This window comes from Bacteroides sp. 41_26 (genome assembly GCF_949740115.1).
GTDB classification, from domain to species: Bacteria; Bacteroidota; Bacteroidia; order Bacteroidales; family Bacteroidaceae; genus Bacteroides; species Bacteroides nordii.
This window is the reverse complement of sequence record NZ_CATJGZ010000112.1, coordinates 1-57671: the sequence shown is the minus strand read 5'-3', so window position 1 is coordinate 57671 and position 57671 is coordinate 1. Positions and strand designations below refer to the sequence as shown.

Below are 57671 nucleotides of genomic sequence, written 5' to 3'. Positions count from 1 at the left end.
ACCCAGTTGGGAGCCATCTGCGTCTTTTACTTCAAATACTTCCACATCGGGATGATATACAGGAATATTTGATAATTTGGTCAGAGTGATGCCATATAGCTTATTAGCTACTGCGAAAGCACCTTCACGTACATTTTCCAGTTTGAAATAAGGTTTGGTTTCTTCTTCATCCAGGTTGTATTTTTCTTTGCGGAGTTTTTCGGTATAATACCACCAGTCCCAAGGCGCTAACTTTTCACCTTTACCTTCTTTATCCATTAGCTTTTGCAATTCAGCAGCTTCTGCTTTAGCTTTAGGGAGCGAATAGCTCCATAAGTTATTGAGGAAGTCCATAACAGTGGCTGAATTTTTAGCCATTGTATTATCCAGAACGAAGTTTGAATAACAGTCAAAACCGAGTAAATTGGCTTTTTCAAGACGGAGGCTAACTATTTTGGTAATTATCTCTTTGTTGTCGTTTTTGTCATTGTTATTGCCACGGTTTATATAGGCTTGGTATATTTTCTCACGAAGTGGGCGATTTTCTGAATATTGGAGAAAAGGCAGGCGGCTGGCATTGTGTAATGTAAACAACCATTTTCCTTCTTGTCCGGCAGTTTTTGCCTCTTCGGCTGCACTTTGGCGGAACCATTCGGGTAAGCCGGCAAGATCTTCTTCCTTATCTACGAATAACTGGAAGGTATTATTCTCATTCAGGATATTGTTGCTGAATGTGATGCCAAGAGTAGAAAGTTCCTTATTGACTTCGCGTAAGCGCGCTTGTTTCTCAGCAGAAAGATTAGCTCCTGACCGTACAAAGCTTTTATAGGTTTTGTCCAGCAGGCGTTCTTGCTCTGTAGTGAGATGCAGGTCGTTCTTTTGTTGATATACGTTATTTACTTTTGCGAATAGCTCTTGGTTGAGGGAAATGTTATCACTATGTTCAGAGAGTACCGGAGCCATTTTTATAGATAATTCGGTCAGTTCATCTGTTGTTTCTGCATCGGTCATATTGAAAAAGATAGCACTGACACGATCCAGAATAGGCGAACTGTTATCCAGCGCTACAATTGTGTTTTCAAATGTAGGCGCTTCCGGATTTTCGATAATGGCTTTGATATTTTGATTTTGCTCTTCTATTCCTTTCAGAAAAGCGGGTTCGTAATGTTCCAGTTTGATTTTATCGAAAGCCGGAACACCATACTCGGTTTGAAACTCGGTAAAGAACGGATTATTATCCGTTTTTGTAGCACAGGAGTACATCATACAACTTGCAGCTAAAATGATTACTGTTTTCTTTATTTCCATAGGTATTGCTATTGGGTATTGTCATTCGTTTCATTGGTTATGGATTTATCGTTTGGTGATGTAACACCAGATGGGATAATGATCAGAATCTTTGATAGAACGGTCTACTGTGCAGTTATAGGCTTTTAGATTCTTACTGATAAGAATATTGTCTATCCTGAAATAGAATTTATTCTGATTATAAGAGATGCCCAATCCTTGTCCGGATTCGGTGAAGGCATCGTCCAGATTTTCTGCGATAACCCGGTGAGTATAAGAGATAGCAGTGTCATTAAAGTCGCCACATACGATGATATACGGATGGCGAGATTTGGCTATTTCGGCTGCAATGACGTCCGCCTGTTTAGAACGGATGGCAGATGCTTCTGCCAGTTTACCAACCAGATGGCGGGTGCCGCTTTTCACTTTATGAGCGTTTGGGTCTTTCAGCATTTCTTCATATACAACTTTGTCTTCCTTGGTCAGTTTGTTCGATTCCAGATGGTTGTTAATGAGGGTGATTGTATCTCCGTTAACTTTCAATTCATAAATTGCAGAACCATTATAACTACTTTCATATTGCAGTTCTCGTGCTGAAAGGATAGGATATTTTGAATAGATGGCTATCCGGTTATTGCTGATTTCTTTACCTACACGTTGAATATGCCGGTAAGGATAAGCTTTCATACCCTTTTCTACTTCTTTTGCATTCAGGTGTATCTTGGCTGTTGAAGAAACATTGTGCTCTTGCAGGCAAACGATATCGGCATTATTGGCGCGGATATATTCGAGTACAGGGTTTTTGCCATTCTCTTTTTCCATGTTTCCAAAAGACATGATATTGTAGGAGAGTATTTTAATACTCCCTTCGGGAATATCTGATGTATGGATATTAATAGGGAAATACGTCCGGATCTGAGGATAGCAGAAGGCAAAGCCGAGAATGGGCAGAAGTGCAAACTTGTAACGCACCATCAGCCAAAAGATGAGAAAACAGAGGTTGATGACCAGAAATATGGGAAAAGTGAGTCCCATACACGACTCAACCGGATGCACCACAGGGTGAATATACGGACTATAAGCTGTTAATAAAAGAATCCCGACAAAGAATGCGTTGACAGCTAAAATCAGATAAGTGAAGACTTTTCCGATGTGTTTCATGCTTTATTTTTTGCTTGCATCAAAAAGACTTTTTTTCTCTGCGGTAGTGAGACTCTCGTATCCTGATTTCTTTAATTTATCGAGTATACGGTCTACTTCGTCCGACTGAGCTTTTTTGCGGGCATTGTAGTCGTAGTCTTGTTCACGGCTGTAATTGCCATAGTGAACCTTCATCTTGGGCTTACGCTTCCAGGTCTTTTTATCGAACAAAGAAGAAATGCCATCCAATATTTTATTAATCCAGGCTGTAATATCTGTACCTTTGCTAAGGCTGGCAGCAAACCAAAGTCCGGCCAATGCTCCGCCCAGGTGAGCGATATGTCCGCCTGCATTACTGGAAGTGATAAACAGCAAGTCTGTGAGTACTACGATCAGAGCTAAATATTTTAAGCGGATAGTACCGAAGAGAAAAAGGCGTACCGGGTAGTTAGGTTCCCGATAAGCAGTTGCCACTACGATCGCAAGTACGGAGGCAGAAGCTCCCACTAAAGTTGATATTTCTACCATTGGGTAGAAGTAGGGGAAAATATTGTAGGAAATCATGTATAACAATCCACCGCAGATTCCTCCCAGAATATACAGTCCGCGCAAATGCTTTCCCGAGAAAAAGTAGAGGAACAATTGTCCGAACCAGTAGAGCCAAAGCATATTGAACAGGATATGCATGAAACCTGCATGCATAAACATATACGTAAACAAGGACCAGGGCTGGAAGATAAACCGGGTGAAGGAAGCCGGAAGTGCCAGCAGTTCAAATATACCGTCTGCACTCCTATTAAAAAGTAACAGAAAGATATTAATCAATGTAGTTGCTACAAAAACTCCTACGTTGATGTATATCAGTTGGATAAAGACGTTTCCTCTTCGGAAAGCTTCTTTTAAATCAGCTATAATATGTGCCATGATCGTTATTCTTTTTTCTCCAGTACATAATCAGAATAAATCCGAATATCATTCCTCCCAAATGGGCAAAATGTGCTACGTTATCATTGGGGTTATTGGCGAATCCCGAGTACAGCTCAATTAGAGCATATCCGATGACAAAGTATTTGGCTTTGATGGGGAACGGAAGTGGGAAGATAAACAATTGCTGATTTGGAAATAGCATTCCGAATGCAAGCAGAATTGCATATACGGCTCCCGAAGCTCCTACGGTATTCATCATGTTCAGATACTCACTCATCGGTATGGTCCCGCTAATGGTTTGAACCATAGTATATCCGGATAATACGGTTTTATATTCAACAAATTGTACAATCTCCTGTATAAGTCCTGCCCCGATACCACAAGCAATATAGTAAAAGAGAAAACGTTTGGGACCCCACACTTGTTCGAGGATACGACCGAACATCCACACGGCAAACATGTTAAAAAAGAGATGTGTGAATCCTCCGTGCATGAACATATAGGTGATTAACTGTGCAGGGTTAAAACTGTCGGCCATGAAGAAATGCAAACCCAGATAATCCGCGAGATCTATACCATAACTTTGAGCTACGATGGTTCCTAAATAAAGCAGTACATTGATAATTATCAGGTTTTTAGTAATTGTAGGCATCATATGTTTGAATTTCTTTTTATGCTAAATAATTAAGTAATGGTCGCAAAAGTACGAATAAATTCTGTTTTAAAACAGAAAAAGTGGTCGCTATTAGTTCTTTTTCAGCAAATTGCTGTGTTTTTTGGATGTTTTTATTTGATATATTGTTTTGTTACTCTATATTTGTGAGGAATTTACGTCTATCTTTTGTGTAACATATATATTAATTAATCATTTACGAATTATGAATAAGGCTGAACTTATTAATGCTATCGCAGCAGAGTCGGGCTTGAGCAAAGCAGATTCTAAAAAAGCACTTGAGGCTTTTGTGTCTTCAGTAACGAATGCTCTGAAGGGTGGTGACAAAGTTTCTTTGGTTGGTTTTGGAACTTTTGCAGTGACTGAAAGAGCTGAAAGAACCGGTATTAATCCATCTACGAAACAGGCTATCACTATCCCGGCAAAGAAAGTTGCTAAGTTTAAAGCAGGTGCAGAATTGTCTGAAGCTGTTGAATAAGCTATATAGTTGAAAGATTTACAAAAAAGGAGGCGTGCTAACGCCTCCTTTTTTGTATCTTTGCGCGCAGAAAAAAAATGTAACCTATGAATATAGAGAATAAACTTGTGGATTCCGTAATAAACGGACTGAAAGCCCTTTACGGTCAGGAGATATCTGCCGCGCAGGTGCAGTTGCAGAAAACTAAAAAAGAATTTGAAGGACATCTGACCCTGGTTGTGTTCCCTTTTCTGCGTATGTCGAAGAAAGGACCGGAGCAGACTGCACAGGAAATCGGTGAGTATTTGCAGGCCAATGAGCCGGCAGTAGCTGCTTTTAATGTGATTAAAGGTTTCCTGAACTTGACTATTGCCTCTTCTGCATGGATTGAACTGTTGAATGTGATTCATGCCGATGAACAATACGGAATCACTGCCGCAGATGATAATTCTCCGTTAGTAATGATTGAGTACTCTTCTCCTAACACCAATAAACCGCTTCACTTGGGTCATGTACGTAATAACCTGTTGGGTAATGCACTTGCCAATATTGTGATGGCGAACGGCAACAAGGTGGTAAAAACCAATATTGTGAATGATCGCGGTATTCATATCTGTAAGTCTATGCTGGCATGGAAACTTTATGGCAACGGTGAGACTCCTGAGTCGTCCGGGAAGAAAGGAGACCATCTGGTAGGTGACTATTACGTCTCTTTTGATAAGCATTATAAGGCTGAAGTGGCTGAGCTCATGAAAGGTGGTATGACAAAGGAAGAGGCCGAAGCTGCTTCTCCGTTGATGAATGAAGCCCGTGAAATGCTGGTGAAGTGGGAAGCCGGTGATCCGGAGGTACGCGCCTTGTGGACAATGATGAATAACTGGGTATATGCCGGGTTTGATGAAACTTATCGTAAGATGGGAGTTAGCTTTGACAAGATATACTATGAGTCTAATACATATCTCGAGGGAAAAGAAAAAGTCATGGAAGGACTGGAGAAAGGCTTTTTCTACAAGAAGGAAGACGGTTCGGTGTGGGCCGACCTGACGGGTGAAGGACTTGACCATAAACTCTTGCTTCGTGCGGATGGTACTTCTGTTTATATGACTCAGGATATCGGTACAGCCAAGCTTCGTTTTGCCGACTATCCTATTGATAAGATGATTTATGTGGTAGGTAACGAACAGAATTATCATTTCCAGGTACTTTCTATTCTACTTGATAAGTTGGGATTTGAATGGGGTAAGAGCCTTGTGCATTTCTCTTATGGTATGGTTGAACTACCTGAGGGTAAAATGAAATCCCGTGAAGGAACCGTTGTCGATGCGGATGATCTGATGGAGGAGATGATTGCTACAGCAAAAGAGACCTCGCAGGAACTTGGGAAACTGGACGGACTGACAAAAGAAGAAGCAGATGATATCGCCCGTATTGTAGGTTTAGGTGCATTGAAGTACTTTATTCTTAAAGTAGATGCACGTAAAAATATGACCTTCAACCCGAAAGAGTCTATTGACTTTAACGGGAATACAGGTCCGTTCATTCAGTATACATATGCACGTATTCAGTCGGTACTCCGCAAGGCTGCCGAGAGTGGTATTGTTATACCTGCGCAACTTCCTTCAGGCATCGAATTAAGTGAAAAAGAAGAAGGACTTATTCAGATGGTAGCCGACTTTGCTGCTGTTGTAGCACAGGCCGGAACGGATTATAGCCCATCTGTTATTGCCAACTATACATATGATTTGGTGAAAGAATATAACCAGTTCTATCACGACTTTAGTATCTTGCGTGAAGAGAACGAGGCGGTAAAAGTATTCCGTGTCGCTTTATCTGCCAATGTGGCTAAGGTTGTTCGTCTTGGCATGGGATTGCTGGGAATTGAGGTTCCTGCAAGAATGTAAGGATTTCAGTGAACAAAACAGAGCGTGCGGGAGTTCTTTAGTTGAATCATATACTAAAGAACTCCCGCACGCTCTGTTTTGTCTGCTCCACCCGTTATTCCGGAAAAGAGTTGCAGAGATTGCATTCGTTGCTTATTCTGAATTGCTGTTCGGTCTGATTTATTCTATCCGGATAAAGGATATAAAATCTCTGTCCGCTGATCTTACTTTTTCTTATGTAAATACCAGTCTGCATTTTCTGTTCCCTTGCTTTGAACCCAATGTGAAAATTCCGGATAGAGCATGTCTATACGTGTTCCCTCTTCCTCTTTCTTATAGTCAAAGTTTTTAATATTGGGGATATTTATGGCATATGGCATGTTCTCTTTTCCTATGTAATACATCTGTTGTGTCGGATCGGAGATGTCGTTCTTAGTGCCAAAATAGCTTGTATCCATTCGTTTGGTGGGTGCATAATTGGGCAGATGTAATTCTTTACCTCTTTCTTCGTGTGCATCGATAATAATGAATGGATTATAAGGAGGCAGTAAGAAGGTTGATTCGGACTGCGGACTTGCAAATGTAGTTTTTACAATAAACTTACTATGCTGTTTGGTTGCCTTTTTCATGTCATCAGCAACTATAATTATTGCATTGTCGTTGTCAACTCTTTCCTCAAGTCCTTTACTGTCAAACTGGAACAAAGGGCTCGAAGTAAATTCGTAGTTCTCAGATGTTATCTGTACCGAGCTTACTTTGTCAGGCGTAACGGATAGTTGGTATCCGAATCCATTAAACTTATCATATCCTGCACCATCCCAATAAGGAAGTATCTGATCTTCTGTTGCAATGATTTGATTCTTATCGTTTTTGTATACTTTTGATTCATAGTAAATCACTACGTCGTTCATGTCATAATCTCCTTCTTTGGGCCATAGGTCTTCAAAGGAAAGCATTCCAAAATATGTTGTGTAGTTATCCGCTTCTGAAGGACCAGGATTTTCCGGTTTTTCCAGATCCGGTATATTATTCCCGCCAATAGCTCCCGATACGTCTGTATGAAGATACAATACAACATCCGTATAGTTAGAGATATTTGCTATGGGTCTGTCTTCCATACCAATAATCACCGAACTATAATCTTTATTGAAAATAGCGATAGTATGCTGTGCATTTTCATCCCCACTTCTTGTGTTCAGCTTGTCGGTTGAATAGTAATTATGATTTCCGCCGGAGCTTCCTACATTACCGTCTTTAAATGAACTGGAAGAAACTCCCCAACCGATAGTAACCCCTTCCGGGAATTCATCTTCAAACTTTCCGTCTTTTTCATTCCAATACCGCAATTGTACTGTACTGCCACAGGAGATCCCGGCTGATACCGGATAGGCTATTATTTTTTGAATATCGTTAACAGAAGCAGGTTCTTGTCCTGTAGGATAAGTATAATAAATAATTGTATTACTTACTGCCGGTGCATACTTACCTATCATTACTAAATCCACTTTTGTTTTTTTGATGATAGGTATTCCTCTTTCATTACCCGGATCGAAGTATTCGGGGTGAGCGCCTCGCATACCTTTTGGATAGTCTTTGATTTTTGTAGCTTCGGTGATGTAGTATAGCTCATTCTCGGGGAAATTAAAGCGGCTGGGTGTCAGGTAAGCCGGATAGCCGAATACGTCCCAATCGCCTATTACTTTCATGTCCGCAGGGTAAGTATACGGCATACTTCTGGTTACGGCGGCTCTTGTTTGCGACTTTGCTGTATGGACGTTAGCAAAGATGCCATTTGCTGTAATCTCTGTTTCAATAAAAGGAACACCTACATAAGGAGAGTAGACATATGCTTTCTTCAGGTAAGACGGGAGTACGGTTTGTCCTTTCAGCTTTCCTTGTTCATCTGTGATACCGCGATAAAGGGGTTCAATGTCTTTTTTAGTAATGACTCCATCGTTATCTTCAAAAGGATTTTCACCATAGACTTCTACCAGAACCGGATAGTCTTCCAATCCTAAATCTATATTTATCGGACAATCGAGAGTCGTTTGAAAGTCGAAATAATCACTTTTTACCGGGTTAGGAACAGGCTGTGATAAATCAACATCTTTTACGCAGGAAGATAAACTGATTAGCAGTGATATACTGGCAATCTGTAATGTTTGTGTGAGACTTTTTTTCATATACTAAAATGTTCGTATGTTTGCGTTGCAAATATACGAACAAAAAGAATATAAACAACTGGATATTAGGAAAAAAGTATATATAAGCCAAAAAGGCATTCCAGAATCCCGGAATGCCTTTTTGGCTTATATGTACTTTTTATTTTTTCTTTGTCGCCCGTCCTTTTTTCGGAGTAGTGGCGGCCTTCTCACTCTGTAGTTTTATAATATCAAGACAAGTTTGAAGATTCAAATCCTGTGGGACTACATCTTTCGGGATCTTATAATTACTGCCCTTGTAAGCAATGTAAGGACCATATCTTCCGTTCAGAATTTGTAATTCCGGTTCTTCTGCAAATTCTTTGATATGCTTTTTGGCTTCTGTTGCACGTTTCTCCTGGATCAGTTCGATTGCTTCTTCAAGCGTTATAGCCATCGGATCAAGTGTTTTCGGCAGAGATATATACTTATTGTCATGACGAACATAAGGACCGAAACGACCTGTACCTATACTTACCTCTTTGTCTTCATATTCTCCTACTACCCGTGGAAGTTTGAATAATTCCAGCGCTTCTTTCAGAGTAATCGTTTCCATTGACAACCCTTTCTCCAAACGGGCAAAACGCGGTTTTTCTTCAGAGTCTGTACTTCCAATCTGTATAACCGGTCCGAATCGTCCTATCTTTACGGATACAACTTTACCTGTTCCCGGTTCTTCACCCAGGATACGTTCGCCTACTTTATGTTCACTTTTCGTAGCTAAAGTTGATTCAACAGATGGATGGAATCCCTTGTAGAAGTGTTTCATGATAGCAGTCCACTTCTTTTCTCCGTCTGCCACTTCATCAAACTCTTTCTCGATATTGGCTGTGAAGTTATAATCCAGAATATTGGAGAAGTATTCGGTCAAAAAGTCGTTTACTACAGTTCCGATATCGGTAGGGAGCAGTTTCGATTTTTCTGCTCCTACGATTTCAGTATGTATAGCATCAGTTATCTTTTTATCTTTGAGTGTCAGTGTATTAAATGACCGTTCTTCTCCCGGTTTGTCGCCTTTTTCCACATATTCACGTTGCTGGATGGTGGAGATAGTAGGTGCATACGTTGAAGGACGACCGATTCCAAGCTCTTCCAGTTTGCGCACCAGGCTGGCTTCGGTGTAACGTGACGGACGTTGAGTGAAACGTTCTGTTGCTACAATGTCTTTGCGGTTAAGTATCTGTCCTTTCTTCAATGGAGGAAGCAGATGGCTTTCATCTTCCTGCTCGGTATCATCATCATAAGACTCTTTATATACACGCAGGAAACCATCAAAGGTTATTACTTCTCCGATTGCTGTGAAAGTATCATTGTTAGTACTGATGCCAATAGTCGCTGTTGTTTTTTCCAGTTCGGCTTCGGCCATCTGCGAGGCAATCGTACGCTTCCAGATCAGGTCATACAGCCTTTTCTCTTGTGAAGAAGCTTCCACAGTAGCATTTTCCATATAGGTAGGACGGATCGCTTCGTGTGCTTCCTGTGCTCCTTTGGTTTTTGTAGTGAAGTGGCGCGGGTGCACATATCTTTCGCCCATCATGTTGATGATGGCTTGTTTGCTTCCTTCAGTTGCATATTCCGAAAGGTTTACCGAGTCGGTACGCATATAAGTAATAAATCCGGCTTCGTATAGCTTTTGTGCCAGCATCATGGTTTGTGCTACTGTATAGCCTAATTTACGTGCTGCTTCCTGTTGCAGGGTAGAGGTGGTAAATGGTGCCGCCGGACTCTTCTTTATCGGGCGTTTGGTAATGTCTTCAATGGTGAAAGTAGCTTCTTTACAGGTTTCAAGAAATGCCTTCGCTTCTTCTTTGGTTTTGAGACGATGGGCCAATTCGGCTTTCATTTCTACCAGTTTGCCGTCAATGTCCGGCACAAGGAATATGGCTGTAACCCGATAAGAAGCTTCGCTTTTGAATGCTTGTATTTCACGTTCGCGTTCTACGATCAGGCGGACAGCTACCGACTGTACACGTCCGGCAGAGAGAGCAGGTTTAACTTTTTTCCACAATACGGGAGAAAGTTCAAAACCTACGATTCGGTCAAGGATGCGTCGGGCCTGTTGTGCATTTACCAGGTTAATATCGATTTCACGCGGATTCTCGATTGCTTTTAATATGGCAGTCTTGGTGATTTCATGAAAGACAATTCGTTTTGTTTGTTCCGGCTTTAGCTTTAGCACTTCATAAAGATGCCAGGCAATAGCTTCTCCCTCGCGGTCCTCATCGGATGCGAGCCATACGACATCTGCCTTTTGGGCTTCTGCTTGCAGCTTCGCTACCAGCTCTTTTTTATCTGCAGGTATTTCATAATTCGGCTTGAAATCTTTTTGGATATCAATACTAAATTCTTTCTTCTTCAAGTCCCGGATATGTCCGTAACTGGAAAGTACTTTAAAATCTTTCCCAAGAAACTTTTCAATCGTTTTTGCTTTGGCTGGAGACTCGACAATTACAAGGTTTTTCTGCATAGTTTTTACTTTAATAAGGATGCCGGGGGGATGTCTTTCTAAGTTACAACCTCTTTACATCATAAAATTCGGAGGCAAAAGTAGAAAAAAACATTTTCCTTACCTTATAATATAGAGAGAATCTGTTTCTTTTTTGCAAAAAAAGACTTTTTTTAGGACTCGGAAGAGGTGGGGTGTGTGAAGATATGTTTTAACCAAATCTGCTTTTCTTACCAGGATTGTTTGCTTTCCCCGTAAAGAAAGGTTATCTTTGTCGTAATCGCTCGTTGTTTTACATGTACATGTAAAGCTGCTCCACATGCACATGTCGTATTGCCTGAGATGTACATGTCGTACTGCTTTAGATGTACATGTAAAACAATAAAGGACTACGGGAAAAGTATCGGATGTTTAAACCCTAATCAATAAACACTTATAAGAAAATGTCAATACCCTATTTAGTAAGAAAGAAAGTGAGCGTCATAGGCGGTAATAAGAAAGTGCGGTGGTATGCTGTACAGAAAAAGCTGCAGGAGCGCGGTGGTAAAACGGAGGAAGATGTGGCCCGTATCGTAGCAGAGCGGGGCGGATTCCGGGAAGGTGAAGTACAAGGCATCCTGACGGATGTCTCTTTGGTACTGGGAGAACTTCTGGCAGAAGGATATTCGGTGAGTCTGAAAGGAATCGGTACATTTCAGGTAGCTCTTACCAGTCCGGGAGCAGAACGCCCGGAAGATGTAACTCCGGCGACAGTGGAAGTGTCGCGTGTTTATTTTATAGCGGATCGTTGGTTAACGAGGCAAATCAGGAAAATGAAGTTTATTCGTATACCGTTGTCGAGCTATTTCCCGAAATCGATGTTGAGCAAAGAGGTGATAAAGGAAGAGAAAGCACAGGGCGATTTGCCGGGAGAGAGATTGGAGGATTAGCTGATTGCTTGTTCTATTCGACAGAAGGAGAATACTTTTCGGAGTGTTCTCCTTCTGTTTTTACAGAAAACTTATTCAGACAAAACAAAAAGCAAATAAAGCAAAGCGGGAATAAGGCTCTCCACTACTTTTGCAGCAGATAATCTGAGTTGCAGGGGATATGTTTTAGTTTTCAATATTCATCCCGATGACACAGAATAATGAGCTAAGTTTAACTTTTTAATGAATAGTAGTATGAAAAAACATGTTTTTCATCTGAGCATTTTACTCTTTGTGACGACTTTAGTCTTTTCCGGTTGTGGAGAGAACAGCATGGACGATGAACCGAAGTCTAATATCCGTAGTATTGTATCTTTTATTATCAAACCTGCTCCGAATGCAGGAAATGTACAGATACAACATCAGGGTATCATTGATGAGGCTAATAAAACCATTACAATTAAATTGCCGCAGCATCTGGATCTGACGGCCATTCGCCCTTCTATTATTGTCGGTCCCTGGGCTACTGTGTATCCTCAGAACCTGGAGGCGGTAGATCTAACAGCGGATGGATTTGAATATACCGTGACTGCACAGAGTGGAAAGCAAGCAGTTTATACGGTTATTAAAGATATGAGTTATCTATATTCAAAAGCCCAGATTTATGCTCTTTCATTCCCGGAAATAATTGATCCGGAAACCGGAGAACCTGTACGGGCGCTTGCGGTGGAATCGGCCAAAACAATTCGTGTGGAGGTTCCGAAAGGCACCAATATAACTCATCTGACTCCTTTATTAGAACTTTCACCCGATTCGTATAATGCAGTGTTTACTCAACCCTGGGATACCCCGCAGGATTTTACCAATCCTGTATCCTATACTCTCACCTCTGAGGATAAGAGTAAGACTGTTACATATACAGTAACTGTGGTAGAAAGACAAGAAGATTAATTTATTAAAATACGAATAGATATATGAAAACACACGTGATGTTGTTTTGTCTCTTCTTCAGTCTGCTGACGGGAGGGACATTGATGGCCCAGAATATACAGGTGTCAGGAACTGTTTCCGACTATATGGGGCCTATGGTAAGTGTGACTGTCCGGCTTCAGGGAACCGGAACCGGGACAGTGACCGATATGGACGGAAAGTATTCGCTCCAGGCACCCGCCAACGGGACGTTAGAATTCTCCTTCATGGGATATGAAACTCAGGTAGTGAAGATAAACAAACGCAATGTAATCAACATAACTCTGAAAGAATCGTCGGAGACATTGGATGAAGTGGTAGTAGTAGGCTACGGTACGGTGAAAAAACGTGATATTACCGGTTCTATCTCTTCTATAAATGAGAAAGATCTCCAATCTAACGAACCGATAAACTTAGGCTCGGCTTTGCAAGGCAAGATTTCGGGCCTGGACATTATGGGAACTTCCGAACCGGGGACTGCCTCTACTTTCCGTATCCGTGGTGCTTCTTCTTTAGGAGAGGGAGGTTCCAATCCGCTGTTTATTGTAGATGGTATGGAGGTGGCGAGCATCGAATCCATCAACCCGAGAGATATCGCTTCGGTGGAGGTGCTGAAAGATGCGGCATCGGCAGCTATCTATGGTTCGCGTTCGGCTAATGGTGTTATTTTGATTACTACTAAACAGGGGACAGAAGGAAAAGCGAAAGTATCGCTTAACTACTCCCTCAAACAATCACAAATTGCAAAGACACTTCCACAGATGAGCCGTGAAGATGGTATCGAATATGAAAAACTGCGTAACTATTACGATGGGCTTTACAATAATATCGCCAACCGCGACTCATTGAATCCTTCGTATACAGCCGACAATTACTACCAGGAATTGCTTTTCCGCAAGGCATATACTCATCAGTTGGACGCCAGTGTTTCGGGAGCCACTGAGAAAATCAAGTACTTTATGAGCGCCGGATACCTGGACGAACAGGGAATTCAGCTGAATACCTACAACAAACGCCTTACTACCCGTATGAATGTTGACTTCAAGGCTTCTTCCCGTCTGAACATCGGCAATCGTCTTGCTCTTTCCATCTCCGATCAGCGGCGCGCCACTTCCGAATCGCGTTATCGTATTCTGCAACGCCCCGCCAACTATAATGTGATAGAGCCGGACGGTAGTTATACGCCTATTCTTGCAAGCAGAAGTAATCCGCTTGCCGAGACGATGGTAGGAAAGAATAATTATAAGATCTATGAGCTGAATCTATATGACTTCGCGGAGTATGAGATTCTCAAAGATCTGAAGTTCAAAGCAAGTATTGCCGGAAACTTTTACCTGCAAAAGTATCAGAGCTTCCGTCCTGCCATTCTTGACGTAAATGGCAGACGCACTTCTGCTAACGAAGACTATCTCACTACCAACTGGACACACGAAGATGTATTGACCTATAATAAATCATTCAATGATCACGCATTAAGTGCTCTTGCGGGATTTAGTATTCAGAGTTATACAGCCGAGACTACCCGACTGGCCGTACTCGACAATATCAGCGATGCCATCGAAATATCGTATGCGTATGGTGGAGTCGATATGTCTAAAACCTATGCTATCAGTACTTCCAACCGGATGGCTTCTTTCTTTGGCCGTTTGTCATACAATTATAAGGGGCGTTATCTGGTGAACGCCAACGTTCGTTACGATGGCTCTTCCCGTTTCGGTGTAGACAAGCGCTGGGGTGTTTTTCCTTCCGTATCTTTGGGGTGGCGTTTCTCTGACGAAGAGTTCATGAATTGGATGAAACCCTTTGTAAATGATGCTAAGCTGCGTGTAAGTTATGGTGTGACCGGTAATCAGGTGGCAGGTAATTTTGCCTCATATGGTCTTTATTCGATTAATTATTATGCTGATATGTCCGGCATTTATCCTTCACAGTTGGAAAATAAAAACTTGGGTTGGGAGGAGACAACGCAATATAACTTTGGTCTGGACCTTAACTTCCTCGACGGACGTATTAATCTGATTGCTGATTATTATATTAAGACTACTTCGGACATTCTTTATCGTGTGAAGATTCCGCAGACAACCGGGTTTAACAGCGTTTTTCGTAATGTAGGCGATGTACGTAATCACGGTTGGGAGTTCACAATCAATACAACCAATATTCGTACCCGCGATTTTGAATGGAACACAAACCTTAATCTTTCATTCAATAAGAATAAGATAATCTCCGTTCCCGAAGGCGGACAGCAGATTCTTGACTGGGTATACCTGCTCGACAAGGGATATCCCGTAGGAACGATGTATGGCTGGAAAGCACAGGCCATTTTCCCCTATGATGAGTCCAATGCCTTTACTCCGGACTGGCGGCAGCTGACTCCCGTATTCGATGAAAAAGACCGCTTTACAGGCTATCAGCTGGACGGTGCTCCTTACAACGGAGATATTCAGCAACTCCGTTTCAGTACTGAGAGCGGACAAGTGTTCAAAGGAGGAGATGTGATGTGGGAAGACGTGAACAAAGATGGCGTGATTGATGCTAAAGACCGCCAGGTCATTGGTAAGGGTCAACCGGTTGTGATCGGTGGATTTGGCAATGACTTCAAGTACAAAGGTTTCGGTCTTTCTTTCTTCTTCTCGTTTGCCTTGGGAGGCGATGCGTTTAACTTCTTCGATCAGCAACGTTCCGAACACCGTTATTCGCCGATAACACGTGCCAATCCTATTAACCTTGCTAACTCCTGGAAAGCTCCCGGTGATATAGCCAGATACCCGAAACCAGCCCCATCGGCAGTGAATAATACGCGTATCGAGAGTAGTTTGTGGATAGAAGATGCTTCTTATATCCGTTTGAAAAACATTCGTCTTTCCTACGACCTGCCGAAGCAGATAGCAAAAAAAATCAACCTGGAATCCGTCAGCTTCTCACTGATGATGCAGAACTTCTTTACCTGGTCCAATTATTCCGGTTTTGATCCGGAACTTCCCGGTAAGAGTGCCTTCACCGTTGGATATGACGATGTGTCTTATCCGCGTGCAAAAGATATATTATTTGGTATAAACGTTAACTTTTAGATGATACAGATATGAAAAAGATAGGATTCATTTCTCTTCTGGTCTTGATGCTGACCTCCTGCCTGAACGACTTTCTGGATGTACAGCCTGTAAGCGATATCTCCACCAATAAGTTTTGGAAGACGGACAACGATGTCCGTGCCGGACTGAACTCTGCGTATGCTGCGTTGCAACAGACCTATAACAAAAATACCGGGGCCAATTATATGACCTGGTTTGAGGTACGTTCGGACAACTTTATCGGCTCTACTGCATCGAGCAACAATCAGCCCAATGCACCGATTAATACAAACAATCTGAATTCATCGTATCTTTCTTCCGATTGGAATGAGTGGTATAAAGTGATTTCTATTGCCAATTATGGCCTGCACTTTATACCTGGGGTACAGGATGTGACTGATAAAGTGCGTAATAATTATCTGGCAGAAGCTTATTTCCTGCGTGCTTTCTCTTATTTTAATCTGGCACGTATCTGGTGTAATGTTCCTCTGGTGACAAAACCGGTACTCTCTCTTTACGATGTGGATAAACCAAAACAGGCTTCCCAGGCTGACGTCTTGAAGCTGGTGGGCGAAGACTTGAAAGAAGCAGTCCGCCTGGTAGATACGGGTGCAGGAGATGTCTTTCGTTTCAACGCAGGAGCTTTGTATATGCTTTATACGGATTACGCTATGTGGATGCATGATTATGAGGCTGCCGAATTATATTCGCGTCTGCTAATGGAATTGAAAAAGTATAAGTTGGTGGAAGGGGTGAACTTCGCTACTGTATGCTCCAATGCAGAAACTACGGAGAATATCTGGACTATGAAGTGGAGTTATGAAAACAACTCTTACGTGCAGTTTATCTATCAGATGCATGTTGTTTCCGGCACACAGATGATTCCTTCATTGCGTGTGAAAGAGTTATGGGAAACGCCGGAATACCGGAAAGACTACCGCCGGTATCAGACTATTGACTCTACGGTAGTTTATTCAAGCAATCATGTTGAACGTTTCAATGGTCGTGCTGCCATCTGGAAATGGTGTCCGGGCGAACGGATGAAACAGTCGGATGTGAAATACTTCCCGCTCTATCGCTATGCTGATGTACTATTGCTTCGTGCCGAAGCACTGAATCAGTTGAACGATTATGAAGGTGCTGTCGCTCTGTTGAATCAGATTCGTAAACGTGCCGGCATTACAGAAAAAGAGATGAGTGAATTTGATATTACTGCCGATAAGAAGACGGCTATTGAAGATGCCATACTTCAGGAACGTCAACTGGAATTATTGGGTGAAGGCAAACGCTGGTTCGACCTCATTCGTACGGGACGGGCAATGACAGTGATGAATGATTTCTTCGAAAATTATATCCGGCAGTATTCCAATTTCAATTGCCAGACATTCGCAGAAGAGTGGCAACTTTACTGGCCGGTCTACCATAATAACCTGATGGAAAACGAGAACCTTACGCAATTCGGAAAATATTAAAGATGAATCAAAATGAAAAAGCTATATTCTATATTAATGATGGGGATACTGGTTGTTCTATTGTCCTCCTGCAACCTGTTCGGACTTGAACTGCAAAGAGATGCCGAATACAATTACAGTCCTGTACAGCTGACGATGGACATCACTGCTTACGAGTTTATTGAAACCCGGCGAAATATGGATATGTTTCTGCTTTATAAAGCAATCGAAAAAGCCGGCTATCGGGAGGCTTTTGAAACAAACGACCGTACGTATATCGTACTGAACGACGATGCATTGAGCGCTTATCTTTCCAGCAAACGTTTTACCGGACTGGATGCGATGTCGGTAACACAGATTCGTGAGATGCTTGATACATACATAATCAAGGGATGTTACCACGCTCTCGATCTTTCTACTACTCCGTTGGAAGTAGAGATTTTGAATCCAAAAACGCGGATGTTTCTCAGCTTGCGTCCGCAAGCCAGTGATGTGTCCGACCAATATCAGGTGATTATTAATAATGTCACCGGGTCGGGTAAAGTGACCAATGTGGTTACCTCCAATCTTCGGCCAACTAATGGAGTGATACATGTAGTGGGTGATTTCCCCGAATATATAGTACCAGAATGAAATATATAATTGTATGAAAACAGCCTTTCGTTTATTAACTGTATTCGTATTTGCAATGTCCGGCTTCCTGCCGGGCGTTGCAAATACGCGTTTTATTTTGCCCCTCTCTGTAGAGGCTAATGAGTTTGAAACTATGATGGAGAAGGTCCGGGCAGAGTTTGCCAAGAGTCCTTCCATTGACGACGCATTGAGTAAGTACAACGCAACCAATGGTTCGTTTACCGATATTGATTATAGCAAAGAAGACCGTACCGACTGGGAACCACTGACCCATATTGACCGTGTGTACGACTTTGTCTTTGCCTATACTAATCCAGGTAATAAATATTACGAGAGTGAGGCTTTGTATGAGAAGATTGTGGCTGCGCTAAACTATTGGTATCAGCGTAATCCGTATTGTGATAATTGGTGGTATAACCAGATTGCCGAACCGCAGCGTATCGGTGTGCTACTTATCCAGATGCGTATCGGTAAACAACAGATTCCCGCTGATTTGGAGAATCGTACTTTACAGCGTATGAAAACCGATGGTGGTAATCCGGCAGACTGGACAGGGGCCAACCGGACAGATATTGCTTTGCATTGGATTTACAGGGCCTGCCTCACGGCAGATGTAACATTACTCCGTAATGCTATTAATTATGTCTATAATCCTGTACAGTATACCACGGGTGAAGGTTTCCAGCATGATAACTGCTACTTCCAGCATGGGGCTCAACTTTATATCGGTGGATACGGCGATGAAATATTGAAAGGGGTTACTCAGGTAGCTATGTATACGCGAGGTACACAGTATGCCTTGTCCGAAGCCCGGTTGCAGCTATTGAGCAAATTCATGCGCGAAACGTATTATCAGACAATTCGTGGTGCTTATATGCTGTTTGATGTTTTAGGTCGTGGTGTAAGTCGTCCCAGCGGAACAAGTAAAGGAAGTACTTCTCTTTATGCTGAACGTATGATGATACTTGACCCGGAACATGCCGAAGAATATGCTGCGATTATCGAACGTCTTGGAGGCCGTAAATCAGCGGATTATGGAGTGAAACCGTTGCATACCCATTATTTTCGTGGAGATTATACTTTACACGTTCGTCCCGGATATACATTTGATGTCCGTACGGTTTCTACCCGTACCATGCGTTGCGAATATGGTAACGGTGAAAACTTAAAGACTTATTTCATGTCCGATGGCTGTACGAATATGGTGATTAAAGGTAATGAGTATGCCGGTATTTTTGCTATGTGGGATTGGGCACGGATTCCCGGAGTTACTGCTCCTCAGATGAAGACCATCCCTCAAGCAGTCAGTGACTGGCAAACAAGAGGGACCTCCAAGTTTGCCGGAGGAGTGTCGGATAGTATCTATGGCGCAACGGCCTATTCTTATGAGGATAAATACAAAAACATTAATACTGCTGCCCGTAAGGCATGGTTCTTTTTTGATGACGAAGTGGTTTGTCTTGGTGCAGGAATAACTTCTACAGCAACGGTTCCCGTGAATACGACTATCAACCAATGTACTTTGGTAGGAGGTAAGGCAACTGTCTCTGCCAACGGACAGGTGGCCGAAGTTGCCATGGGAGAATATGCCTACGACAATAATTTGAATTGGGTATGGCATAACAATATAGGCTATGTCTTCCCTGATGGAGGAAATGTTTTCTTGTTGAATCAGAGCCGTTCCGGTAGCTGGTATGATATCAATACAACTGCTTCGAAGACGGTGATGAAGAAAAACGTGTTTACACTTGGGTTCAATCACGGGCAGTCGCCGAAAGATGATACGTATGCCTATATTGTTGTTCCGAACAAGTCATCTGCTGCAGAAATGGCCGCTTATCCGATGGATAATATCGAGATTCTGGCAAATACAGATTCAATGCAAGTAGTTAGAAATAAGAAGTTAGGTGTTTGGGAGTTTATATTCTATCAAGGTGCAACTTTCACTCACGGTGAACTTAGTGTCAAAGTAAATAAAGGATGTGCCCTGTTATTTAAAGACATTGAAAAAACTTCCGTACAGTTTCATATTGCCGATCCGGCACAGACACAATCAAAGATAAATGTAGAGGTACATATTCCCTCCGTGTCTCTGCAGACAAAGAGTATAGAATGTGATTTTACCGGTACGGGTATCTATGCCGGGCAGTCGAAAGTATATACTGTAGATACAAACTCTCCTACCGGATTACAACCGGTAGGTACGGTTTCTGCCGTCGGACTTTCGGTATACCCCAACCCGGCAGCAGTAAACGAACCGGTATCTGTTGTTTGGGAAGAGGGTAAATTGTCATCAGAAGATATTGGCAGGATTGACTTTTATACATTGGCAGGAACCTGCGTTACAAGTTGTGAAATGAATGGTGGAAAAGCCTCCGTTTCGTTCGATAAATCAGGATTGTATATTGGTCGGGCACAAGGGAAAAATCCGGTCAATAGTATTAAGGTGCTCGTGAAGTAGTTAAAAAGCGAATCAGGCAAAATAAAAGACGAATCAGACAAGCTTCAGAGAGGTGTAGGACCTACTTTTGCACTGTGAACGTTCAAATAAACCTTTTTATTAACGCTTTAAATTTTATTCGATTATGAATCTTATGAGTACAAAAAAAATCACAGTGAAGTCTTCTTTAAGTAAGGTAGTATGTATCCTCGGTTTGGGAATGATGTCGTTGACAGGAACAGCTTATGCTGAAGAGGGGGGGACCCAGATTAAGAAACTGATTCCTATCGCTGACGGCTTTGTCCGTGGTAAAGATTACATGGATGTAGTGCAATCGAACCAGTCCATTTCCATGCACGTGATGAACGGTGGAGGTGAAGGTGATAATGCCGACCGTATGGCCTATATGAAGTTTGATATTACAGATATTATAAATCTGCCGGCAGATGCTGTTATCAGCAAAGCACAATTGCGTCTGTATATTCATGATGCTCAGGAAGCGGCAAGCGAAGTAAACCTGATACTCTCCGATGTGCCCGATAATAACTGGGAGGAAGGGACTTTGTGTTACTCTAACCGTCCTTATGAAGGGGATTATATTGCCGAATGTCCGGGCGAATATATGAAGTGGAACGGAAATGATAATTTTGACGAAACGAGATGTTTATATCTGGATATGACTGATTATATTAAGAAACAGCATACTGCCGGACGTTCTGTTATTTCACTTCATTTGTATCAGGATATTGTGTCTGCTACCTGGAAGAACCTGATGGAAATTTCGACCCGTGAAGCTGGCACTCAAAATGAAGAAAGGTGCCCGACACTTACAATAGAGTATACTTCTAATGCAACAGGTATTCAGAATATCGATGGCGGAAAAGCCGGAAAGATCACTGCCATTCCCTCTTTGGCAGGTGTAAATGAAGTTATTACTTTACAGACTGCTTTGCCGGAAGAAAATACTGGTAATGTAACTGTAGAGGCTTATGATGTAGTAGGCAAATGTGTGAAGTCTGTGGCATTGACCGGTACTGAAGCGACTATTGCTTTTGAACAGGCCGGTATGTATATCCTGCGCGTAAACGCCAATGGCAAACAAATCAATAGTACAAAGGTAATAGTAAAATAAGGTAAATCAGGAAAGAAGCCATAGTAACCTCGTAACATCGGGGGCTATGGCTTTTTTGCAAATAGAATCAAAGCTTTTTATGATAAAGAAAATCTTATCCGTAACTGTCTTGCTGGCTTTTGCTGTTTCTGTAGAAGTAGTTGGTGAATCACTTCCTTATTGGAGGGATATGAATGTGATGGCGGTCAACAGGGAAGAACCGAGAACGACTTTTATGTCTTATGACAATCGTACAGATGCATTGACCGGAGTATATGAATGTAGTCCTTACTATTATTTGCTGAATGGAACCTGGAAGTTCCGCTATGCTGATGATGAAACAGAACTTCCTGCCGATGCCACCAGCCAGTTTGTTGATTTAAGCGGATGGGATGATATACATGTACCCGGAAACTGGGAAGCGCAAGGGTTTGGTACTGCTATTTATGTCAATCAATGCTACGAGTTTGCACCTCAAAATCCCCATCCACCACAATTGCCCGAACGGGTACCGGTAGGAGTATATTGCCGTGAAATTACGGTTCCTGATGGTTGGCAGGGAAGAAGCATCTATTTACACATAGCCGGAGCAAAGTCCGGTGTATATGTTTATCTGAATGGAAAAGAGGTAGGCTATAATGAAGATTCTAAAAATCCTGCGGAGTTTCTGATTAATTCTTACCTGAAACCAGGAAAGAACCTGTTGACTCTGAAGATGTACCGTTGGAGTACCGGTTCTTATCTGGAGTGCCAGGATTTTTTCCGGATCAGTGGCATCGAACGGGACATATTCCTGTGGTCGCAGCCACAAACAGCGGTTCAGGATTTCCGGGTAATATCGACGCTGGACGATACGTATAAAAACGGTATTTTTCGTTTGTCGGTAGATGTGAAGAATACCGGACTGATAGCTGTTGATACTCGGGTTGGCTTTGAGTTACTTGCCGCTGATGGTAGAAAAGTGGCGACCGGAGCAAGTGTTTTAAAGGTAGGAGCAGCCGGGCAGGAAACCGTGGCTTTTGAACGGGAACTATCTCATGTGTTGACATGGACATCTGAAGCCCCCCATTTGTACAAATTGCTGATTACAGTGGAAAAGAATGGGAAATTAGAAGAAATCATTCCTTTCCGGGTTGGCTTTCGCCGTTTTGAAATAAAGGAGAGCGATTATGTAATCGGGGGTAAACGGCAACCATTATTTTTTGTAAACGGGCAACCGATTAAACTCAAGGGAGTGAACATCCACGAAACAGATCCTGTATGTGGACATTACGTGACTCCTGAAAAGATGCGGAATAATTTCCGGTTAATGAAAGAGAATAATATTAATTCCGTTCGCCTTAGTCACTACCCTCAGGACCGGCGTTTTTATGAAATGTGCGATGAGTATGGGTTTTATGTATATGATGAGGCGAACATCGAGTCACATGGGATGCGTTATGATTTAAAAAAAGGGGCCAGTCTGGGAAATAATCCTGCGTGGCTGGAGAATCATCTGTACCGTACAAAAAACATGTATGAGCGTAATAAGAATTATCCTTCCGTCACTATTATCTCTCTGGGTAATGAAGCCGGAAACGGATATAATTTTTATCAGACTTATCTGTGGGTGAAAGAGAGGGAACAAAGGTTAATGAATCGTCCGGTGTGTTACGAACGTGCTTTGTGGGAGTGGAATACCGATATGTATGTTCCTCAATATCCTTCTGCAGCCTGGTTGGAAGAGATAGGAGAGTCTGGTGCTGACCGTCCGGTGATTCCCTCCGAATATGCTCATGCAATGGGAAACTCTACCGGTGATTTGTACGGACAGTGGCAGGCTATTTATAAATACCCCCATTTACAAGGCGGGTATATCTGGGATTGGATAGATCAGGCGCTGTTGGCTACAGGTAAAGATGGGAAAACTTTTTATGCTTATGGGGGTGATTTTGGGGTTAATCGGCCTTCGGATGGAAATTTTGTAATTAATGGTTTGGTAGGACCGGATCAACAACCGCATCCATGTATGGCAGAGGTAAAATATACCCATCAGGATGTGGGCTTTAAAGCGATTGATCTTGCGAAGGGAGAGATTGAGATAACCAACCGCTTTTATTTTACAGATTTATCCGGTTATCGGATAGCATATCGTATTTTCGATGGTGAAGGGGTTGTAAAAAGAGGAACACTGCCACTATCTCTTCAACCACAGGAGTCTGCCATTGTTACTTTGCCAGTGAAAGAATTGGTGTTAAAACCGGGACATACCTATTTTGCTTGTCTGGAAGTTACTTCTTTGAAGGATACTCCTTTGGTTGCTGCCGGTCATCTGGTGGCTTATGATCAGTTCGAACTTCCGTTGAAAGTTGATAAATTACCATACTGTCCGGTGGCGGCTCCGAAACTGGATATTGTAAGACAGGGAGATGAAGTGTCTGTGGTATCCGGTAAAGTGAATTTCACTTTGAATACGAAAGAAGGGAGGGTGACTTCTTATCGCGTAAACGGGCGGGAATATTTCAAAGATAACTTTGGATTACAGCCTAACTTCTGGAGAGCACCCAATGACAATGATTATGGAAACGGAGCTCCGAAACGTCTACAAGTATGGAAACAGGCCAGCCGGGAATTTAATATGGTGAACTGCACGACAGAGGAAAAAGAGAACGGAAATATCCTTCTGACAGCAGATTACTTGCTACCTGTTGGTAATCATTTTATTCTTTGTTACGAAGTATGTCCGACGGGAATTGTGAAAGTCTCTGTTCGGTTTACTCCTGTGGAAGTGGAAGAAGGAGTTATTGTTAAATCAGAGGCAGAACTGATGGCTACTTATACACCGCAGGCAAAGTTGGACAAGATACGGAAAAATGTGCTTGAAGTACCTCGTATCGGAGTGCGTTTCCGTATACCGGTACAATATAATATGGTTAATTATCTGGGACGTGGCCCCGAAGAGAATTACATAGATCGTAAGATGGGAACTCCGGTCGGGTTATATAAAAGTACTGTAGATGATATGTATGTTCCTTATGTTCGTCCTCAGGAGAATGGGCACCGAACGGATACGCGCTGGCTCTCTTTGACAGACAAGAACCGGAAAGGACTGATGGTAGTTGCCCATGACCTGCTGGAATTTAATGCCTTGAGAAATTGTATAGAGGATTTTGATGCAGGAATAGCAGATACACCCTATCAGCTTCGGCAGGGTCACAGTGCGGATATTTTCCCCCGCGATTATGTAGAAGCTTGTTTGGATGTTTGTCACCAAGGAGTGGGTGGATATGACAGTTGGGGGGCAAGACCGACACAGGCAGCCACGATTTATGCGAATGAGGAATATCGGTCGGAATTCTGTCTGATTCCTGTGGCAAATGAACAAGAAATAAAATCCTGTTCTGTGCTCGATTTCTGGCAATAGTTGTATTTTTGTCGGTGAAGTTGTTACAGAACAGTTAAAAAACGGGTTACTTATGCGATACTATAAAAAACTTTTTTGGGTATGTCTTTTTCTGCTTTCCCTGCTTTCTGTTCCGGGAGCCGGAAAGGAAGGGTATCTATTCAGAAATGTTTCTCCCGAAGGCGGTTTCTATTATGATGGTGTGCGGCAGATATTGCAGGATCGATATGGTTTCATCTGGATACTGATGGATAATGGGCTTTATCGTTTTGACGGATACGAGTATAAGCATTATTATTCGGACTTTCTGAAGATAGATTCCTCGGTGGGCTGGCAGTTCAATGCTATCGGGCTGGATGGAGAAGGACGTTTACTCATTGCAACGAATAAGGGGTTGTACGGTTACGTTAAAGTATCCGATTCATTTGATAATTTATTGGATACGTTTGTCCGTTTTCTGGCACTCGATAACCGGGATAGGGTATGGGTTGGTTTAAACGATGAATTTGCCCTGCTCGATGAAGAACATCACACAACTGTACGAGCCTTGTATGAAGGACAGGGAATTGGAGGAACGACTGCTTATGCCAGAGACGAAAACAGTTTTTTTGTGGCTGCCGATGGTAAAGTCTTTCGCTATGATGCTGATACGAATAAATTCTCACTCTTTTTTAGCTTTGCGGCTGGAAGTTACATTCAGAGCCTTTGTAAGTACCAGAACAAACTGTGGGTACTGATTGAGAATGAAGGGCTCTTTAAAGTTGATATTCCTACAGCAACGATAGATGAAACGTTCGATTTCTTTCACGTTGAGAATGGGGGGAATGTATTGACGAAGATGCTCTGTATGGACAAATATGGTGAGCTGTGGATTGCTACTCAAAGGGGATTGTATATATTGAATCCTGATACCCGGAGATATACCCGCTACTTGCATTCGGCATTAAACCCATTCAGCCTGCCCAACAATTCCGTTTGTTCTATTTCCGAAGACAGGCAACGGAATATCTGGATTGGAACTTATTCGGGTTATATTTGCCATACGAATCTGAATGAATCAGAATGGGTGAAAACTTATACGCCACGGGAAGAGTCTCTCAATCATAATCTGGTAAGTGGTTTTGCTGAAGAGGGTGATCGCTTGTGGATTGCCACTGAAGGGGCGGGGCTAAATTGTCTGAACAAACGTACCGGGGATTTTACTTATTACAGCCAGAGTACTACCGGAAACGGCTTGTCTTCGGATAATGTGAAGTCGCTTGTGATGGATTCGCATCATAATCTTTGGATAGCCACTTTCCGTGGAGGACTGGATTGTTTCAATTCTGTCACAAATAGATTCCGGCATTTTCATTATGATCGTACGGATGTAAATACACTTCGTTCGAATAACCTTAGAAAGATTGTTGCAGAAGCGGATTCCGGCCTTTGGGTAGCTTACCAACTGGACAAATTAGTCGTTTCATTTTATTCATATGCCAATGAACGCTTCACGCATTGCCATTTTACGGATAAGAGTGATAGCGATACATTCATTTTCGATATGTGTCGAGGTAGTGGTCATCGGCTTTGGATTATTTCGCATAGTAAACTGTATGCACTGAATACAAAAGATTACACCGTTGTTCCTGTTGCACTTGATGGTATTGCCCATCTTAATGCTCAATCCATTTGTGTAGATGGGAGTGATAATCTTTGGATCGGGACTATTGGGTACGGATTGATACGTTACAATCCTCGCTCCGGACAGACAGAGCGCTTTAATGAAATCCTTACATTGGGCGCTTTCTCTATTTTCAGTATCTGTACCGATGATGAGAATAATCTTTGGATGGGGACAGATAACGGTCTGTTCCGTTTTAATACTGCAGAGCTACACTTTGCCCGTTTCGATCAGAAAGACGGGATGCAGGGAAATGTTTATTATCCTCTCTCTTCTTTCCGGAGTAAGACGGGAGAATTATGTTTTGGCGGGACTAATGGTTTCAGTCTTGTCAATCCGAAAGAAACGAATCATAATGATATAAAACCGCAGGCCATTATCTCCGGATTCTATCTTGATAATGCTCTGGCTACCCCTCCTGCTCGCAATGATCGTTTGGATAAGTATTCAGGACTACCTGAGGAGATTGTACTGGAGTATGACCAGGCGAACTTTGGTTTTGCTTTTTCATCGGACAATTATTATATTCCGCGTAAGAACCGCTATCGCTATCGTTTGGTGGGTTACGATGATAAATGGATAGAAGTGGATGCAGATGCCCGTAAAGCATCTTATTCCAAAGTTCCTGCGGGAAATTATGTTTTTGAGGTATTGGCCTCCAATAATGACGGGGTGTGGAGTGAATCGCCTACACGTGTGCATGTTCTTCGCCTGCCTGCTCCCTGGCTGAGTGTATGGGCTTATCTGCTATATGTTATACTGTTAGCAGTGGTTACATTCTTTATTCTACGTTATTATACCGAACGTAAGAATCTGAAACTACAACTCTATCTGGAGAATATGGATAAAGAAAAGAAAGAGGAGATTCATCAGTCGCAGTTGCGCTTCTTTACTAATATCTCCCATGATTTCCGAACTCCGTTGTCTCTTATTATCGGAGCTGTGGATCGTCTGCGTGAAGAGGGGTTACCGGAATATTACTATGGCATACTTAGCAGCAATGCCAAGCGTTTGTTGAATCTGGTAAATGAATTAATGGATTTTCGGACAATTGAAAACGGGAAATTACCGCTGCAGGTGGAACCGACGGATGTAAACGATCAGGTACGGCGCATTACTGCTGACTTCCGTAACCATGCGCAGCAACACAATATTCAGTTTGATATCCGTTTAGATGCAGATTTACCAAAAGAACTTTGTATTGATCGGAGTATATTCGAAAAGATATTGATGAACTTGCTTCATAACGCTTTTAAATATACAAAGGATGGAGGGCGTATTTCTGTTGAGACTTATGCGCGTGCAGAGGCTTTCGTACCGGCACGTTCCCATTCATTTACGGTGAATGGAGAAGGAGGGGCTAAAAACTGTTTTGCTATTGCCGTGCGTGATACGGGTATTGGTATTTCACAGGAGTCCATCAGTAGTGTCTTCGAACGGTTTTATAAGGTGAATACGGTTAACTTTGACAAGCACCTGGGTACAGGCATTGGCCTGGCATTGGTACGTAGCCTCGTATTATTGCATCGAGGTACAGTGAGTATTCACAGTGAACCGGAACAAGGTACTGACATGGTGGTTTGCCTGCCATTGGACGGAGGGGTTTACACGGTGGATGAACGGCTTAATGTAACGGAAACAGTTATATCGGATGAAATTACTGTTTCTGAAGAGCCTAAGGTAACATTTGAAAACGAGCTATTGTTGGAAGAGCCGGAGGTTCCTGTAACGGAGGAGAGGAAACGGTTGTTACTGGTGGAAGATAATGATGACTTACGGCGTATGATTGCCGATTTTCTCTCTGTGAAATTTGAGACCATAGAGGTGGAGAATGGAAAACTGGCTTCCGATTATCTGGCAACACACAGTGTAGACCTTATTATTTCGGATATCATGATGCCTGAGAAAGATGGTATTACCCTCTGTCAGGAAGTGAAAACGGATGTGGCTACATCACATATCCCGTTTGTCTTGCTGACGGCAAAGACCAGTCTTGAGAGTAAACTCGAGGGAGCTTCAGCGGAAGCAGATCTCTATTTTGAAAAACCGGTAGATTTCAATTTGCTGTTACTCTCCATTCAGAATATCTTTAAGCGTCAGGAACAGCTTAAAGAGTATTATGCACGCAACTATTTTGCTGATGCTTCGGAGTTATCCACCAATCAGGAGGATAGTCGTTTTATGAAAGAGTTTGTCGATATTCTGGAACGTAATCTGGAGCAGGCAGATATGGATGTGAATTCCATTGCTGCCGAGTTGTCAATGAGTCGTAGCAAGCTATACGCCAAGATTAAAAGTATAAGTGGCAAGTCTATCGTAGAATTTATTCTGGGATATAAGCTTCGCAAGGCAGCACGATTGCTGGTAAAGGAGAATTTGACAATCCGGGAGGCCATGGATCAGATTGGTATCGAAAGCCAGTCATACTTTACCCGTGCATTTAAGAAAGAATTTGGTGATACACCGACGGCGTTTGTGGCAAAGTATCGGAAATAAAGAGGAGTAAAATTGAAATAATTCCTTTTGTAAGTGCAATAAAGCAAAACGAACAAAAGGTATAACGAATAAGGCAATCCGAATAAATGGGTTGGTTCTACTTTTGCGTCAGATAACGAAAGCAAAAAAGTATGAACTACAAAATTATCGGATTCTTGTTATTCCTCTCTGTAGGCCTGTCTACAGAGGTGCTGTCTGAAAATAAAAACAATCTAAAAAGGGGGTATGTGGACCTTCCTTTTGACCATAGTGATGTATTGTGTACTTTACAAAACGTTGCCGACTGGCAATTGGAACATTTCACTTACTCCCGGACAGGAACTCCCGGACATTTGCATGATGCTGGCATCGATGCCTGGACAAATGCTACGTTCTATCTGGGGCTTTCTCAGTTGGTGCGTCTGTCAGATACCAGTCGATATAATGATTGGCTTTGCCGGATTATAGCTGATACACATGGACGGCTACCGGCCAATTTTGCAGGTCACTCTCAGTATTCTCTTTATCATGCCGATGAACTTTGTATGGCTCGTTTCTATCTTGATCAATATGAGCTATCGCGGGCTTCTCATTTAATGGCTTCTGTCAGTGAACGTATTGATTGGATTCTGGCTCATCCCGCTGACACGATGATGGATTATCGTAATAAACAGACATGGACGTGGAGTGATGCTCTTTTTATGGCACCGCCTGTGTATGCCCGCTTGGCTCAAATTACCGGTAATACTGAGTATCTCTGGCAGATGGATCGTAATTTCCGGCGAACATATGCCCATCTCTATGATACTGACGAACATTTATTTTATCGGGATGATAGTTATCTGGGACGTACAGAAGCTAATGGACGAAAAATATTCTGGGGGCGTGGTAATGGTTGGGTAGCTGCCGGATTGGTTAGTCTGCTGGAGGAATTACCTTCCGATTCTCCTTATCGCTCTTTTTATGAGCAGCTTTTTAATCAACTTGTTGCCCGGCTTATCAGTCTGCAAGGGGCGGATGGCAGCTGGCACGCCAGTTTACTCGATCCCGATAGTTATCCTGCACCCGAAACCAGTGCAACTGCCTTGATAACTTATGCGTTGGCTTATGGTTTGCGTACCGGATTATTTTCCGGAACAGATTATGCTCTTGCACTGACTCGTGCCTGGCATTCTCTTTGCGCAGCTATTGATGCTGACGGGAAGTTGGGGTGGACGCAGCCTATTGGTGCCGATCCAAAGAAGGTAACACGTGAAATGACTGCTACTTATGGAGTAGGTGCATTTCTTCTTGCCGGAAGTGAACTCTATCGTTTACTGATAACTCAATCATCGAGACAGGTTCACTCTTTCAATGACGGATGGAGTTTCTGTAAGGGGCCTTCTATGGCAGAATCAGTACTGGTTGGTACTCCATTTGTTACGGAATGGGAACCCGTTAAAATACCTCACACATGGAATAATGTCGATATGCAGACCCAACGGAATGATTACTATGCGGGGCCGGCCTGTTATCAGAAAACGTTTGTTCCGGATCATAGTTTACGTGGAAAGCGTCTTTTCCTTCGTTTCGAGGGGGTAGGGGCGGTGGCTCGTGTCTACGTCAATCAGGGACTTGCTATTGAGCATCGGGGAGCTTATTCTGCTTTTGCGGTAGAGATTACCTCTTTACTTGATTTCGGACGGGAGAATACGATTACTGTTTTTGCTGATAACACTCCCCGGCCTGATATTATTCCGGTCAATAATAATCTGTTCGGGGTTTATGGTGGTATCTATCGTCCTGTGCAGTTGATTGTGACGGATCGTGTAAATATTGCCGTTACTGATTATGCCTCTCCGGGTGTTTATATAGATCAGCACAAGGTAACTTCCCATGTTGCAGAGATTACGGTCCGCACAAAATTAGAGAATCGCTACAAAGAACCCCGTTCCGTGGTGATGGATTATTTGTTGTTTGAGGCAGACGGTACTCTGAAAGAAAAGAAATCACATGAAATCACTCTTTCCCCTCAAGGGAGACAGACCGATATACAGCCATTTACCATTCGTCGGCCCCATCTCTGGCAAGGATTAGATGATCCGTACCTGTATCGTATTGTTGTCCGGGTTAAGTCCGGTGGGCATATTGTTGATGAAATAATTCAACCTCTTGGTTTGCGTCATTTCGAACTACGGGCAGGCGGCGGCATGTATCTCAATGGTCGGCGTGTTCCAATGTATGGGGTTTGCCGGCATCAGGACTGGTGGCAATCGGGAAGTGCCCTCACTCCTCAGCAACATGATACAGACCTCTCTATTATCCGTGAATTGGGAGCTACCACTATTCGCCTGGCACACTATCAGCAATCGGAATATGTTTATTCGCGTTGTGATAGCATTGGTTTTCTGGTTTGGGCAGAAATACCTTTTGTGAACCGTGTCAGTACGCACGAGGCGGAGAATGCAAAAGAGCAATTACGCGAACTGATCCGGCAGAATTACAATCATCCCTCCATTTATGTCTGGGGAGTACACAACGAAGTCTACGGTTATGGTGAAGATGATGGACTTTATACAGACAGCACTCGTTTCTCTCCGGTGGTTGCTTTGACTTCCGATTTGCATGATTTGGCAAAGACAGAAGATCCTGTCCGTCTGACAGTCTCCGTAAACGGTCATGCTGCTCCCGGACACGGAGTCAATATGAATACCGATATTCAAGGAATCAATCGTTACTTCGGCTGGTATGAACGCCGTATTCAGGATCTGGAACCTTGGTTAGAGTCGATGGAACGGGATTATCCCGGTTATCGTATCATGCTCACCGAGTATGGTGCTGAGGCTAATCCGAAACACCAGGAAGAATTGGCCGGTGATGTCGGTGATTGTTGTGGTTTTGACCGTCGCTATACGGAAGCTTTCGCTACCCGTTTTCATGAAATTCAGTGGGGAATTATCTCACGCCATCCTTACTTATTGGCCTCTTATGTGTGGAATACGTTTGATTTTGCTACGCCTGCTTCTTCACAGGGTGGAGTTGAAGCCCGGAATATGAAGGGACTGGTGACTTTTGACCGGCAATGCCGGAAAGACCCTTTTTATTGGTACAAAGCCAATTGGAGTAAAGATCCCGTACTTTATATCACTCAGCGACGCGTAGTGGAACGGAGGCAAAAACATACACCTGTGACGGTTTATTCCAATGTGGGTATTCCCCGCTTATTTGTCAACGAACAGGAAGTAACGGGAGTTATCAAGGGTACTACCTCTGTTCATTACATCTTTCCGGATGTTGAACTAAAGGAGGGTGATAATCAACTGAATGTTCGGGCAGGTGAAGGAGAGAAAGCGATAGAAGATACTATCTACTGGCATTATTCAGGTATCCTTTCGCCGGATGCTCCTGTGCATCCCCAGGAGAAAGAAGGAGAACACGTCGGACTATAATGTTACTATTACCTGTCAGCAAGTGTATATTTTGATAGGAGAAGTAACAGGTAGACCTTTGTATTAGAAACTTAAATAGATTATAGTTATGAAAAGAAACTTTGTTTTGTTTATGCTGATAGGTTTTTGCCTGTTAGGTTGTCAGGAAATTCCCCGGCAACAGTTGCCCATTTCTGCTTCTGTGCCGGAGCGTCCGGCCGGGCAGACAGATGTATTAAATCTGGCGTGTGAACCGGTTCCTGAAGTTCGCGTTGCTTTTATCGGTTTAGGAATGCGTGGGCCGGGAGCAGTCCGCCGGATGACTTACATTCCCGGTGTGAAGATTGTGGCTCTTTGTGATGTAGAAGAAAGTCGTACCAAAGCTGCGAATGAGATTCTTACGGAACGTGGTCTGCCCAAGGCACGGGAGTTTTACGGAGATACTGCTGTTTGGCGTAAAGTCACTGCATTGCCGGATGTCGATTTAGTATATGTGGCCACTGACTGGCGAACTCATGCTATGATGGGGGTACAAGCCATGAAAGATGGCAAGCATGTTGCGATTGAAGTACCTGCGGCTATGTCAATGGATGAAATCTGGGCTTTGGTTAATACTTCCGAACAGACCCGGAAGCATTGTATGCAACTGGAAAACTGTGTCTATGACTTCTTTGAACTGACAACATTGAATATGGTACAACATGGATTACTGGGTGAGGTACTTCATGGTGAAGGTGCTTATATACATGGGCTTCAACCTTACTGGAATCAGTACTGGAATAACTGGCGTATGGATTTTAACCGGCAACACCGGGGAGATGTATATCCTACTCATGGTTTAGGACCTGTCTGTCTGGCTATGAATATTCATCGTGGTGATAAGATGAACTACCTGGTTTCTGTAGATACCAAAGCGGTGGGTAATCCTGCTTTTATCAAAGAATCTACCGGTGAAGAAGTGAAAGATTTCCGGAATGGTGAACATACTTGTACAATGATTCGTACTGAGAAGGGACACTCTATTCTGATAGAGCATAATGTTACTTCTCCCCGACCTTACAATCGTATGTTCCAACTGACCGGAACAAAAGGGTTTGCTAATAAATATCCTGTCGAGGGTTATCTCATTGCCCACGATAAGAATACCGGAGACGGTAGCGACTATGAAAATCTGGAAGAACATGTTTGTATGTCGGAAGAGGAAAAAACGGCTTTAATGGAAGAGTATAAACATCCTATTATAAAAGATATTGAGGCACTTGCTAAAGAAGTTGGTGGGCATGGCGGTATGGATTTTATCATGGATTACCGCTTGATTTACTGTCTGCAAAGAGGGCTTCCTCTTGATATGGATGTTTACGATCTGGCAGAATGGTGCTCTCTGATTCCTTTGACAGAAATCTCGCTGGATAATAATTCTGCTCCGGTTGAAGTACCGGATTTTACTCGCGGGGCCTGGAATAAGTTGAGCGGTGTGCGGTTTGCGCAATAAGAAACAGTTGATAAAATTTATATATCCCCCATATAGAATGCCCTCTTCTCCTGATCGAGACAGAGGGCATCTTTTTTACTTATTATGTTAGTCTGAAATACCTGTTGTATTTGGGTAAAGTGTCGGTTGCATTTATAGACAATGCCATTGGCATTCAGAATCGGAAACTCAGACCACCCAGGAAATTAATGCCTTCAGTGGGATAGAGCAGATAACGCTGGAATTTCTTGTTTAACAGGTTATCCGCCTTTGCATAGACAGAGACTCCTTTAAACAAGTGGTAAGTGGCTCCTATACTAAGATCGCTGACGGCAGGGAAGAATGTTTTGCTAAATCCGTAATATCTTTCAGCCCGCCAGATGTATTGATAACCTACATTTAACCACAGAGCCGGAATGGGATGTACTTCTACTTTAAAATCAAGTTCCGTCTCCGGTTTCATCCATAGAGCGGGATTGTAATTTGGGGAGGATACATTATCTGTATAGGCATCGCTGGCTTGCCAATGGCGGTAGATACCTTTACCTGAGAGTGTAAACAAGTCCTTATAGGCATAACTGGCACTGAGCCCGGCATAAATATTATTCGTTGAAGTTTGTCTCAGGTCAATGAAATCGCCGGCTGTTCCGCCTATCCAGCTATTTTCTATCTGATACAGATCATCTTTGAGATTCTGATATCCGGCAAAGAGGTTAAACCATAAACCTGTTACGGGGCTTGCTTTGAACCCTAAAGTGGCATTGAGCTGCTCATAGGTATCTCTCACCTCGTTAGAAGGGTCGCTGTATGGGTTATAAGTCTCCAATCGGCGCAGGTCATTGAGTTGTCTGCCCCCTGTAGCATTGGCGTAGACCACATAACTGTCTGAGAATACATATTGTATGGTTACATCCGGAGAGACACGAAATGATTTGCCATTACCGAAAGAGAAATCAACATTGGCTCCTAAGTGCAGTCGCCAATCATCGTTGTTGAGTTCGTAGTACGGGTTTAAGTCTACGACGGTACGGCTTTTGAAAATGCTCTTTATCTCTTCATTATAAAAGTCTCTTTTATTATTGTAGATGAGGTTGTTCATTTTGAAAGCAATACTTATTTGTTGCTCGTCGCTGATGTTGCCGCTGACAATGGCTTTGGTACGTATTTGCGTCTCATTCACACCACCGAAGAATTGGTTGTGTTGCCGGTCATAAAGCATCAGGTTGGTTTCTGCATTAAACTGTAACGGCATTGTTTCGTCTGTAGACTTCACTCCGAAATGCAGATCGCCTGAAGTGAACTTCTGTTTCTTGAAAGAAAAACCATAAGGCTCATAGTTGAAATTATTTAATCCGAAGTGTCCTGCTACACTCAGGTCTATCTTGCCAAATTGATGCAGATAATCGATAGCAGCACGCGTACGGTAGTAATGTGCATCCCATTTCCGGGCATCACCGTAGGGCATGTCCAACGTACCGTTCATGCCGTCCATGCTGAAGTTTACATTCAGCTTATCCCGGCTGGAAAGGTGAAAAAGATAATTACCCAATAAGTCCAGGTTACCATAGTTACCATATCCGGCGCGTACATATCCCGGTTTACTTGTCGGTTGTACCTCTTTTCCGGTATAAGCCTGCATTGTTCCCACAGGGATATTGGAGGCAGGGGTAGAACTTATCGCATATTCAACCTCTTTCTTGTTTACTACAGGCTCTTCTACTTTGGGCAAAACGTTTACTTTAGAGGCATCCAGAATGATAGGATTGTATTCCTGTTCAACCACGACAGTGCGGTTCATGGTCGTATCTTTGGATTGGGGTTGCACCTGAGCCAGTGAAGGGAGTGCGACGAGCGCCATTCCCAGGAAGATATAATGATTACGTTTCATACTTCGTTACTTATTAAGTTTTTCAAGTCTGCTTTCAATCATGCCTTCAATGTCATCGTTAGCGTGATAGTTCTGTTGCAAGCTCAACAGATATTGCCGTGCATCCAGCTTTTTGTCCATAGCCATGTATACATCCGACAGAAGGACGAAGCTACGTGCCAACCAATATGCGTGGGGAGTACTCCGTTCGATGTAGTCGAGTAACTCTTTCTCGGCTGCGGCATACTCTCCGGCAGTATAGTATTGCTGGGCTACCAGATACTTCGCTTCTGCTCCGTAAAGGTTACGGGTATCTTTGGCTAGTGTCTGAAGATCGGCCAATGCTTTCTTGTCAGCTTTTTGGTTCATATAAGATTTAGCACGATAATAAAGTGCTTCATTTGCCAATTCAGGAGTCAATTTGGCCTCTGCCAGCAAGGCTGTTGCAGCATGAATGGTTTCTGCATCGTCTTTGATGAGGTGTGCACAGCGTAACATTCCTGTTTCTGCCAGCAGACGGCGGTCTGCTGTGGTTGCTTTCTCTTTCAGCATTTTGTAGGATGCTAATGCATCTGCAAATTGTTGCAGGTTGAACTGAACTTCCGCACGCATTATTAATGCTTCTTCAGAGAATGGATTATCCGGATATTCCAGTAATTTGCCGGAGTGAAGCAGAATCATATCATAGTTCTTTTGCTCTTTTCCGATGAGGCAAAGGTAATAATGAGCATTCAGGCTAAAGGAACCTTCGGGGAAAGTTTGCAGGTATTTGTTGAAACTGTTTTTCGCTTCTTCTATGCGTCCGCGTCCATAAATTTTCTCAGCAGCGATGTAAGTTAAAGAATCCTGTTCGCTGGCATCAAAACGTATATTGCCCGGCATGGAAGCTGCAAGTGCGGCAAACTCATCAATGCGGTTCATATCAACGTAAAGAGACTTTAGATCGAGCATTGCCAAACGGGCTTCGTCACTTCCCGGATATTTGTTGATTACCAGTTTGTAAGCATCGATTGCCTGATCGTAGTTTCCATCCTGATAATACAGCAAACCGATTTCGGCAGCAGCTTTGCGGCTGATAGGACTTTCGGGGTATCTGCTCAACAATTCTTTAAAAGAGGCAATGGCCTGGTTGTTGTTATTCATTAATACATACGAACGTCCTTTTTCATAAAGGGCATTTATAACGTAAGGTGATGTGGGGTATTTGCCTGCCAGACGGTTCAGCAGAGTGATTTTGCCGGAATAATCTTTTTGCAGTCCTGATACCAGGGCAAGTTGGTAGAATGAATAGTCTCCGGAAGAGGCATTCATACTTTCGGCTTGTGCATAATAATGTTTGGCTTCGTCGAAATTACGTTCGTTGAGGAAGCAGTCACCGATACGATTGTAAGCATCGGCCAGTGCTGTTCTGTTTTCACCCTTTTCCAGTTGTATGTATTTGAGGAACCAGTTGCGTGCCTGTGCATAATCTTTCTGATGGAAAGCGGTATATCCCAAATTATAGTTTGCCAGTGCATACATTTCGTTATTAGTCTGTTCCGTCAGTTGCAGGTATTCTCTGAAATTACGGGCAGCCTCCGTCATGCGGTTCAGGCGGTAGTAAGATTCTCCGCGCCAGTAGAGGGCATCGGCCTTGGTCTGGCGGTTGTATTGGCCAATGGCAACAGACTGGTTAAAGTAGCCGATTGCCTGCTCAAAAGAGGCATTGGCAAATGCTTGTGTACCGAGTTGGAACAGTATTTTTTGTTTCGCTTCCATGATGCGGGTACCCGGATGGGCAATGCGTTCAATGGATTTCAGTGCCGCTTCGTAGCTGCGGGTGTTCAAATATACTTCAACAAGATAATTGCTTACCATTTCGGTATATTGGGAGTTGGGGAATTCGTTCAGGAATTTCTCGAAAACGGTTACCGACTCTCCGAATGCAGAGTAGGACGTTTCGTGAATGCACAAGGCATAGTTATAGGCAGCCTGTTCTTTTATTTTCATATCGGCATTGGAGGCGGCAGCCTGTTCAAAAGCCATACGGGCTTTGTTCTTTTCGGCCAGTTGCAGGTAGGAAAGTCCCATATGCAAGTACGCATTTTGCGTCAATGCGTCGTTGGCGCCTGTTACTTCTCCCAACGTCTCAGCTGCTTTTGAATATACTCCTGTCTGGAAATAAGAGAGTCCTAACATGTAGAGGGCATCCCGGCGGGGCGAAGCATCTCTTTCAAGATAACTCTCAAATGCGTTGATTGCTTCGTGGTATTTGCGGAAATGATAAGAAGCATCTCCCAGGATGCGGTACATTTCGGCAGCATGTTCATTCTGCGGATATGCCGATAAGTAGTTTTGTGCTACGATCTCAGCTTTATCATAGTTTTTTCTGATTGCATAAATTTCTGCAATGTAATAGGGCACCAGTGCTTTATATTTGGGGTTGTCCTGCAGAGGGAGGAAACCTTTCAATGCTTCGTCATAGCGCTTTTGTGTGTAGCGTATATAAGAGATATAGTAAGCGCAGTCATTGTCGTATTTCTTACTGCTGGCTTTCAGGGTTTCAAACCAGATGGCAGCTTCTTTTACATTCCCCGTTTTCAGATAACAGGTAGCCAGCAAATAGGTCATGTCATCCCGTTCTTCATTACCCAGCAAGTCCAGTTGGGCGGAGTTGAACAGTGCCAGTGCTTCGTCATATTTTTCTTCATAGAAATAGCCGGCAGCAAGTAAAGCATAAATACGGTTGGCATAAGGAGTATCGGGATATTGCTCCAGATAATTGCGCAACAGGGTGATACTGTTCTTATCTTTCAGTTCATATGCCGAACATACCAGCATATATTCTGCTTCTTCGCGCAATGAGGCATTAGGTTCCTGTCTGATAAAAGCTTTTAATGGCGGAGTAGCTGCTGCATAATTTTTTTGCAGAAACAGGTTTCTTCCTTCTTTATATAGATTGACAGGCGAGGTAATTTTTTCGCTTGTTTGTGCCGACGTGATGATAGGCGTACAGCATATCAGGGCACATATAAATCGTGAAATTCTTCTTTTCATAATTTAGTGTTTTGGCAAAAGTACTTGTTTTTGGGGACTTTATAGCAAACAGCTCTTTAGTTTTACAGGTTTTAACGTCCAGAGAAGGGAAAATGTTTTAATAAAAGGATGAATTTCTGCCTGGTATGTAGATTTGAACTTTGTGTGATAGTGGGAAAAATTGCTATATGAATCAGCTAAATTGCTATTTCCTGCTTGGATGGAATGCCGTAATTTTGCATCATAGAAAGACAATGATAATTAAACCCTAAATAATATGAAAGTAATTGATTTGACAAAAGAGAGTTTTACAGAGAGAGTATCTGATTTCCGGCAATATCCTGATAGCTGGGAGTTCAAAGGAGATAAACCTTGTATCGTCGATTTCCATGCCCCTTGGTGTATTTATTGCAAGAGGTTATCACCGGTTCTTGATGAATTGGCTGTTGAATATGCCGGTAAGATTGACTTCTATAAGGTGGATGTGGATAACGAGCCTCTTTTAGAGTCTGCTTTTTCCATCCGTACTATCCCGAATTTATTGTTTTGCCCGATGGAAGGGAAGCCCTGGATGAAGCTGGGGACAGTTGGAAAACCCCAGCTAAAGAAAATGCTTGATGACCTGTTGGCAGGTGTTACAGAGTAGATAGGAAAATTCCAAGACCTTTGCGGATAGAGTCGAGCCCGAAGTCTTCGGGACGGAGCTCTGCAACGGGAATAAAGAAGGCATCAGCAGCATCGTCCATTGCGGCAATGTGACTGGTGTCTTCTACTTTACAGAGGAAAAACATATCCAGTGTATGTACCGGGAAGCCTGAATATACATAAATATTGGGAAGAGTAAATCGATAGATTGCCTCTTTCACTTTTAATCCGGTTTCTTCTAACACCTCACGTGTTACACCTTCTTCTGCTGTTTCGTTCATATCAATGAATCCTCCCGGCAGGTCGAGCGTACCTTTTGCCGGGTCTTTGGCGCGGCGGCATACCAGCAATTCATTCTTCTTATTCAGAATCAGGGCAACTGTTGCCGATGATGGATTAAAGTAGTATACGAACCCGCAATTGGTGCATTGTTTAGATTTCTCATTGTGTATGTTGAAATGCTCCGAACCGCACTTCGGACAGTATTTGAACTGAGACAGAGGATGTTCCATGTTTCTTCTTCTTTATAGTTTCCTGCAAAAGTACAAAAAAGACAGATAGTATAATGGATTTTGTCTATCAGAGTATAGAATTATTCGATTGGACTTTTTTTGTTTCTCCGGTAGGTATCCCCCTATCTTTGTATCAGAAACAAAAACAAGTTAAATCAATAAATAATAAGTTTAGTATGGAATCAATTCTTAATTCTCAGCTTCCTGAATTCAGTGTTCAGGCTTTTCATAACGGTAGTTTCAAAACAGTGACCAATAATGACGTTAAAGGTAAATGGGCGATTTTCTTCTTTTATCCTGCCGACTTTACTTTTGTATGTCCTACAGAACTCGTAGACGTAGCCGAAAAATACGACCAGCTTCAGTCAATGGGTGTAGAGGTATATTCTGTAAGTTGTGACTCACATTTCGTTCATAAAGCATGGCATGATGCTTCAGACAGTATCCGTAAAATCAAGTATCCGATGTTGGCAGATCCGACAGGTGCTTTGGCCCGTGCTTTCGGCGTATATATTGAATCAGAAGGTATGGCTTATCGTGGTACTTTCCTGGTAAATCCGGAAGGTTTGATTAAAGTAGCCGAATTGCATGACAATAACATCGGTCGTGATGCAAGTGAATTACTTCGCAAGGTAGAGGCTGCTCAGTTTGTAGCTACTCACGACGGAGAGGTTTGTCCGGCAAAATGGAAGAAAGGGGAAGCTACGCTGAAACCAAGTATCGACCTGGTAGGAAAAATCTAAATTAGAATGTAGAATTTAGGAGTTGGGAGTTGGAATCTGTTCAGGTGTTTTTTGATTTATGTATTCCAACTTCTGACCCTCATATTCTATAATTCCGACTCCTGACTTCTAACTTCCAATTCTATATTCTAACTCCTATATTCTATCTCCTAATTATGTTAGACCCTACATTAAAAGAACAACTGAAAAGTATATTTGCCGGATTAGAGGCAGATTTTACTTTTGATATATACGTATCGTCCGGACACGAAAGCCGTGGCGAGTTACTCGATCTGCTGGCTGATGTAGCCGATTGCTCTCCCCATATCTCTTGTTGGGTGAATGAGGGAGAAAGGTTGGAGTTTACTCTGTTGAAGAATGGAAATGAGACCGGTATTACCTTCCGGGGTATCCCTAACGGGCATGAGTTTACTTCTCTGCTACTTGCCATTCTTAATCTTGACGGTAAGGGAAAGAATTTTCCCGATGAACAGGTTTGTAACCGTGTGAAAGCCTTGAAAGGCCCGATACACCTTACTACCTATGTTTCGCTTACTTGTACCAACTGTCCCGATGTGGTGCAGGCTCTCAATGCTATGACTACGCTGAACAATTCTATCTCACATGAGATGGTGGACGGTGGTCTTTATCAGGACGAAGTAGAAGCTCTTAAAATTCAGGGGGTACCTTCTGTATTTGCCGATGGAAAACTACTGCACGTAGGGCGTGGCGATTTTGGGGAGTTACTTACCAAACTGGAGGCCCAATATGGTATCAATGAAAGCGAAATAGACACTACCGTAAAGAACTATGATGTTATTGTTGCCGGTGGAGGTCCTGCCGGAGTCTCTGCTGCTATCTATTCGGCACGTAAAGGATTGCGGGTGGCAATTATCGCCGAACGTATTGGCGGACAAGTAAAGGAGACGGTAGGAATTGAAAACCTGATATCTGTCTCACATACGACTGGAAGTGAACTGGCAGATAATTTGAAAACGCATCTGTTACAATATCCGGTAGATTTATTGGAACATCGTCGCATTGAAACTGTAGAAGTCAACGGAAAAGAGAAACTTGTGACGACTTCTGTTGGTGAGAAATTTGTAGCTCCTGCCTTGATTATTGCTACTGGTGCCAGTTGGCGAAAGCTGAATGTTCCCGGTGAAACAGACTATATCGGAAGAGGTGTCGCTTTCTGCCCTCATTGTGACGGTCCGTTTTATAAAGGTAAGCATGTAGCTGTTGTCGGTGGTGGAAATTCAGGAATAGAAGCGGCTATCGATCTGGCCGGTATCTGTTCGAAGGTTACAGTCTTTGAATTTATGGATGAGCTCAAAGCCGATCTTGTTCTGCAGGAGAAAGCAAAAAGCTTGCCTAATGTGGAAATATTTGTTAGTTCACAGACGACGGAGGTAATAGGTAATGGTGATAAATTAACTTCTCTCCGCATTAAAGACCGTAAAACAGACGAAGAGCGTATAATGGAACTGGATGGCGTTTTCGTTCAGATAGGTCTGGCTGCCAACGGTGCTGCTTTCCGTGGAGTTGTGGAGATGAACCGTTTTGGTGAAATTGGTATTGATTCACACTGCCGTACGAACGTTCCGGGCATCTATGCTGCCGGAGATGTATCGACTGTACCTTATAAACAAATTATTATCGCCATGGGTGAAGGTGCCAAGGCCGCTTTGTCTGCTTTCGAAGACCGGGTAAGAGGAATTATTTGAGACATTCTTTTTTCTTGTGTTACCTCATTTTAAACAATACCTATTGATAGGGTATTCCGATGTGAATATCCCTATTGATAGGTATTTTTTTGCTTCCTTTACTGAAGTATCTTTGCAGCTCAACATCAGGCGTAAAGATAAGAACGAATATGAGACAACAATATGCTGTAACAAGAGCATCTTTTCTAATACTATTTTTGATATCCTCCCTTTGTATATTTTCGCAGAATACTCCAGTCAAACGTATTGATTTTAATGGAACCCTCATTGATGCGGAAACAGGAGCTCCCATTGAATTTGCTACTATACAGATACCGGATCATGCACTTTGGGCAATTAGCGATATGGATGGTAAATTTAAAATTCCGGGAATGAAGCCGGGAGTTTATACGTGTGAGATCTCTGTGCTGGGTTATCAAAAGACAATTAAGAAAATAGAGATAAAGCCGGAGATGAAGCTGACTGTTATTAAACTCTCTCCCATGACTTTGGCTTTAAATGAAGTAGTCGTTACTGCTCAGGAACAGCGGATGGGATCGGCTTCCAGAATAGATCAAAGCGCCATTCAACATATCCAACCCAAAAGTGTGGAAGATATGTTGCAACTCCTTCCTGGTAATCTGACTAAAAATCCGGATTTGAATAATGTGGGGCAGGCTTATATTCGTGAAGTATCTTCCAATGATAATAATGCTTTGGGTACATCGGTGATGGTGGATGGTGCTCCACTTTCGAATGATGCAAATATGCAGGTGCTTTCTACCAGTAAGTCCGGTACGAGTCTGAATGCTCAGTCGGTGAGTGGAAAAGGACTTGACCTGCGTACCATTTCTCCGGATAACATTGAATCTATGGAAGTAATCCGGGGCATTCCCTCTGTAGAGTATGGAAATCTTACGTCAGGTGCGGTCATTATCAAAACTCGTTCGGGGGTTACTCCGCTCGAAGTAAAACTGAAAGCAGATCCTTTCTCTAAAATGGCATATGCCGGAAAAGGTTTCCTTATCAGTGAGAAAATGGGAGCAATGAATATTTCCGCTGATTACTCACAGTCGTATGCAGATATACGTAAGCGCTATAACGGATTTGATCGGATTACGGCCAATCTGGGATATTCCAATACTTTTATGAAAAGTTCCCGGCCTTTGACTTTCAACATGAGACTGGCCTATTATCAGAACATAAATAGTGAAAAAACAGATCCTCAACTGAAGCAGGATGAGAAGATAAAAAATGAAAATATGGGGGTGCGCTTCAATCTTGAAGGTAACTGGCGCCTGAATACTTCCTGGATTTCTTCTTTAGGATATAGTTTCATGGTAAATTATAGCCATCAGCAGGATTATCGTCGTGAACAGATCATCTTGCAATCGGGTATTACTCCGGTGGCTAATTCGTATGTGAGTGGCGAATACCAAACCTATTTCCTTAGCTCATCTTATTATTCCGACTATACGGTGGACGGTAAACCTTTGGATGTGTTCGGACAGTTGAAAGCCAATAAACTTTTCCAGTTCTCATCCGATTGTTTTATGACCCTGAAAGCAGGCATCGAATGGAAATATAATGTGAACCGGGGTGATGGGATGATGTTTGATCCTAAGCTTCCTCCGGTGGTAAACGATATTCAGTCTATTCGACCCAGGTCGTTCAAATCAGTTCCGGCTATCAATACACTATCTTTTTTCATAGAAGACAAAGCCCAGTTACCCATTCGGAAAACAACATTGACCTTACAGGGAGGTGTACGCCTCAGTAATCTGTTTATAGATAAGAGTGCCGGAAGAAAGGATATGTTTATGGTAGAACCTCGTATTAATATGGAATATAATATCCTGAACGGTGACAATAATAAAGTGTTTGATGACTTGAGCATTGTAGGTGGGTTTGGTATTGCTGCCAAAGCACCTACTCTTCTCTACCTGTATCCTGATAAGGCTTATTTTGACGAATCAAGTTTCAATCTAATGTTTGCCGATGATATGAGCAAGTCCACTTCTATTATGACTACCAAAGTCATAGATAATACCTCTAACCCTGATCTGAAACCAGCTTATAGCCAGAAGATGGAAATAGGTTTGGCAGGACGTATCAGAAAGGTAATTGGAAATGTTACTTTCTTCTATGAAAAACATACCAATGAGTATTCTTTCAAAGGAGTACCTGTGACGATGCCTTTTCGGCGCTATTCGGTTCCGGGATATGTGGATAATGTGAATTATACCAACGGTATGCTTTATTATGAAAAAGACGGAATAAGAAACCCGGCTACAATTGTAAATGATACTACCTTGTATTCTTACAATATGCCGGTAAACAATACCCGTACCATCAAGCGGGGGGTAGAGTATAGCATCAACTTCGGACAGATTCCTCTTCTGAAAACATCTGTAGTGGTAGACGGTGCGTGGCTCTATGTAAAGCGTCATTCTACATTGCCTACCTATTCGAAGATAGGATCCTCGTATGAGGGAAAACTTTATCCTTATATGGCTGTGATGCCCGGAGGAGGTGGTTCTATAGAACAACGTTTCAATACGAACGTCCGCTTTATCACGCATATTCCTAAATTGAAAATGATTTTCTCCACTACGGCACAGATTGTATGGAAAGAGAGCTATCAGCGTATTTACGAAGATGAAAGTGGAAATAATCTGTTCTACAAGGCTGTTGATCCGTTGAGTGGTAACAATGAAGAGAAATACTTTGTCAACCCTATAGGCTTCATCGACAAGCAGGGAAACTTCAATGAGTGGAAAGCCGAATATCAGGATATATACAAATATCGCCTGATGATGACTCAGTATGGACACAGTAATTACTTTGGGGTAGAGAATTACCCGACTACTATATTACTGAATTTTCGTTTGACAAAAGAATTGGGGAAGATGCTGGAACTCTCGTTTACAGCAAATAATTTCCTCAAAATATCAAAGAGCTATAAGTACCGGACCGTTGCAGGTTACAAAGACCTGACTATTCCGATCTACTTTGGAGCAGAAGTAAAAATCAAAATCTAAGATGTAATAACTAAAAAAGAAAACTAAAGATGAAAAAGTTGTTTTGTTTATTGCCTTTGTTGGCAATGTTGTTTTTGGTATCGTGTTCAGATGATGAGAATGATAACATCGCAAAGAAATACACAGTGGATGTAACTGTGACTCTTCCCACGGATATCAGTATGGCGGATGTAACAGAATTGGTAATAACAGCCGTTAATACTCAAACATCTGAAGAATCGGTAGCTAATCCGGTAGATGGTAAAGCTTCGTTTACCTTGAATGCCGGTGAATATGATTTCCGCGCATCAGGTAGTGCTAAAGATTACAATCTGAACGGGTTGGTAAGCAAAGTTTCTGTTTATAGCGATCAATCTGTAAGTTTACCTTTGGCAATTGCCTCTGGTAGTGGATTGATTTTTAAAGAAGTCTATTTTACAGGAGTGAAAGACTGGTATTTCAAAGATGCCTTCTATGAAATCTATAATAATTCGGATGAAGTGCAGTATCTTGATGGAGTTATCTTAGGTATTGTAGACAACGGTCTTCCGGTAAATGTATATGTTCCTTCTCCTTCTATCTGGGTAGATGAAAACGGAGAATTATTAGATCGTTATCCGATGGCAAGCTTTACCGTTGCTTTCCCGGGAACAGGTAAGGAACATCCTCTTCAACCCGGTGAAAGTGTGGTGGTTGCAACGAATCCTATCAAACACAATGAACGTCAATTGACAGGTGATGATGTAGCTTCTCCGGTAGATTTGAGCACAGCTGACTGGGATATTTATTGTGGTCCGTTCTCTATTTCCGACACAGATATCAATGGAATTCCTAATATGGATTGCCTCTATCTGAATGCTTCCTATGGTATGGATTTCATGCCTTCTGTAGATGGGCAGGCACTGATTTTGGCTAAACTCCCGGAAGGAATGACGAATGTAACATTTGTGGCTGATCCGGAGAATATGATGGTGGCTCCCGGTAAGAGCGACAAAGCACAGCTGATGATTCCACGTGAATATGTAATTGATGGTATTGATATTGTGCCGGCTATAGAAAGCGATCGGTATAAACACCTGAAATCTACTGAAGATGTGGGTATGGCATGGGTAGACGGTTCTTCTAACGGCTCTTTGGCGAGCAGCGCATACTCCGGTAAGAGCCTCCGTCGTAAAGTAATTGCTATTAATAACGGTCGGGTGGTGTATAAAGACACAAACAACTCCAGCGAAGATTTCATCCTGGGTGGACAAACTCCTACTCCGGGAACACATCCGACAGGAGTAGATAAATAAAGAAAAAACGAGTCATGTTTGTAAAGCTGAAATTCTCTTTAATAATAGGTTTGTTTCTTTCCTGCCTTTGCCATGCGCAAGGCGGGAAAGATTCGCTACGCTTGTATCAGGATGTGCTCTATCTGGGTAATATACAATACGGCAGTAATAATCCGACGGCAATTTCCGATTCACCTCTGCGTAGTGTGACGGATATCAACATTAACTTCCTTCGTTCTTCGGGTGACTTCCGGTTGGTAGATCAGTCCTCGCGTGAACACTGGTGGAGTGGAAGCTTGTTTGGTATACAGCGGATTGGCAAAATAACTTTTGAAGGAGATGTCAGCTATGAGAATGGTAAACAGACAGACCGGAAATGGAACAGTACGCTGTTTATAGCTGATGATAACCCGTTTATTGTAGCCGACTCACTTACGGGTGATTACAATGTGGAGAAGTTCAGACTTAATGGAGGTTTCTCTTATGAGATTAATGCACATTGGAGAGCCGGGCTGAGAGCGATATATGAGGTTGGAAGCAGTGCGGATCAGACAGATCCTCGCCCCGATATCAAAGGAATGCGCTTTTTGCTCAATCCGGGTGTGGATTATCAATGGGGTAACTTCAGAATTGGTGCTTCTGCCGGTGTACGCTGGCTGGGTGAATCGGTGAATTATACTTTGGTAAAAACTTACGAGACCTATCAATTATTTTTGTTCCGGGGTATGGGAAATTATGAAAGTCAGCAGGCGATTGGCTTCCAACGGAGATACACCGGAACTGCTTATCAGGGTAATTTGCAGTTGGGTTGGAATAATGCGGCTCATCTGGCTGATTTTCTTGAGTTAGGTTACGAGAAATCTACAGAAGAAGCAATAGATGGTAGCAGCAGTAATAAATATAAAGGAGGAAAGTATGCACGTACAAGATTCTCTTTAACGAACCGTTTTCGGATTTCCGGAGAGAGAACAATGCATAATGTCACTCTTGAGGCTTCGCATAATAAAGTAGAAGGAACGTGGTATATCCAGACACAGTCCAGTGATGCAGATGGCAATACCGTATGGGAAGTAAAAGATGCTTCCGTATGCCATATCGAGAAACGGACGGATGCTTCACTTACCTACCGTATGGACCGGATGCGGCAAATGCTACCACATTTCACCTGGGAGGTGAAGGCCGGAGTCCGTCAGTCTGATATAAAAAATTATCCGGAGGTTTATTTGCAGAAATATACGGCTGCTTATGCTGTACTGAATGCCTGTAAGAACCTTCCTGTTAAGAAAAGTCTGCTTAGCATCTATCTTAACGGGATGTATAATCACAGGCTTTCTTCCAGCTTTTCAGCTGATGGACTGAAGCTGAAAACTGTTTATAGCCTTCCTGCTTTTGAAACCTCTGCAGCTGCCTACTGTCAAGGGAATATAGGTGCAAAGGCACAGGTTCCTCTTGCTATTTCCGGTTTTCACTCGTGGCTGGGAGTATATGCGGAGTATACATTGAAACATTACACGGGAGATTATGTACCTCTGGACGGTACAAACCGTAATCAATTAAATGTGGGTGTGAATTTGACTTTTTAATGAATTAAAGTAATAGACGAAAAATGATAAAAAGAATAGTTAGCTTACTGATTCTTGCCGGAACAATAACCTCTGTTACATTGGCTGCAAAACTTCAACGGGGTTTCGCTATTGTAGTTGATCCGGTGAGCTATAAGGAAGCTCGTACGGATATAGATAATTATGCTAAGGCTGTAGAGAATGACGGACTAAAGACCTACATCATTGTAGACCGTTGGGGAGTCCCTGATTCGATTCGCTTTCAGCTTCAACAGTTGTATCTTGAAAAGGAATGCCCTATTGAAGGAGCTGTTTTTGTCGGGGATATTCCGGTACCTATGATACGTGATGCACAACACCTGACTTCTGCTTTTAAAATGAATCAGGAAACCTTTCCCCGTACCGAATCATCGGTGCCTTCTGATCGCTTCTATGACGACTTCGATCTGAAGTTCAATTTTCTGGATAAAGATGAACAGTATCCATTGTATTACTACTACTCTCTGTCTCCGGATTCTCCGCAATTTCTGTCTCCTGAAATCTATTCGGGACGTATAAAAATGTCGGCTGATGATGCTTCTAAATATGATAAGTTACGTGCTTATCTGCAAAAGGTAGTGGCTTTAAAGCAAAATACTAACCTTGCCGATCAGTTACTTTACTTCAGTGGGCAGGGGTATGTATCCGAATCTATGATGGCCCGGATTGATGAGAAGTTAGCTTTAGTTGAAAACTTTCCCTGGACACGGATACAGCAAAATGGCATTGAGTATATTGATCACAAACGGGATGCTGCTGTGAAGTATCGCCTGATGTCCGAACTTCAGCGCAATGATCTTGATATCGCTATTCTCCATCATCACGGAGATGTGGAAATAGAATATATGAATGATCTGCCCGAACCGCAGACTACTAAAGATCAGGTGGAGGGCATCAAGCTTTATTTGCGTGAAACAATGCGTCATGCCCGTGAGAAGGGAAAGAATACTGATTCGATACAGTTGGTATTAAGTAAGCGTTTCGATGATCTGCCGGCTTCCTGGTTTGAAGGTAGTTTTGATCCGGAAATCACCCAAAAAGATTCTCTTTTCCTGCGTAGTCTCGATTTGTATATTGAAGACTTTGACAACTATACTCCCAATGCCCGTTTTATCGTGCTGGATGCTTGTTTCAACGGTTCTTTCCATAAAGATAAATATATAGCCGGTGCCTATATTTCGGGTAAAGGCAATACAATGGCTGTACTTGCAAACAGTGTAAACGTGCTGCAGGAGAAGTGGACAGATCGTTATTTGGGACTTGTTGGTCTGGGTATGAGAGTTGGGCGTATGGCGATGGAAAATCCTTATCTGGAAGGGCATTTGATTGGTGATCCTACTTTTCATTTTGCTGTTCCCGTTTCTCTGGGATTTGATATCAATGAGGTGCTTTCAACTAAAAATGCTGCCTGGTGGAAGAAACAACTGAATAGTTCTTATCCTGCTTTGCAGGCTATGGCATTGAGGCAGCTTTCGGATGGCGGACAGATGAACTCCAAACAACTGTTGGATAAGTTTATGAGTAGCCCGTCTGATATCGTGCGTATGGAATGTCTGGTATTACTTTCTGAATATGACGATGATAACTTTATCCGTTGTCTTGATTTAGCTGTATCCGATAGTTATGAAATGATCCAGCGTTTTGCTATCAATATGATTGCTCGTAATGGAGATGATCGTCTGGTTCCTGCGTTGATTCGTGCTGCCATTCGTAATAATACAGCGGAGCGTATTGAATTTAATGTAAAACAGGCACTTGCACTTCTCCCGGAAAAAGCATTGACGGCTGAGTTTCAGAAACAGTTTAATCCGTCATTGTATGTAGAGAGCGAAAAGGCAGAGCAAGGCATTAAACGTGCTATTGAAGTAAATTCTAACCGTTGGCTGAAAGATATTAGTTCTATTTATGCAGATGATAGTCTGACGGTGAATCAACGGTTGGGGCGTATCCGCTATTTACGCAATTATAATGTGCACAGCCAGATTCCTCAGTTATTGGAGTATCTCCAGAAAACGGATAATGAACCGGTTCAGGTTTCATTGCTTGAAGCGCTGGGATGGTTCAGGATGTCATGTCGCCACAATGAAATAAGCCAGGTGGCACAGGCTATGAGTCAGGATAGCCGTTATTCACAAGCTGTGCGTGATGAGGCACTTAAAACTTATAATCGGATAATGAATCATCGTAAATGAATAATTCACGAAAGTATATAATTTTAATAGCTTGCCTGCTTGCTATCGGTCTGTCATCGGTAGCACAGCAGGTACGCCCTGTTTATCCGGTGAAGCCTTTGACGCAGGAGGATATCTCCCGCAGGCAAAGAATACCGGAGTGGGGGACGAATACACGTTCTGCCTCCTCTGCTGTACTCCCGGAGGGTGTAGATAATTCAACCTTGAAATATTTCCCTCCTGTATTTTCTCAGTTGGGTAATTCCTGCTCACAAGCCTCTGGTGTGCGCTATGTTTATACTTATGAGTTGAACCGTTTGCTTGATCGTGCTGCTGATAGTCCTGAACACATATTCAATTATCATTTTACCTGGAATTATCTGAATGAAGGAAATGACCAGGGCTCTCATCCTGAACTGGGTTATAACATGATGAAGGTAGCTGGTGCTGTAACATTGAGTGATATGAATGATGAGAGTGCTGCCACCTCTTCTACTACCTGGATGACTGGTTATGATAAATATCTTCGCGCTATGAATTATCGGGTGAAGAGTTACTCAAAGTTTACTCTAAAGACGCGGGAAGGTATAGATCGTCTTCGCCAGTATCTTTATAATCGTGGCGAAGAGGGAGAACCGGGTGGTGTGGTTACTTTTTCGTGCAAGAGCTCTGACTGGAAAGAGGTTACCTATAAGGGGACATCTGTCACTGGATTGACACATATGATCACCCGTCCCGGTACGGACGGAGCACATGCTCTTACCATTGCCGGGTATGATGATACGGTAGCCTATGATTTAAATGGTGATGGAGAGATTACTGAAGACGAGCGTGGAGCTTTCATTGTAGTAAATTCCTGGGGAACCTGGTGGGGAAGTGAAGGTAAGTGCTATTATCCTTATAAATATTTTCTACTCCCTGCCGCTGAGGGTGGTCTTGCCGATTTGGATGCAGAGGCACTTATGGTAGAACCGGAGATTCATACTCCGCTTGTTGTTTTTCGGGTGAAGTTGACTTATACATCTCGTAATGATCTCTATTTTCGTTTGGGTGTAGCCGAAGGAGATGCCGCTTCTCCTTCCGTCATATTAGATTATCCGTTAATGTTGACACAGGGTGGTGACTATTATATGCAGGGAAACGGTACACTTGAATCTTTCAAGACTATTGAAGTAGGGCTTAACTTTACAGATAAATTAGCTGATTTTCAGTCTTTCCGCTCTCCCAAATATTTTCTGATTGTCAGGCAAATTGGCAATGGGAAATTAGGGGAAGGGAAAATAAACAGTTTTTCTGTGAATGACTATCGCACTGGAACAGAATATGCGTGTACAGAGAAAGATCTGCCTATCAAAGGAGAGTTAAAGCTTTCTACCTCTTCTACTATAGAAAGCGGACTTTCAGCCAGTCCTGTGGAGTGGCTGGTTCCTGATACTAATACTCCTCAGTCTCACCCGTTTGTGGTTCGTAAAGCAAACGGACAAACCGTTAAATTACAGTTCCAGGGATACGACCGGAAGAATGGAAAACTGACCATTCGTTATGCTCCTCTACCTTGATAACTGTAAATGAAAAATTAGTTATGAAACCGATTATTTTTATTTTAATATGTATAGGTCTGTTCACTTCTTGTGCTTCGGAGAAATCTGTTATACAAGAGGAAGACCGTTTGGTTACCTTATCCGGACTGAATGATATGCAGTGGACTTATATCTCTTTGTCTACCGGTGAGGTAGTAGGTACTTCGCCGCTGAATTCTGCAGAAGATGATGCTCACTGGCGCCTCCGTACGGATTGGGATATGGCTGTTTGCGGAAAGTATATTCGTACGAATAGTGGTACTTCGGGGGTCGGACAGGGAGGAATTCAGTCAGTTCTTACTCCTTATGGAGAACTTACCACTCTTCCTTCCGAAGAGTTCAAGGTGGATGTGTACACCAATAAATAGATTCTTTATATAAAGAAAGTACGTATTTCACTACTACTTAAATACGTATTTAACGCTGTGTTAAATACGTTAGTTTGTAGTAAAAAAGTACGTACTTTTTTAATGCTTGATAATCAGCATTCTCTGAGAGAAGAAGCACTGTTTCATTTCAAATCTTCTTTGATGACTTTATCCATTTCCTTGATCCGTTCTTTCTTACTTTTAGTAATGTTTTCTTTGGTATCATGAAACGCATTTTCGGTTTCTGATACTTCATTACTCCAATCTTCAAACTTATCAATTGCCGGACGTCCGTCAGGATCAATGTTCTCTTCGGCAATAGGATTGTTTCTGTTAATAATACCACTCATAATCGTTCTATTTTAATTGTTTATAGGAATAAAACAGCCACAGGCAGGGAATGTTCCGATTTTTATACTTTTTGTAAAATATAGTATTTAATTATCATTGAAGCAGAATCATATTAGGTTCTTCCGGATCTTAAAAAGAGGAAAAATATACTGTATAATAGCTTGTATCTCATAGAAAATTGCCAACTTTACTGACAATTTATAGAAGTAATTTATAAAAAACAGACTATGAGAACAGTGTTTCGTTGTATGGTAGTATTGGTTGTACTTGCAGTGCCTTTTCTACCGAGCATGGCAAATACCCGCCTTTTATCTCCTTCACCGGGAGAAGTAAATGAGTTTGAAATGTTGATGGATAAGATACGGATGGATTTTGCCGGCAATCCTTCTATTGATGAATATCTGGCAAAATACAATGCTGCCGATGGTTCATTTACAGATATAGATTATAGTCGTACAGACCGTACAAACTGGGAACCGTTGATTCACGTTGACCGTGTCTATGATTTTGTTTTTGCCTATACAAATCCGGAGAATAAATACTACCGGCAGGAAGCATTGTATAATAAGATTGTGGCTGCACTTGAATATTGGTATCAGCGTAATCCGAATTGTAGTAATTGGTGGTATAATCAGATAGCCGAACCACAACGGATGGGTGTTCTTTTAATTCAGATGCGCACGGGAAAAAAGCATATTCCTGCCGATCTTGAGCATAAAACTTTGGAACGGATGAAAGCTGAAGGTGGTGATCCGGCCAAATGGACCGGAGCCAATATGACTGATATTGCCTTGCATTGGATTTACCGGGCTTGCCTGACAGCTGATGAAGAGATGTTGAAAAAGGCCATTGCTTATTCATATAGTACTGTTGTGTATACTACTAAGGAGGGATTTCAATATGATAACTGTTATTTTCAGCATGGAGTACAGTTGTATATAGGTGGCTATGGTGACGAAATACTGAAAGGAGTGACCCAGGTGGCTATGTATACAAGAGGTACCCAGTATGCTTTGCCAGCAGATAAACTGGCACTTCTGAGTAAGTTCATGCGGGGTACTTATTACCAGACGATTCGTGGTAAATATATGTCATATGATGTGTTGGGGCGTGGAGTAAGCCGTCCCGGTATTCTGGATAAAAGCGCAATGGCTGAGTTTGCTAAACGAATGATCATTCTGGATCCGGAATATGCAGATGAATATGAGGCGATTGTTGATCGCCTTGCCGGAAAGAAACCAGCGGATTATGCTGTGAAACCGTGCCATACACACTATTTTATCGGAGATTATACGTTGCATGTACGTCCGGGGTATGCATTTGATGTTCGTATGGCTTCTTCTCGTACTATGCGGTGTGAGTATGGGAATGGCGAGAATCTGAAAACTTATTTCCTTTCGGATGGTTGTACTAATATAGTAATAAAGGGAGATGAGTATTATAATATCTTCCCGGTGTGGGACTGGGCAAAAATACCCGGAGTGACAGCACCGCAAATGACAACTATTCCTAAAGCTGCCAGTGATTGGCAAACGAGAGGAACATCCACCTTTGCCGGTGGTGTGTCAGACAGTATCTATGGGGTAACTGCTTATGCCTATCAGGATGATTATGCCGGAATAAATACTACTGCAAAAAAGGCATGGTTCTTTTTTGATGATGAGGTTGTATGTCTGGGCGCAGGGATTACATCTACTGCCATGGAGAGTATCAGTACAACGGTGAATCAATGTCTGCTCAATAACGAGTTACCGGTTACCATAGCCGATAATAACCGGATTTCCACAGTAGGAGCTGGAAATTACTTCTATAAAGATAAACTGAGTTGGGTACTACACAATGAGGTTGGCTATGTATTCCCTATGGGTGGTAATGTTTTTCTAAGTAATAAAACACAGTCCGGCAACTGGTATGATATCAATACGGCTGCCCCAAGGATGGAGCAGGATACAGATGTATTTACGCTGGGTTTTGATCATGGGCTGTCACCCCGGGATGCAACCTATGCTTATATTGTGGTTCCCAATAAAAAGACGGTGAAAGACATGACTGCTTATCCGGTAGACAATATAGAGATTCTTGCTAATAGCGATTCGATTCAGGTAGTCAGAAATAAGAAACTGGATGTTTGGGAGATGGTGTTTTATCGGGCTGCAACGTTCAATCATGGTAAGATTACGGTAAAGGTGGATAAAGGTTGTGCGCTACTTTTTAAAAATCTGGAGAATTCCGCTTTATATTTTCATATTGCAGATCCAGCACAGACACAATCTGTTATTAATGTGGATATTTGTATTCCTTCTGTAGATAAGCATGTAAAGGCAATCGTATGTGATTTTTCTGATACCGGCATTTATGCGGGAATGTCGAAGGTGTATTCTTTGGGAAAATCGAAGGATTAAATTAAAATGAGATGTTAGATTTAAAACAATTGACTGCCGATGTATGCTGTATAGCAAATGCTATCGGTGGTTTTCTGAGAGAAGAGCGGAAGAATTTTCGCTCTGAATATGTTGTCGAGAAGTGTGCGCACGATTATGTTTCTTATGTAGATAAGGAATCAGAGAAAAAGTTAGTAGCAGCACTTTCTGCATTACTTCCCGAGGCGGGATTTATTGCCGAAGAAGGGTCGGCTACTTATAATGACGAACCCTATTGTTGGGTAATTGATCCGCTGGACGGAACTACTAACTATATCCATGATAATGCCCCCTATTGTGTTAGTATTGCGCTGCGTAACCGCGATGAATTATTACTTGGTGTTGTTTATGAGGTTTGCCGTGACGAGTGTTTTTATGCCTGGAAAGGAGGGAAGGCTTGGTTGAATGGTGTACAGTTGCAAGTTTCGGAAGTTCGGGATATAACTAATTCTTTTCTTATAGTAGAACTGCCTTACAATGACGGGGCATATAAACAGACAGCACTGCACCTGTTAGATAACCTTTATGGCAGAGTGGGTGGTATTCGTATGAATGGCTCTGCCGCTGCTGCTATCTGCTATGTAGCTGCCGGACGCTTTGAAGGTTGGTTGGAAGCATTTATTGGTAAATGGGACTATGCTGCGGCTGCATTGATTGTATTGGAAGCCGGTGGAGAGGTGACCGATTTTTGTGGGAATAAACATTTTATAGAAGGGCATCATATTATTGCTACGAATGGGGGGATTCATTCGCTTTTGCAGAATTTGGTAAACGAACTCCTGCCAGAAGGATTGCTTAATCATTAAGTATTATGAAAGACTGGTTTAGCTCTTTCTTTTCTCTCTTTTTTCCGCGCTGTTGTCTGATATGTGGTGGTCCATTGGCAAAAGGAGAAAAGTGTTTGTGTGCCCGTTGTAATATGGAGTTGCCTCGTACGGGATACCATCAGATTAAAGATAATTTGGCGGAGCAATTATTCTGGGGGAAAATACCTCTGGAAAGAGCTACGGCTTATTTCTTTTATCGACGGGGAAGTGATTTTCGTCATATCCTTCATCAATTGAAGTATGGTGGTCAAAAGGAAATTGGAGAAGTAATGGGACGTTGTGTGGCAGCAGAATTACTTTCTTCCGGCTTTTTTGAAGGGGTGGATGTAATTGTTCCTGTACCGCTTCATAAGAAAAAACAGAAACTACGCGGCTATAATCAGAGCGAATGGATAGCTCGCGGAGTTTCTGCTATTACTTCCATACCAGTAGAAACTTCCGGTGTGGTACGTGAAAAGAATACCGAAACGCAAACTCGTAAATCTGTGTTTGAACGTTGGGAAAACGTGGATGGTACCTTTCATCTTGTTACTCCGGAGTGTTTCGTGGGAAAGCATGTACTTATTATTGATGATGTGCTTACCACCGGAGCTACTATCGTGGCCTGTGCTTCTGCCCTTGAAAAAGCTGGTGAAGTGCGTTTTAGCATACTTGCATTGGCTATAGCCGAATAACTTGTTTAGAACGATTCGATGATTAGCTCTGACGCCAATAACCCTTTAATAGCCTTCCCGAACGTTCGGAAATGTGTGGATGTAGCATGTATATCTATTGCATGCTGATCTTTGTACTCTTCGTAAAAGATGAATGCTACCGGGTTCGTTGGATTCTGATAAAGATTGTAACTGATATTGCCTTCTTCAGCTCTTGTTTCTTGTATCAGAGGTTCTGCTTTACTGATAAACTCCTGTTCTTTGCCAGGAAGCACCTCGACGCGTGCTACAATTGTTTTCTTTTCCATATTACCTTACTGTTATTGGTATTGCACAAAAGTAACTAATAGAATTGGAAAATGGCTTGGCTTATGTCAAAGAATTATTCACTGTCCAGAAGTTCTTCATATAACCGGGTTAACCGTTTTCTCAGATGAAGCACTGCGTAACGTTTTCTCGACAACAGTGTATTAACCGGGATTTTGTTATTAAAGTACATTATTCCACTATCTTTTTTGTCATCAGCCTGATGACATCTGTCTATACACGTACCGCAACCAGTGCACTTTGCGTCTATTATGAGTAAAGATATTATCTTTCTTCTTTTTAATCCAAACATACTTGTGAAAAGTTTAGGGTTATTAAATTTGTTGTCGAGGTATACCATCTATTCTGGTAGACGAATGTGAAAAAGGAATATTTTAAAGGGAAGCATTTTTTTTAATGAGTTGTGATATTCGGCGTGTTCGGGAATGGTGGCTATAGTTATACGGATGGGACAGGGTAGACGGTTGCTATAAGCATATAGCGTAGTCTTGCGGCTATGATAAAGGTGACATTGTCGTTTTGTTGAGGGGAATAAATACAAAAAAGTCCGCCATAGTGACGGACTTTCTTGCTCTTCCTCTTGGACTTGAACCAAGGACCCTCTGATTAACAGTCAGATGCTCTAACCGACTGAGCTAAGG

The 57671-nt window shown here is 42.5% G+C and carries 36 protein-coding genes, 1 tRNA gene and 1 pseudogene (1 of these 38 running past the window's edge); 25 read left to right on the top strand and 13 right to left on the bottom strand.

Annotated elements, in window-relative coordinates:
* The 4 genes in view from QX565_RS16720 to QX565_RS16705 are tightly spaced (at most 45 nt apart) and all read right to left on the bottom strand, a layout consistent with a single transcriptional unit that may run on beyond the window.
* Positions 1-1287, bottom strand: the 5' portion of a protein-coding gene (locus tag QX565_RS16720) for a M3 family metallopeptidase (RefSeq protein ID WP_289293585.1). Its footprint begins 801 nt before the window's first position; 1287 of the gene's 2088 nt are visible here — the first part of the coding sequence; its start codon is at positions 1285-1287; the stop codon falls past the left edge of the window.
* Positions 1288-1332: 45 nt separating this feature from the next.
* Positions 1333-2427, bottom strand: a complete 1095-nt coding sequence (locus tag QX565_RS16715; RefSeq protein ID WP_122202061.1) for an endonuclease/exonuclease/phosphatase family protein — start codon at positions 2425-2427, stop codon at positions 1333-1335.
* A gap of 3 nt (positions 2428-2430) precedes the next feature.
* Complete coding sequence (locus tag QX565_RS16710; protein ID WP_122202060.1) at positions 2431-3330, bottom strand: rhomboid family protein; 900 nt, start codon at positions 3328-3330, stop codon at positions 2431-2433.
* Positions 3311-3985, bottom strand: coding sequence for a rhomboid family intramembrane serine protease (locus QX565_RS16705; RefSeq protein WP_221649225.1), 675 nt, complete (start codon positions 3983-3985; stop codon positions 3311-3313). Before QX565_RS16705 ends, QX565_RS16710 begins: the two co-directional genes overlap by 20 nt.
* Before the next feature lie 226 nt (positions 3986-4211).
* Between QX565_RS16705 and QX565_RS16700 the strand changes: the two genes are divergently transcribed.
* Together QX565_RS16700 and argS are read left to right on the top strand one after the other, a co-directional pair.
* Entirely contained in the window at positions 4212-4484 is a 273-nt protein-coding gene (locus QX565_RS16700; protein ID WP_221649131.1) for an HU family DNA-binding protein, read from the top strand.
* A gap of 86 nt (positions 4485-4570) precedes the next feature.
* Complete coding sequence (gene argS, locus QX565_RS16695) at positions 4571-6364, top strand: arginine--tRNA ligase (RefSeq protein WP_221649132.1); 1794 nt, start codon at positions 4571-4573, stop codon at positions 6362-6364.
* A gap of 203 nt (positions 6365-6567) precedes the next feature.
* Here the strand turns inward: argS and QX565_RS16690 are convergent, their stop codons facing one another.
* Complete coding sequence (locus QX565_RS16690; RefSeq protein ID WP_289293579.1) at positions 6568-8526, bottom strand: LruC domain-containing protein; 1959 nt, start codon at positions 8524-8526, stop codon at positions 6568-6570.
* Positions 8527-8665: 139 nt separating this feature from the next.
* Positions 8666-11011 carry a type I DNA topoisomerase gene (gene topA / locus QX565_RS16685; protein ID WP_289293577.1) on the bottom strand — a complete coding sequence of 782 codons (2346 nt, stop codon included), beginning with the start codon at positions 11009-11011 and terminating at the stop codon, positions 8666-8668.
* Positions 11012-11433: 422 nt separating this feature from the next.
* Here topA and QX565_RS16680 point away from each other — a divergent pair, with 422 nt between their 5' ends.
* From QX565_RS16680 to QX565_RS16630, 11 genes are all read left to right on the top strand, one after another.
* A complete protein-coding gene (locus QX565_RS16680; RefSeq protein ID WP_221649135.1) occupies positions 11434-11919 on the top strand; it encodes an HU family DNA-binding protein in 486 nt (161 codons plus the stop codon).
* Positions 11920-12153: 234 nt separating this feature from the next.
* Positions 12154-12849, top strand: coding sequence for an SGBP N-terminal domain-containing protein (locus tag QX565_RS16675; protein WP_289293575.1), 696 nt, complete (start codon positions 12154-12156; stop codon positions 12847-12849).
* Between the two features lie 23 nt (positions 12850-12872).
* On the top strand, positions 12873-15938 hold the full coding sequence (locus tag QX565_RS16670) for a SusC/RagA family TonB-linked outer membrane protein (protein ID WP_289293574.1): 3066 nt from the start codon (positions 12873-12875) through the stop codon (positions 15936-15938).
* An 11-nt stretch (positions 15939-15949) separates the two neighbouring features.
* Positions 15950-17410 (top strand): RagB/SusD family nutrient uptake outer membrane protein, encoded by a 1461-nt coding sequence (locus tag QX565_RS16665; protein WP_289293572.1) that lies wholly within the window; start codon positions 15950-15952, stop codon positions 17408-17410.
* 12 nt (positions 17411-17422) lie between these two features.
* Entirely contained in the window at positions 17423-18022 is a 600-nt protein-coding gene (locus QX565_RS16660) for a fasciclin domain-containing protein (protein ID WP_289293570.1), read from the top strand.
* A 13-nt stretch (positions 18023-18035) separates the two neighbouring features.
* Complete coding sequence (locus QX565_RS16655; protein ID WP_289293569.1) at positions 18036-20483, top strand: polysaccharide lyase 8 family protein; 2448 nt, start codon at positions 18036-18038, stop codon at positions 20481-20483.
* 133 nt (positions 20484-20616) lie between these two features.
* Positions 20617-21594, top strand: a complete 978-nt coding sequence (locus QX565_RS16650; protein ID WP_289293568.1) for a CBM96 family carbohydrate-binding protein — start codon at positions 20617-20619, stop codon at positions 21592-21594.
* Positions 21595-21673: 79 nt separating this feature from the next.
* Positions 21674-24976: a glycoside hydrolase family 2 TIM barrel-domain containing protein gene (locus QX565_RS16645; RefSeq protein WP_414429718.1), complete on the top strand. Its 3303-nt coding sequence runs from the start codon at positions 21674-21676 to the stop codon at positions 24974-24976.
* 52 nt (positions 24977-25028) lie between these two features.
* Complete coding sequence (locus QX565_RS16640; RefSeq protein WP_289293567.1) at positions 25029-29114, top strand: hybrid sensor histidine kinase/response regulator transcription factor; 4086 nt, start codon at positions 25029-25031, stop codon at positions 29112-29114.
* Positions 29115-29245: 131 nt separating this feature from the next.
* Positions 29246-32521 carry a glycoside hydrolase family 88 protein gene (locus QX565_RS16635; RefSeq protein ID WP_289293566.1) on the top strand — a complete coding sequence of 1092 codons (3276 nt, stop codon included), beginning with the start codon at positions 29246-29248 and terminating at the stop codon, positions 32519-32521.
* An 88-nt stretch (positions 32522-32609) separates the two neighbouring features.
* A complete protein-coding gene (locus QX565_RS16630) occupies positions 32610-33992 on the top strand; it encodes a Gfo/Idh/MocA family protein (RefSeq protein WP_322932455.1) in 1383 nt (460 codons plus the stop codon).
* 154 nt (positions 33993-34146) lie between these two features.
* On the opposite strand, the gene QX565_RS16625 is transcribed toward QX565_RS16630, so the two are convergent.
* Both QX565_RS16625 and QX565_RS16620 read right to left on the bottom strand, forming a co-directional pair.
* The gene (locus QX565_RS16625) at positions 34147-35859 is read right to left on the bottom strand and encodes a TonB-dependent receptor (RefSeq protein ID WP_289293565.1); all 1713 of its coding nucleotides are present in this window, start codon (positions 35857-35859) and stop codon (positions 34147-34149) included.
* A gap of 6 nt (positions 35860-35865) precedes the next feature.
* A complete protein-coding gene (locus QX565_RS16620) occupies positions 35866-38874 on the bottom strand; it encodes a tetratricopeptide repeat protein (protein WP_002558215.1) in 3009 nt (1002 codons plus the stop codon).
* A gap of 256 nt (positions 38875-39130) precedes the next feature.
* On the opposite strand from QX565_RS16620, the gene QX565_RS16615 reads away from it, so the two are divergent.
* Entirely contained in the window at positions 39131-39499 is a 369-nt protein-coding gene (locus tag QX565_RS16615; protein ID WP_002558214.1) for a thioredoxin family protein, read from the top strand.
* On the opposite strand, the gene QX565_RS16610 is transcribed toward QX565_RS16615, so the two are convergent.
* The gene (locus QX565_RS16610; protein WP_195350605.1) at positions 39489-40010 is read right to left on the bottom strand and encodes an NUDIX domain-containing protein; all 522 of its coding nucleotides are present in this window, start codon (positions 40008-40010) and stop codon (positions 39489-39491) included. The two genes, QX565_RS16615 and QX565_RS16610, sit on opposite strands and share 11 nt — an antisense overlap.
* 176 nt (positions 40011-40186) lie before the next feature.
* On the opposite strand from QX565_RS16610, the gene ahpC reads away from it, so the two are divergent.
* The 8 genes from ahpC (at position 40187) to QX565_RS16570 (ending at position 52452) form a co-directional block, all read left to right on the top strand.
* Positions 40187-40753 (top strand): alkyl hydroperoxide reductase subunit C, encoded by a 567-nt coding sequence (gene ahpC / locus QX565_RS16605; RefSeq protein ID WP_025867048.1) that lies wholly within the window; start codon positions 40187-40189, stop codon positions 40751-40753.
* 155 nt (positions 40754-40908) lie between these two features.
* Positions 40909-42459 carry an alkyl hydroperoxide reductase subunit F gene (ahpF, locus tag QX565_RS16600; protein WP_289293562.1) on the top strand — a complete coding sequence of 517 codons (1551 nt, stop codon included), beginning with the start codon at positions 40909-40911 and terminating at the stop codon, positions 42457-42459.
* 149 nt (positions 42460-42608) lie between these two features.
* Entirely contained in the window at positions 42609-45479 is a 2871-nt protein-coding gene (locus tag QX565_RS16595) for a TonB-dependent receptor (protein ID WP_289293561.1), read from the top strand.
* A 29-nt stretch (positions 45480-45508) separates the two neighbouring features.
* Positions 45509-46753, top strand: a complete 1245-nt coding sequence (locus QX565_RS16590; protein ID WP_234129954.1) for a DUF4876 domain-containing protein — start codon at positions 45509-45511, stop codon at positions 46751-46753.
* Between the two features lie 14 nt (positions 46754-46767).
* A complete protein-coding gene (locus QX565_RS16585) occupies positions 46768-48315 on the top strand; it encodes a DUF6850 family outer membrane beta-barrel protein (protein ID WP_289293560.1) in 1548 nt (515 codons plus the stop codon).
* 23 nt (positions 48316-48338) lie between these two features.
* Positions 48339-50525: a HEAT repeat domain-containing protein gene (locus tag QX565_RS16580; protein ID WP_289293558.1), complete on the top strand. Its 2187-nt coding sequence runs from the start codon at positions 48339-48341 to the stop codon at positions 50523-50525.
* Positions 50522-52063: a C1 family peptidase gene (locus QX565_RS16575; RefSeq protein ID WP_221649144.1), complete on the top strand. Its 1542-nt coding sequence runs from the start codon at positions 50522-50524 to the stop codon at positions 52061-52063. Before QX565_RS16580 ends, QX565_RS16575 begins: the two co-directional genes overlap by 4 nt.
* 23 nt (positions 52064-52086) lie before the next feature.
* The gene (locus QX565_RS16570; protein ID WP_195350595.1) at positions 52087-52452 is read left to right on the top strand and encodes an HmuY family protein; all 366 of its coding nucleotides are present in this window, start codon (positions 52087-52089) and stop codon (positions 52450-52452) included.
* A 143-nt stretch (positions 52453-52595) separates the two neighbouring features.
* On the opposite strand, the gene QX565_RS16565 is transcribed toward QX565_RS16570, so the two are convergent.
* On the bottom strand, positions 52596-52802 hold the full coding sequence (locus tag QX565_RS16565; protein ID WP_221649145.1) for a hypothetical protein: 207 nt from the start codon (positions 52800-52802) through the stop codon (positions 52596-52598).
* Between the two features lie 228 nt (positions 52803-53030).
* On the opposite strand from QX565_RS16565, the gene QX565_RS16560 reads away from it, so the two are divergent.
* Genes QX565_RS16560 through QX565_RS16550 form a run of 3 tightly spaced genes read left to right on the top strand, consistent with a single transcriptional unit; the run spans position 53031 to position 56724 of the window.
* Entirely contained in the window at positions 53031-55205 is a 2175-nt protein-coding gene (locus QX565_RS16560; protein WP_289293557.1) for a polysaccharide lyase 8 family protein, read from the top strand.
* Positions 55206-55216: 11 nt separating this feature from the next.
* On the top strand, positions 55217-56029 hold the full coding sequence (locus tag QX565_RS16555) for an inositol monophosphatase family protein (protein WP_221649147.1): 813 nt from the start codon (positions 55217-55219) through the stop codon (positions 56027-56029).
* A gap of 5 nt (positions 56030-56034) precedes the next feature.
* Positions 56035-56724, top strand: a complete 690-nt coding sequence (locus tag QX565_RS16550) for a ComF family protein (RefSeq protein ID WP_289293556.1) — start codon at positions 56035-56037, stop codon at positions 56722-56724.
* Positions 56725-56729: 5 nt separating this feature from the next.
* On the opposite strand, the gene QX565_RS16545 is transcribed toward QX565_RS16550, so the two are convergent.
* The 3 genes and pseudogenes from QX565_RS16545 to QX565_RS16535 all read right to left on the bottom strand — a co-directional run bounded on the left by QX565_RS16545 (position 56730) and on the right by QX565_RS16535 (position 57671).
* The gene (locus tag QX565_RS16545; RefSeq protein ID WP_221649149.1) at positions 56730-57011 is read right to left on the bottom strand and encodes a putative quinol monooxygenase; all 282 of its coding nucleotides are present in this window, start codon (positions 57009-57011) and stop codon (positions 56730-56732) included.
* A gap of 74 nt (positions 57012-57085) precedes the next feature.
* A pseudogene (locus QX565_RS16540) lies at positions 57086-57184 on the bottom strand (RNA polymerase subunit sigma-24); the annotation flags it as partial.
* A 420-nt stretch (positions 57185-57604) separates the two neighbouring features.
* Positions 57605-57671, bottom strand: a tRNA-Asn gene (locus tag QX565_RS16535).

What these genes read in the sequence shown, in the direction of transcription:
- QX565_RS16710 (WP_122202060.1), bottom strand. Translation starts at nt 3,330, where the DNA reads ATGGCACATATTATAGCTGATTTAAAAGAAGCTTTCCGAAGAGGAAAC.
- QX565_RS16570 (WP_195350595.1), top strand. Translation starts at nt 52,087, where the DNA reads ATGAAACCGATTATTTTTATTTTAATATGTATAGGTCTGTTCACTTCT.
- QX565_RS16555 (WP_221649147.1), top strand. Translation starts at nt 55,217, where the DNA reads ATGTTAGATTTAAAACAATTGACTGCCGATGTATGCTGTATAGCAAAT.
- QX565_RS16620 (WP_002558215.1), bottom strand. Translation starts at nt 38,874, where the DNA reads ATGAAAAGAAGAATTTCACGATTTATATGTGCCCTGATATGCTGTACG.
- QX565_RS16545 (WP_221649149.1), bottom strand. Translation starts at nt 57,011, where the DNA reads ATGGAAAAGAAAACAATTGTAGCACGCGTCGAGGTGCTTCCTGGCAAA.
- QX565_RS16715 (WP_122202061.1), bottom strand. Translation starts at nt 2,427, where the DNA reads ATGAAACACATCGGAAAAGTCTTCACTTATCTGATTTTAGCTGTCAAC.
- QX565_RS16675 (WP_289293575.1), top strand. Translation starts at nt 12,154, where the DNA reads ATGAAAAAACATGTTTTTCATCTGAGCATTTTACTCTTTGTGACGACT.
- ahpC (WP_025867048.1), top strand. Translation starts at nt 40,187, where the DNA reads ATGGAATCAATTCTTAATTCTCAGCTTCCTGAATTCAGTGTTCAGGCT.
- QX565_RS16625 (WP_289293565.1), bottom strand. Translation starts at nt 35,859, where the DNA reads ATGAAACGTAATCATTATATCTTCCTGGGAATGGCGCTCGTCGCACTC.
- QX565_RS16660 (WP_289293570.1), top strand. Translation starts at nt 17,423, where the DNA reads ATGAAAAAGCTATATTCTATATTAATGATGGGGATACTGGTTGTTCTA.
- QX565_RS16585 (WP_289293560.1), top strand. Translation starts at nt 46,768, where the DNA reads ATGTTTGTAAAGCTGAAATTCTCTTTAATAATAGGTTTGTTTCTTTCC.
- QX565_RS16665 (WP_289293572.1), top strand. Translation starts at nt 15,950, where the DNA reads ATGAAAAAGATAGGATTCATTTCTCTTCTGGTCTTGATGCTGACCTCC.
- ahpF (WP_289293562.1), top strand. Translation starts at nt 40,909, where the DNA reads ATGTTAGACCCTACATTAAAAGAACAACTGAAAAGTATATTTGCCGGA.
- QX565_RS16705 (WP_221649225.1), bottom strand. Translation starts at nt 3,985, where the DNA reads ATGCCTACAATTACTAAAAACCTGATAATTATCAATGTACTGCTTTAT.
- QX565_RS16590 (WP_234129954.1), top strand. Translation starts at nt 45,509, where the DNA reads ATGAAAAAGTTGTTTTGTTTATTGCCTTTGTTGGCAATGTTGTTTTTG.
- QX565_RS16615 (WP_002558214.1), top strand. Translation starts at nt 39,131, where the DNA reads ATGAAAGTAATTGATTTGACAAAAGAGAGTTTTACAGAGAGAGTATCT.
- QX565_RS16595 (WP_289293561.1), top strand. Translation starts at nt 42,609, where the DNA reads ATGAGACAACAATATGCTGTAACAAGAGCATCTTTTCTAATACTATTT.
- QX565_RS16655 (WP_289293569.1), top strand. Translation starts at nt 18,036, where the DNA reads ATGAAAACAGCCTTTCGTTTATTAACTGTATTCGTATTTGCAATGTCC.
- argS (WP_221649132.1), top strand. Translation starts at nt 4,571, where the DNA reads ATGAATATAGAGAATAAACTTGTGGATTCCGTAATAAACGGACTGAAA.
- QX565_RS16635 (WP_289293566.1), top strand. Translation starts at nt 29,246, where the DNA reads ATGAACTACAAAATTATCGGATTCTTGTTATTCCTCTCTGTAGGCCTG.
- topA (WP_289293577.1), bottom strand. Translation starts at nt 11,011, where the DNA reads ATGCAGAAAAACCTTGTAATTGTCGAGTCTCCAGCCAAAGCAAAAACG.
- QX565_RS16640 (WP_289293567.1), top strand. Translation starts at nt 25,029, where the DNA reads ATGCGATACTATAAAAAACTTTTTTGGGTATGTCTTTTTCTGCTTTCC.
- QX565_RS16565 (WP_221649145.1), bottom strand. Translation starts at nt 52,802, where the DNA reads ATGAGTGGTATTATTAACAGAAACAATCCTATTGCCGAAGAGAACATT.
- QX565_RS16645 (WP_414429718.1), top strand. Translation starts at nt 21,674, where the DNA reads ATGATAAAGAAAATCTTATCCGTAACTGTCTTGCTGGCTTTTGCTGTT.
- QX565_RS16580 (WP_289293558.1), top strand. Translation starts at nt 48,339, where the DNA reads ATGATAAAAAGAATAGTTAGCTTACTGATTCTTGCCGGAACAATAACC.
- QX565_RS16630 (WP_322932455.1), top strand. Translation starts at nt 32,610, where the DNA reads ATGAAAAGAAACTTTGTTTTGTTTATGCTGATAGGTTTTTGCCTGTTA.
- QX565_RS16550 (WP_289293556.1), top strand. Translation starts at nt 56,035, where the DNA reads ATGAAAGACTGGTTTAGCTCTTTCTTTTCTCTCTTTTTTCCGCGCTGT.
- QX565_RS16700 (WP_221649131.1), top strand. Translation starts at nt 4,212, where the DNA reads ATGAATAAGGCTGAACTTATTAATGCTATCGCAGCAGAGTCGGGCTTG.
- QX565_RS16560 (WP_289293557.1), top strand. Translation starts at nt 53,031, where the DNA reads ATGAGAACAGTGTTTCGTTGTATGGTAGTATTGGTTGTACTTGCAGTG.
- QX565_RS16650 (WP_289293568.1), top strand. Translation starts at nt 20,617, where the DNA reads ATGAGTACAAAAAAAATCACAGTGAAGTCTTCTTTAAGTAAGGTAGTA.
- QX565_RS16610 (WP_195350605.1), bottom strand. Translation starts at nt 40,010, where the DNA reads ATGGAACATCCTCTGTCTCAGTTCAAATACTGTCCGAAGTGCGGTTCG.
- QX565_RS16670 (WP_289293574.1), top strand. Translation starts at nt 12,873, where the DNA reads ATGAAAACACACGTGATGTTGTTTTGTCTCTTCTTCAGTCTGCTGACG.
- QX565_RS16680 (WP_221649135.1), top strand. Translation starts at nt 11,434, where the DNA reads ATGTCAATACCCTATTTAGTAAGAAAGAAAGTGAGCGTCATAGGCGGT.
- QX565_RS16575 (WP_221649144.1), top strand. Translation starts at nt 50,522, where the DNA reads ATGAATAATTCACGAAAGTATATAATTTTAATAGCTTGCCTGCTTGCT.
- QX565_RS16690 (WP_289293579.1), bottom strand. Translation starts at nt 8,526, where the DNA reads ATGAAAAAAAGTCTCACACAAACATTACAGATTGCCAGTATATCACTG.